Annotated in this window: 58 protein-coding genes (2 of these 58 running past the window's edge); 15 read left to right on the top strand and 43 right to left on the bottom strand. The window is 38.3% G+C overall.

Translation table 11 applies throughout. The features are described 5' to 3' along the window. The 13 genes from ACT170_RS01975 to ACT170_RS01915 form a co-directional block, all read right to left on the bottom strand. Window positions 1-15: the 5' portion of a cell division protein SepF gene (locus ACT170_RS01975; protein ID WP_038675734.1), read on the bottom strand. It extends 570 nt beyond the left edge of the window; 15 of the gene's 585 nt are visible here — the first part of the coding sequence; the start codon lies at window positions 13-15; its stop codon lies off the left edge, out of view. A 4-nt stretch (window positions 16-19) separates the two neighbouring features. Continuing rightward, entirely contained in the window at window positions 20-703 is a 684-nt protein-coding gene (locus ACT170_RS01970) for a YggS family pyridoxal phosphate-dependent enzyme (protein ID WP_048674456.1), read from the bottom strand. 2 nt (window positions 704-705) lie between these two features. After that, window positions 706-2,028: a cell division protein FtsZ gene (gene ftsZ, locus ACT170_RS01965; RefSeq protein WP_002884133.1), complete on the bottom strand. Its 1,323-nt coding sequence runs from the start codon at window positions 2,026-2,028 to the stop codon at window positions 706-708. Between the two features lie 28 nt (window positions 2,029-2,056). Then, the gene (gene ftsA / locus ACT170_RS01960; protein ID WP_022496829.1) at window positions 2,057-3,433 is read right to left on the bottom strand and encodes a cell division protein FtsA; all 1,377 of its coding nucleotides are present in this window, start codon (window positions 3,431-3,433) and stop codon (window positions 2,057-2,059) included. Between the two features lie 126 nt (window positions 3,434-3,559). Further along, window positions 3,560-4,702 (bottom strand): cell division protein FtsQ/DivIB, encoded by a 1,143-nt coding sequence (locus ACT170_RS01955; RefSeq protein ID WP_038675731.1) that lies wholly within the window; start codon window positions 4,700-4,702, stop codon window positions 3,560-3,562. A 9-nt stretch (window positions 4,703-4,711) separates the two neighbouring features. Beyond that, the gene (locus tag ACT170_RS01950; protein ID WP_002884072.1) at window positions 4,712-5,782 is read right to left on the bottom strand and encodes a UDP-N-acetylglucosamine--N-acetylmuramyl-(pentapeptide) pyrophosphoryl-undecaprenol N-acetylglucosamine transferase; all 1,071 of its coding nucleotides are present in this window, start codon (window positions 5,780-5,782) and stop codon (window positions 4,712-4,714) included. Between the two features lie 3 nt (window positions 5,783-5,785). Then, window positions 5,786-7,138, bottom strand: a complete 1,353-nt coding sequence (murD, locus tag ACT170_RS01945) for a UDP-N-acetylmuramoyl-L-alanine--D-glutamate ligase (protein ID WP_002884010.1) — start codon at window positions 7,136-7,138, stop codon at window positions 5,786-5,788. A 127-nt stretch (window positions 7,139-7,265) separates the two neighbouring features. Next, a complete protein-coding gene (locus ACT170_RS01940; RefSeq protein ID WP_002884134.1) occupies window positions 7,266-7,535 on the bottom strand; it encodes a DUF3165 family protein in 270 nt (89 codons plus the stop codon). Between the two features lie 19 nt (window positions 7,536-7,554). Then, complete coding sequence (gene typA / locus ACT170_RS01935) at window positions 7,555-9,405, bottom strand: translational GTPase TypA (protein WP_002884130.1); 1,851 nt, start codon at window positions 9,403-9,405, stop codon at window positions 7,555-7,557. A 144-nt stretch (window positions 9,406-9,549) separates the two neighbouring features. Continuing rightward, complete coding sequence (locus ACT170_RS01930; protein WP_002884020.1) at window positions 9,550-10,518, bottom strand: ROK family glucokinase; 969 nt, start codon at window positions 10,516-10,518, stop codon at window positions 9,550-9,552. Continuing rightward, entirely contained in the window at window positions 10,511-10,717 is a 207-nt protein-coding gene (locus ACT170_RS01925) for a YqgQ family protein (RefSeq protein ID WP_014634249.1), read from the bottom strand. Before ACT170_RS01925 ends, ACT170_RS01930 begins: the two co-directional genes overlap by 8 nt. Before the next feature lie 102 nt (window positions 10,718-10,819). After that, the gene (locus tag ACT170_RS01920; protein ID WP_002884117.1) at window positions 10,820-11,257 is read right to left on the bottom strand and encodes a Fur family transcriptional regulator; all 438 of its coding nucleotides are present in this window, start codon (window positions 11,255-11,257) and stop codon (window positions 10,820-10,822) included. A gap of 87 nt (window positions 11,258-11,344) precedes the next feature. Beyond that, entirely contained in the window at window positions 11,345-11,866 is a 522-nt protein-coding gene (locus tag ACT170_RS01915; RefSeq protein ID WP_014634248.1) for a Dps family protein, read from the bottom strand. A gap of 109 nt (window positions 11,867-11,975) precedes the next feature. On the opposite strand from ACT170_RS01915, the gene ACT170_RS01910 reads away from it, so the two are divergent. Continuing rightward, entirely contained in the window at window positions 11,976-12,632 is a 657-nt protein-coding gene (locus ACT170_RS01910; protein WP_270281871.1) for a prepilin peptidase, read from the top strand. 31 nt (window positions 12,633-12,663) lie between these two features. Here ACT170_RS01910 and ACT170_RS01905 read toward each other — a convergent pair whose 3' ends face one another. The 6 genes from ACT170_RS01905 to ACT170_RS01880 form a co-directional block, all read right to left on the bottom strand. Further along, entirely contained in the window at window positions 12,664-14,061 is a 1,398-nt protein-coding gene (locus tag ACT170_RS01905; protein ID WP_073687599.1) for a serine hydrolase, read from the bottom strand. A gap of 97 nt (window positions 14,062-14,158) precedes the next feature. After that, a complete protein-coding gene (sodA, locus tag ACT170_RS01900; protein WP_002884006.1) occupies window positions 14,159-14,764 on the bottom strand; it encodes a superoxide dismutase SodA in 606 nt (201 codons plus the stop codon). Between the two features lie 95 nt (window positions 14,765-14,859). Next, complete coding sequence (gene holA / locus ACT170_RS01895) at window positions 14,860-15,894, bottom strand: DNA polymerase III subunit delta (protein WP_002884017.1); 1,035 nt, start codon at window positions 15,892-15,894, stop codon at window positions 14,860-14,862. A 67-nt stretch (window positions 15,895-15,961) separates the two neighbouring features. Then, entirely contained in the window at window positions 15,962-18,784 is a 2,823-nt protein-coding gene (ppc, locus tag ACT170_RS01890; protein ID WP_444817967.1) for a phosphoenolpyruvate carboxylase, read from the bottom strand. Between the two features lie 175 nt (window positions 18,785-18,959). Continuing rightward, window positions 18,960-19,355, bottom strand: a complete 396-nt coding sequence (locus ACT170_RS01885) for a DUF4430 domain-containing protein (protein ID WP_002884044.1) — start codon at window positions 19,353-19,355, stop codon at window positions 18,960-18,962. After that, entirely contained in the window at window positions 19,352-19,825 is a 474-nt protein-coding gene (locus tag ACT170_RS01880) for a hypothetical protein (RefSeq protein WP_002884097.1), read from the bottom strand. The genes ACT170_RS01885 and ACT170_RS01880 overlap by 4 nt, the downstream gene beginning before the upstream one ends. A gap of 288 nt (window positions 19,826-20,113) precedes the next feature. Between ACT170_RS01880 and ACT170_RS01875 the strand changes: the two genes are divergently transcribed. The 4 genes from ACT170_RS01875 to ACT170_RS01860 all read left to right on the top strand — a co-directional run bounded on the left by ACT170_RS01875 (window position 20,114) and on the right by ACT170_RS01860 (window position 23,345). Next, on the top strand, window positions 20,114-20,842 hold the full coding sequence (locus ACT170_RS01875) for a metal ABC transporter ATP-binding protein (RefSeq protein WP_444817966.1): 729 nt from the start codon (window positions 20,114-20,116) through the stop codon (window positions 20,840-20,842). Beyond that, window positions 20,832-21,671: a metal ABC transporter permease gene (locus tag ACT170_RS01870; protein WP_080610407.1), complete on the top strand. Its 840-nt coding sequence runs from the start codon at window positions 20,832-20,834 to the stop codon at window positions 21,669-21,671. Before ACT170_RS01875 ends, ACT170_RS01870 begins: the two co-directional genes overlap by 11 nt. 20 nt (window positions 21,672-21,691) lie before the next feature. Further along, entirely contained in the window at window positions 21,692-22,618 is a 927-nt protein-coding gene (locus ACT170_RS01865) for a metal ABC transporter substrate-binding protein (protein ID WP_070476393.1), read from the top strand. A gap of 79 nt (window positions 22,619-22,697) precedes the next feature. Then, window positions 22,698-23,345 (top strand): metal-dependent transcriptional regulator, encoded by a 648-nt coding sequence (locus ACT170_RS01860; protein ID WP_037600899.1) that lies wholly within the window; start codon window positions 22,698-22,700, stop codon window positions 23,343-23,345. 50 nt (window positions 23,346-23,395) lie between these two features. On the opposite strand, the gene htpX is transcribed toward ACT170_RS01860, so the two are convergent. From htpX to ACT170_RS01810, 10 genes are all read right to left on the bottom strand, one after another. Then, window positions 23,396-24,295, bottom strand: a complete 900-nt coding sequence (gene htpX / locus ACT170_RS01855; protein ID WP_002884129.1) for a zinc metalloprotease HtpX — start codon at window positions 24,293-24,295, stop codon at window positions 23,396-23,398. A gap of 1 nt (window position 24,296) precedes the next feature. Next, window positions 24,297-24,857 (bottom strand): LemA family protein, encoded by a 561-nt coding sequence (locus ACT170_RS01850; protein WP_002884070.1) that lies wholly within the window; start codon window positions 24,855-24,857, stop codon window positions 24,297-24,299. Between the two features lie 148 nt (window positions 24,858-25,005). Then, window positions 25,006-26,010: a DNA/RNA non-specific endonuclease gene (locus ACT170_RS01845; protein ID WP_080610406.1), complete on the bottom strand. Its 1,005-nt coding sequence runs from the start codon at window positions 26,008-26,010 to the stop codon at window positions 25,006-25,008. A 143-nt stretch (window positions 26,011-26,153) separates the two neighbouring features. Beyond that, on the bottom strand, window positions 26,154-29,573 hold the full coding sequence (locus ACT170_RS01840; protein ID WP_444818050.1) for a YSIRK-type signal peptide-containing protein: 3,420 nt from the start codon (window positions 29,571-29,573) through the stop codon (window positions 26,154-26,156). A 532-nt stretch (window positions 29,574-30,105) separates the two neighbouring features. Next, a complete protein-coding gene (locus tag ACT170_RS01835) occupies window positions 30,106-31,041 on the bottom strand; it encodes an Rpn family recombination-promoting nuclease/putative transposase (protein ID WP_444817965.1) in 936 nt (311 codons plus the stop codon). A gap of 82 nt (window positions 31,042-31,123) precedes the next feature. Further along, a complete protein-coding gene (locus ACT170_RS01830; protein ID WP_080610404.1) occupies window positions 31,124-32,869 on the bottom strand; it encodes a DUF2075 domain-containing protein in 1,746 nt (581 codons plus the stop codon). Continuing rightward, window positions 32,869-33,204, bottom strand: a complete 336-nt coding sequence (locus tag ACT170_RS01825; protein ID WP_444817964.1) for a nucleotide pyrophosphohydrolase — start codon at window positions 33,202-33,204, stop codon at window positions 32,869-32,871. Before ACT170_RS01825 ends, ACT170_RS01830 begins: the two co-directional genes overlap by 1 nt. Before the next feature lie 111 nt (window positions 33,205-33,315). Then, window positions 33,316-33,450: a hypothetical protein gene (locus ACT170_RS01820; protein WP_444817963.1), complete on the bottom strand. Its 135-nt coding sequence runs from the start codon at window positions 33,448-33,450 to the stop codon at window positions 33,316-33,318. A 9-nt stretch (window positions 33,451-33,459) separates the two neighbouring features. After that, entirely contained in the window at window positions 33,460-34,227 is a 768-nt protein-coding gene (locus ACT170_RS01815; RefSeq protein ID WP_444817962.1) for an SDR family NAD(P)-dependent oxidoreductase, read from the bottom strand. Between the two features lie 31 nt (window positions 34,228-34,258). Next, window positions 34,259-35,416 carry an Mbeg1-like protein gene (locus tag ACT170_RS01810; RefSeq protein WP_444817961.1) on the bottom strand — a complete coding sequence of 386 codons (1,158 nt, stop codon included), beginning with the start codon at window positions 35,414-35,416 and terminating at the stop codon, window positions 34,259-34,261. Window positions 35,417-35,526: 110 nt separating this feature from the next. On the opposite strand from ACT170_RS01810, the gene ACT170_RS01805 reads away from it, so the two are divergent. Then, the gene (locus tag ACT170_RS01805; protein ID WP_410531282.1) at window positions 35,527-36,153 is read left to right on the top strand and encodes a Pr6Pr family membrane protein; all 627 of its coding nucleotides are present in this window, start codon (window positions 35,527-35,529) and stop codon (window positions 36,151-36,153) included. Window positions 36,154-36,190: 37 nt separating this feature from the next. Here ACT170_RS01805 and ACT170_RS01800 read toward each other — a convergent pair whose 3' ends face one another. Continuing rightward, window positions 36,191-37,033, bottom strand: a complete 843-nt coding sequence (locus ACT170_RS01800) for a Cof-type HAD-IIB family hydrolase (protein ID WP_022495768.1) — start codon at window positions 37,031-37,033, stop codon at window positions 36,191-36,193. A gap of 151 nt (window positions 37,034-37,184) precedes the next feature. Here ACT170_RS01800 and ACT170_RS01795 point away from each other — a divergent pair, with 151 nt between their 5' ends. The 4 genes from ACT170_RS01795 to ACT170_RS01780 all read left to right on the top strand — a co-directional run bounded on the left by ACT170_RS01795 (window position 37,185) and on the right by ACT170_RS01780 (window position 39,894). Continuing rightward, a complete protein-coding gene (locus tag ACT170_RS01795) occupies window positions 37,185-37,574 on the top strand; it encodes a sodium transporter (protein ID WP_444817960.1) in 390 nt (129 codons plus the stop codon). Between the two features lie 190 nt (window positions 37,575-37,764). Beyond that, entirely contained in the window at window positions 37,765-38,667 is a 903-nt protein-coding gene (locus ACT170_RS01790; RefSeq protein WP_175064761.1) for a glycoside hydrolase family 25 protein, read from the top strand. A 112-nt stretch (window positions 38,668-38,779) separates the two neighbouring features. After that, window positions 38,780-39,253 (top strand): aminoacyl-tRNA deacylase, encoded by a 474-nt coding sequence (locus tag ACT170_RS01785; RefSeq protein ID WP_444817959.1) that lies wholly within the window; start codon window positions 38,780-38,782, stop codon window positions 39,251-39,253. Window positions 39,254-39,255: 2 nt separating this feature from the next. Further along, complete coding sequence (locus ACT170_RS01780; RefSeq protein WP_444817958.1) at window positions 39,256-39,894, top strand: histidine phosphatase family protein; 639 nt, start codon at window positions 39,256-39,258, stop codon at window positions 39,892-39,894. A gap of 149 nt (window positions 39,895-40,043) precedes the next feature. Here the strand turns inward: ACT170_RS01780 and ACT170_RS01775 are convergent, their stop codons facing one another. From ACT170_RS01775 to ACT170_RS01765, 3 genes are all read right to left on the bottom strand, one after another. Further along, a complete protein-coding gene (locus tag ACT170_RS01775) occupies window positions 40,044-40,946 on the bottom strand; it encodes an HAD family hydrolase (RefSeq protein WP_002890593.1) in 903 nt (300 codons plus the stop codon). A gap of 320 nt (window positions 40,947-41,266) precedes the next feature. Next, the gene (locus ACT170_RS01770; protein WP_002885961.1) at window positions 41,267-41,746 is read right to left on the bottom strand and encodes a hypothetical protein; all 480 of its coding nucleotides are present in this window, start codon (window positions 41,744-41,746) and stop codon (window positions 41,267-41,269) included. 13 nt (window positions 41,747-41,759) lie between these two features. Further along, the gene (locus ACT170_RS01765; protein ID WP_444817957.1) at window positions 41,760-43,067 is read right to left on the bottom strand and encodes a LysM peptidoglycan-binding domain-containing protein; all 1,308 of its coding nucleotides are present in this window, start codon (window positions 43,065-43,067) and stop codon (window positions 41,760-41,762) included. A 227-nt stretch (window positions 43,068-43,294) separates the two neighbouring features. Between ACT170_RS01765 and lysS the strand changes: the two genes are divergently transcribed. Next, window positions 43,295-44,785 (top strand): lysine--tRNA ligase, encoded by a 1,491-nt coding sequence (gene lysS, locus ACT170_RS01760; protein WP_037597643.1) that lies wholly within the window; start codon window positions 43,295-43,297, stop codon window positions 44,783-44,785. Window positions 44,786-45,013: 228 nt separating this feature from the next. Here lysS and ACT170_RS01755 read toward each other — a convergent pair whose 3' ends face one another. From ACT170_RS01755 to ACT170_RS01735, 5 genes are all read right to left on the bottom strand, one after another. Further along, window positions 45,014-45,922 carry a hypothetical protein gene (locus tag ACT170_RS01755; RefSeq protein WP_002886230.1) on the bottom strand — a complete coding sequence of 303 codons (909 nt, stop codon included), beginning with the start codon at window positions 45,920-45,922 and terminating at the stop codon, window positions 45,014-45,016. A 58-nt stretch (window positions 45,923-45,980) separates the two neighbouring features. Continuing rightward, on the bottom strand, window positions 45,981-46,103 hold the full coding sequence (locus tag ACT170_RS01750) for a hypothetical protein (RefSeq protein WP_002886098.1): 123 nt from the start codon (window positions 46,101-46,103) through the stop codon (window positions 45,981-45,983). A gap of 95 nt (window positions 46,104-46,198) precedes the next feature. Further along, a complete protein-coding gene (locus ACT170_RS01745; protein WP_002885957.1) occupies window positions 46,199-47,833 on the bottom strand; it encodes an ATP-binding protein in 1,635 nt (544 codons plus the stop codon). Then, window positions 47,820-49,190 (bottom strand): SIR2 family protein, encoded by a 1,371-nt coding sequence (locus tag ACT170_RS01740; RefSeq protein WP_195187723.1) that lies wholly within the window; start codon window positions 49,188-49,190, stop codon window positions 47,820-47,822. The genes ACT170_RS01745 and ACT170_RS01740 overlap by 14 nt, the downstream gene beginning before the upstream one ends. 36 nt (window positions 49,191-49,226) lie before the next feature. Next, window positions 49,227-50,717 carry a Sau3AI family type II restriction endonuclease gene (locus ACT170_RS01735; RefSeq protein ID WP_195187722.1) on the bottom strand — a complete coding sequence of 497 codons (1,491 nt, stop codon included), beginning with the start codon at window positions 50,715-50,717 and terminating at the stop codon, window positions 49,227-49,229. A gap of 117 nt (window positions 50,718-50,834) precedes the next feature. On the opposite strand from ACT170_RS01735, the gene ACT170_RS01730 reads away from it, so the two are divergent. Further along, the gene (locus ACT170_RS01730; protein WP_002886006.1) at window positions 50,835-52,109 is read left to right on the top strand and encodes a DNA cytosine methyltransferase; all 1,275 of its coding nucleotides are present in this window, start codon (window positions 50,835-50,837) and stop codon (window positions 52,107-52,109) included. A gap of 40 nt (window positions 52,110-52,149) precedes the next feature. Here ACT170_RS01730 and ACT170_RS01725 read toward each other — a convergent pair whose 3' ends face one another. Next, entirely contained in the window at window positions 52,150-52,458 is a 309-nt protein-coding gene (locus tag ACT170_RS01725; RefSeq protein ID WP_049545283.1) for a hypothetical protein, read from the bottom strand. A 206-nt stretch (window positions 52,459-52,664) separates the two neighbouring features. Between ACT170_RS01725 and ACT170_RS01720 the strand changes: the two genes are divergently transcribed. After that, window positions 52,665-53,999, top strand: a complete 1,335-nt coding sequence (locus ACT170_RS01720; protein WP_037597641.1) for an Nramp family divalent metal transporter — start codon at window positions 52,665-52,667, stop codon at window positions 53,997-53,999. Window positions 54,000-54,035: 36 nt separating this feature from the next. Here the strand turns inward: ACT170_RS01720 and ACT170_RS01715 are convergent, their stop codons facing one another. After that, complete coding sequence (locus ACT170_RS01715; protein WP_002886106.1) at window positions 54,036-54,248, bottom strand: YdbC family protein; 213 nt, start codon at window positions 54,246-54,248, stop codon at window positions 54,036-54,038. 124 nt (window positions 54,249-54,372) lie between these two features. Here ACT170_RS01715 and ACT170_RS01710 point away from each other — a divergent pair, with 124 nt between their 5' ends. Then, window positions 54,373-54,657 carry a hypothetical protein gene (locus ACT170_RS01710; protein WP_037597639.1) on the top strand — a complete coding sequence of 95 codons (285 nt, stop codon included), beginning with the start codon at window positions 54,373-54,375 and terminating at the stop codon, window positions 54,655-54,657. A gap of 95 nt (window positions 54,658-54,752) precedes the next feature. Next, complete coding sequence (locus ACT170_RS01705) at window positions 54,753-55,292, top strand: biotin transporter BioY (protein WP_444817956.1); 540 nt, start codon at window positions 54,753-54,755, stop codon at window positions 55,290-55,292. Window positions 55,293-55,337: 45 nt separating this feature from the next. Here ACT170_RS01705 and ACT170_RS01700 read toward each other — a convergent pair whose 3' ends face one another. The 3 genes from ACT170_RS01700 to ACT170_RS01690 form a co-directional block, all read right to left on the bottom strand. Further along, entirely contained in the window at window positions 55,338-55,655 is a 318-nt protein-coding gene (locus tag ACT170_RS01700; protein WP_247915879.1) for a CHY zinc finger protein, read from the bottom strand. Continuing rightward, complete coding sequence (locus tag ACT170_RS01695) at window positions 55,655-56,941, bottom strand: peptidase U32 family protein (protein ID WP_104020905.1); 1,287 nt, start codon at window positions 56,939-56,941, stop codon at window positions 55,655-55,657. Before ACT170_RS01695 ends, ACT170_RS01700 begins: the two co-directional genes overlap by 1 nt. Before the next feature lie 95 nt (window positions 56,942-57,036). Then, window positions 57,037-57,671 carry the 3' portion of a peptidase U32 family protein gene (locus ACT170_RS01690; protein WP_037603903.1) on the bottom strand. It continues 295 nt past the right edge of the window, so 635 of the gene's 930 nt are visible here — the last part of the coding sequence; the start codon falls outside the window, past its right edge; the stop codon is at window positions 57,037-57,039.

Genomic DNA, 57,671 nt, shown 5'->3' with positions numbered 1-57,671 from the left:
GTCTTTTAATGCCATAAGGTTATTCTCCGTTCTCTTTAAAGAATGCACTGCCTATTCTGACAAAGGTTGATCCATTCTGAATAGCCATGTCATAGTCTCGACTCATCCCCATGCTTAACTGATCACAAGGAACATTCTTTAGTTTTTTCTCTTGAATTGATTGTCTAAGTTCATTTGTCTCAGCAAAAATCTTATCAAGTTCTTGAGCATCTGCATCAATTGGAGCCATAGTCATGAGTCCAACTATACAAATCTTATCAAGATTTTCAATTTGTTTTAGAACAGTATCAAGTTCTTCAGGTGAAAAACCATGTTTTGACTCTTCACCTGAAACGTTAACTTGTAGGAAGCAATTAATGGTGTGGTCGGCACGCTTTTGAATTTCCTCTGCCAATTTAACAGAATCCAAAGCATGAAAATAATCAACTAAATTAATAACATCCTTTACTTTACGACGTTGCAGGGTACCAATAAGGTGCCAAGTCAAATCATAATTTTTTAAAGCTTGATACTTATCTAAGAATTTATCAACGCGATTTTCAGCAATGTGCTTGATTCCCGTTTTAACTAATTCTTCAGCGACATCACTTGAAACATATTTGGTTACAGCAATAATATTGACATCATCACTAGAGCGATTAGCCTTATCACAAGCTTTTTTTACCGCTTGATAAACATTATTTTTATTCTCTTCTATAGTCATTATTAACGATTTTTAAAGAATGGTGGTGTCTCCAATTCATCATCATCTTCAACATCACTTGAGAATGTAGACATAGTCAATTGACTATCTAGTTGACCAGTTTCAGGACGAGAAATATTATCACGTCTCAAATCCCAATTACCAAAAGCTGACTGCTCTTGTTGAGGAGCTGCCGCTGCAGGACGAACTCCTGCTTGAGGCATTGAAGGTGTTTCATTATAGTCAAAATTTGGTTGACGTTCAAATGAAGGTTGAGAAACTGGACGTTGCTCTTCTTGAACAACTTGTTGAGCAGGAGCTGATGGTTGTGAAGGAGCTGTAGTCACTTTACGTGGCTGAGCTTTCATACCAGATACTTTTTCAGCACGATCTTGACGAACTCCAGTTGCAACAACAGTTACACGGATTTCATCTTTCAATGTATCATCGATTGATGTACCAAGCCAAATGTTAACACCGCTACCAGCTGCTTGACCAACAATTTCAGATGCTTCTTCTGCTTCTGTAAGCGTCATATCAAGACCACCAGTTACGTTAACGATAACATCTTCTGCACCATCAATAGTAGTTTCAAGAAGTGGTGAATAGATTGCTTTGCGCGCAGCTTCAACAATACGTTCTTCACCTGAACCAATACCAATACCCATAAGTGCATTACCTTTATTTGCCATAACTGTTTTCACATCGGCAAAGTCGAGGTTGATCAAACCTGGGTTAGTGATAAGGTCCGTAATACCTTGGACCCCTTGACGAAGAACATTATCTGCTTCACTAAGAGCTTCAAGAAGTGGTGTTTTCTTATCAACGATTTCAAGAAGGTTATTGTTAGAGATAATAAGAAGGGTATCAACTTGCTCACGCAACTCTTGAATACCTTCGACAGCGAAGGCACCACGTTTGTTACCTTCGAATCCAAATGGACGTGTCACAACTGCAACTGTCAATGCACCCAAGCTTTTCGCAATACGTGCAATAACTGGTGCTGCCCCTGTACCAGAGCCACCACCCATACCAGCAGTGATAAAGACCATATCAGCTCCTGTAAGTGCTTCTGTAAGTGTTTCTTCACTTTCTTCAGCTGCCTTACGACCAACTTCAGGTTGACCTCCGGCACCAAGGCCACGAGTCAATTTAGGACCCAATTGGATTACTGTTTCTGCTTTAGAAGAGCTGAGTGCTTGAATATCAGTATTAGCTGCAATAAATTCAACACCAGCAAGACCTTCTTCAATCATTCGGTTGATGGCGTTTCCGCCACCTCCACCGACACCGATAACTTTAATTACCGCACCTTGAACTGATGCGCTATCAAATGAAAAACTCATTTTATTTCCTCGCTTTTACTAGATTCAATTAATCAAACATACTGCCGAAAATACCACGAACACGATCACCAAGTTTTTGTTTTTGTTCATGATTTTCTTCTTCAACTGGCAGAGGTACCTCAATGGTATTCTCAACTGGAATAGGATTTGGTTGAGGAGCCACTCGAGGTGCTGGAGCTGGAGTTCTATCAAAACTCAAGGCAGGAGCCTCATTGTCGATTGGTTTACGACGAAGATACTCTTCACCAGACACAGCTTGTTGCGCGATGATATCAACTTCTGTAAGAAGACCAACATACTCAACAAGACTAATCACATTTGCAAACATTGGATTACGGATACCAACTTGATTTGGCACGTAAAGTTTAACATTTGTCTCAAAAATTTCTTGAGCAACTTCAACCACACCTGGCATGATAGCTGTTCCACCTACAAGGACAATGCCACCAGGCAAATCAAGTAGACGTCCTCGAGTCAAGTCTTGTTTAACTCTATCAAGGATATGCTTCACACGAGCTGAGATAATCTCAGCAAGGTATTTTTCTGTAATCTCAACTGGTGAATTCTCACCTACAACTTCTACTTGGACAGTTTCTGTTTCGCTTGCTTCTTCAATATCTGCATTACCAAAATTGAACTTAAGTGCTTCAGCAATCTGCATTGAAGTCTTCAAAACTTTTGAAATATCCTTAGTGATGTACTCGCCACCTTCAGAATAAATATTGGTAAATTGAAGTTCTTGAGCACGCATGCTCGCAACAGTTGTTTGACCGCCACCCATATCAATAACAGTAGCACCAAACTCACGTTCACCTTCATTTAGAACAGCACGTGTCATTGCAAGAGGAGAGATGATAATATTCTCTACTTGAATACCAGCACGTTCAACTGTCTTACGAAGGTTGTGAAGAATTGTTGTTGGACCTGTGTATATGAGACCTCTCATTTCAAGACGAATCCCCATCATTCCACGAGGATCACGAATTCCTTGGAAGCCATCAACAATAAACTCTTCAGGAACTAGTGAGATAACCTCACGCTCAGGTGTAATGCTCTTTGTCAAGGCTGAGCGAACAACACTTTCAACATCTTCATCTTTGATTTCTTTTGATTCACTTGTTACAGGAATCATACCTTGTGTAGGCTCAATTTGAAGAAGATTAGCTGGAAGCCCAACGTTCACTTGCTCAATAACAATCCCAGCTTTTTCTTCTGCTTGTTCAATAGCTGTTTTGATTGATTTCGCTGCAGCGTCAATGTCAACAATGATGCCATCTTTCACACCAGAACTCTTAACATTACTTACTCCGATGACATTCATTGATCCATCAATAAACTCAGCAACAAGAACCTTAATCGAGCTAGTTCCTATATCTAATCCTGTAAAAAAGCCATCTCTAGCCATTCACTCGACCTCTCAATCTTTCCATTCAATATCTTTGTAAACTGTATAAAAACAGAATTATTCGGATACTATTGTACCATAAAAAAACGTAAAATGTCAGCATTTTACGTTTTTTATTATTCAATATTAGCCTTGAGCAGGGGAAGTCCGATGAGTTGTTTCCTGACCAACTGGTGGATTTTCTTCTGTTTGAATACCTGAATTTTCAGAAATAGTTTCTTCTTCAGAATGCTGTTCCGTTGATGTTGTAGTATCTTGACCTTCTTCAGAAGTTGCATTTTCTTCTTTTTTATCAGTCTTATCTTTATCTTTCTTTTTATCCCCATCAGTTTTTGATGATTCAACTTCAGGAGTCGTTGTATAAAGTCCAACTTCCATATCTACAATACTTCCATCTGAAAGTTGACTCTTAATTTTCTCGTAGTAAGGAAGCTTAACTGTTAATTGAGAAAGTGGAACACGAATGGAATTGCCATCATACAGCTCAATCGTTAGTAAATCTGAAGTTGCTTTAGTAGGCGTAAGATTAATAATTTGAATATTATTCTTGATTTTTGTATCAAGTTTATTTAATTCTTTTACTAACTCTTCGATTTTCTTCTCGTCATCCATCTTTAAGGTGATGAATTTATCAGGTAGATTACTAGTTGAAACTGTTCCTCCTGTCTTACCACTTTGAAGAATAGAAACATAACCATTTGTAGTTTGACGATAAGCCACGATTGGGTATTCTTTTACTGCAATATTAAATTGATTTGGAAAACTATATGTAACTGTAGCCTTTTTAACCCAAACATTAGTTTTTTCAACAGTTGATGCAACCTTTCCTTGGTTGAAAAAGACATGAGTGATATAGTCTGTATCAAGAATACCACTTGCAACTTTCACATCTTCTGGTAAAGCATTTTTTGTTCCTGATACAGTGAGAACCTTTTGTTTTGACCAAGGTGAAATAAAGAAAAGTGAAAATACGATTAGGAGTGCAGCGATAAAAACAACTAGTCCTGCAAGATTTTGTTGTGCAATTGGAATATTACTAGTTGTATTACCTTTTTTTCGTTTCTTCCTTTTGGTCTTTTTTTTCTTTTTAACCTTCTTTTTCACTGGTGGCTGGCTCTCATTTGAAGTCGCTTCTTGTGAATGAACGACCTTTCCATTCGCAAATTCTTCAGAATCTTCGGTTTCTTTTTTTCTCAAAAATTCGAGATTTCTCTTCTGCCACTCTGTGAGAACTTGTTTTTCTTGTGATTCTTGATCCTTTTTTGCCATGAAATTCCTTTATTTTTTTGAAATACTAGTCACTAATAGGTTATAAAAATCATCAGGAGAAGTGATTTCCTCAGATTTAGCCATCGCTTCTTTGTAAGTCTCTGCATGTTCAACAAGTTGTTCAAGCTCATGATTCAAGGTTTCCCAACTTAATTCTGTTTCCTGTAATTGACGTGCGTAGCCTTTTCGTTCAAAATAGGCAGCATTTTCAAGTTGGTCTCCTCGGCTAGCTTCTTTCCCTAAAGGAATAATTAAATGAAGTTTTTTCATAGCCAACAATTCGAAAATCGTATTTGAGCCACCACGAGTTACAACTAAATCTGCCGTATCCATAAGAGGTTGGTACAAATCTGTCACATAATCAACTCTATAAAGATGACGTTCTAAGGTATTCAATGAAGAGTCCCCAGAAATATTAATGACATTATATTTTTCCGTCAGTTGTGGAGTATTACTAATAAAATCATTAAATACCTTTGCACCAGCTGAACCACCAATGAAAAGGACAGTTTTTAAGTTGTCATCAAACTGTTCTTTAATCTTATCAAGGGCACCAGACTGATTAGATGTCGCCATTCCTACCTTTGTAATAGCACCTACATGTTTTGTCTTTGCCAATCCTTTTGATTGTTCAAAAGTCGTAAACATAGTAGTCGCAAATTTATAGGCAATTTTATTGGCCAAGCCCATAGAAAGGTCAGACTCATGCACATATACAGGAACTCCTAATAATTTAGAAGCAATTACCGGTGGCACTGAGACAAATCCACCCTTTGAAAAGAGTGCTTGGGGGCGAATCTTGGCAATAATTGCAATAGACTGAAGAATCCCCCAACCAACTTTAAAGACATCCAACATATTTTGCCATGAGAAATAACGACGTAGTTTACCTGTAGCAATACTATGGAAAGTCACATCTAAGCCAGATTTATCAATCTGCTCATGTTCAATCCCGTGCTTGTCACCGATATAGTGCACTTCCCATCCATCTTTGAGAAATTTTGGAATTAAGATAAGATTTAAAGTCACATGTCCAACGGTTCCACCACCGGTAAAAACAATCTTTTTCGCTTTTGCCATAGACTATCCCTTCAATTGCTCAACAGTTGTGATAAATTCGTCACCACGCACTTCGAAATTCTTGTACATATCCCAACTTGCGTTTGCAGGGCTCAACAAGACAACATCTCCTGCACTTGCTTGATCAAAAGCAATACGTGTCGCATCTGCCACATCTTTGGCATCAAGATAAGTCACGCCCGCTTTATCAGCAGCACGTTTGACACGGGGAGCTGATTCTCCTAAAATCACCATTTTCTTAAGACCAGTAATGTCAGGAATGAGTTCATCAAATTCATTACCACGGTCCAAACCACCGGCAATCAAAATGACTTTGCTATTATCAAAACCAGAAAGTGCTTTTTGTGTCGCTAAAATGTTTGTTGACTTACTATCATTATAGAATTTCACTTCATCGATAGTGTCAACGAATTGGAGACGGTGCTTAACCCCACCAAAGCTTGCGAGAGTTTCCTTGATAGCTTGGTTTGAAATACCTGACAATTTTGCTACAGCTATAGTTGCCAAGGCATTTTCAACATTGTGACTACCAGGAACGCCAATCTCATCGGCTTGCATCACCAATTCACCTTTGAAGTAGAGACCACCATTTTCAAGATAGGCACCATCTACTTTTTCCACTGTTGAGAATGGAACTACTTGTGCTTTAGTTTGTGTAGCCAATTCCTTAGCTAAATCTTGATTGAAGTTCAAAACAACAAAATCATCCGCAGTCATCTGATTTTGAATATTCCATTTAGCAGCCACATATTCTTCAAAACTACCATGATAGTCAATATGTGTCGGCATCAAGTTAGTAATCACAGCAATATGTGGATGGAAGCTGTCAATCCCCATCAATTGGAAAGAAGACAATTCCATAACTAAGGTATCTTGAGCAGTAACTGACTGTGCAACTTCTGACGCAGGGAAACCGATATTTCCAGACAAGACACCCGATTTGCCACCATGGTTTAGGACATCAGCAATCATAGTTGTCGTTGTTGTCTTACCATTTGAGCCTGTAATACCGATAATAGGTGCTTCAGATACTAGGTAAGCCAATTCCACTTCAGTCCAAACAGGAATGCCTTTTTCAAGTGCACGAGCTACCATTGGATTGTCATAACGAATTCCAGGATTTTTCACCATTAATTCAAAATTTTCATCCAATAGTTCAAGAGGATGTCCGCCACAGACAACCTTAATCCCTTCTTCAAGAAGCGTCTGTGCTGATGGATTTTCCTCAAATGGTTTCCCATCATTTACTGTGACAATAGCACCCAACTTAGCCAATAGGCGGGCAGCTGCTTCACCAGATTTAGCCAAACCAAGGACCAAAACTTTTTTATTTTCAAATTGTGTTACTGATTTCATAATTCGTCCATTCTCTCAAATTGTATCATAATCATTTTACCCTTTATCCCAAGCTATTTCAAGGAGTTACCTCTTCTTGGCAAAAGAAAAAGCCAATCTATTCGATTGACTTTTAATCTCATGCTACTTATTTATCTTCATGTTCAGCTTTTTCATGATTAAGCTCTGACATAGCGAAAAAATCTTTCAAGGTGAAATAGCTCAATACAAGCATTCCCACCGTAACAAAGAACTCACCAGGTAAACTGAAGAATTTAATGATTGATAGCACTGCTAAAAGTAGGAGCAATGCTAAGGTAGCCATGACAAAGAGAAGATTCATGGTGTTTTTTACCGACTTTGGTGCAATAAAGAAATAGAATGATGCAATCAATATAGCAACAATCAGATAAAACATCTCTTCTCCTCTCTATATATTATTCAGCTTCTGCTGCTTTTTTCTTACGTTTATTGGCTTTATCACGCTCTGCTTTATTCAAAATTTGTTTACGCAAGCGGATAGATTCAGGCGTTACTTCCATGTACTCATCGTCATCCAAGAATTCAAGTGATTCTTCAAGAGTCAAGATACGTGGAGTCTTGATAACAGCCGTTTGGTCCTTAGTTGCTGAACGCACGTTTGTCATTTGTTTTGCTGTAGTGATATTGACACCAAGGTCATTTTCACGAGCATTTTCACCAACAATCATACCTTCATAAACTTCAGTACCTGGGTTAACAAAGATTGTACCACGTTCTTCGATACGCATGATTGAGTAAGTTGTCGCTTTACCTGTATCGATAGAAACAAGGGCACCACGGTGACGGCCACCAATTTCACCAGCAACAACTGGCAAGTATTGGTCGAAGGTGTGGTTCATGATACCGTAACCACGTGTCATAGACAAGAATTCAGTAGAGAATCCAATAAGTCCACGAGCTGGTACGAGGAAGATAAGACGTGTTTGACCGTTACCAACCATCTGCATATCAAGCATATCACCTTTACGTTCTGAAAGGGCTTGGATGATAGAACCTTGGTACTCTTCTGGAGTATCAATTTGAACACGTTCAAATGGCTCACATTTCACACCATCAATTTCTTTGATGATAACTTCTGGACGAGATACTTGAAGTTCGTATCCTTCACGACGCATTGTTTCGATAAGGATTGACAAGTGCAATTCACCACGACCTGAGACAGTCCATTTATCTGGTGAATCAGTTGGATCAACACGAAGAGAAACGTCTGTTTGCAACTCTGCCAAGAGACGCTCTTCAACCTTACGTGATGTCACGTGTTTACCTTCACGACCTGCAAATGGTGAGTTATTAGCCAAGAAAGTCATTTGAAGTGTTGGTTCGTCAATACGAAGAACTGGCAATGGTTCAACAGCATCAGTTGGTGTAATTGTTTCACCAACGAAGATGTCTTCCATACCTGAGATGGCAATCAAATCACCAGCTTTTGCTTCTTCAATTTCACGACGTTCCAAACCAAAGAAACCGAAAAGTTTAGTAACACGGAAGTTCTTTGTTGTTCCGTCAAGTTTTGAAAGGGTAACTTGGTCACCAACTTTTACAGTTCCACGGAAGATACGTCCAATACCGATACGTCCAACGAAATCATTGTAGTCAAGAAGTGACACTTGGAATTGAAGAGGCTCATCTGAGTTATCTACAGGAGCTGGGATGTGGTCAATAATAGTGTCAAAGATTGGAGCCATAGTGTGCTCTTGATCAGCAGGGTTATCCGACAATGATGATGTTCCGTTAATCGCTGAAGCATACACAACTGGGAATTCCAACTGATCATCATCAGCACCAAGCTCGATGAAAAGTTCAAGAACTTCATCAACAACTTCTTCAGGACGAGCTGATGGTTTATCAATCTTGTTAACAACAACGATAGGTGTCAAGTTTTGCTCGAGTGCTTTTTTCAACACAAAACGTGTTTGAGGCATTGTACCTTCGTAGGCATCGACAACAAGGACAACCCCATCAACCATTTTCATGATACGTTCAACTTCTCCACCGAAGTCCGCGTGACCTGGTGTATCCATAATGTTGATACGCGTACCGTTATAAGCAACGGCTGTATTTTTGGCAAGGATTGTAATTCCACGTTCTTTTTCAAGATCGTTTGAGTCCATTGCACGCTCATCAAGCTCTTTACGCTCGTCAAGAGTGTGTGATTGTTTCAACAATTCATCAACAAGTGTTGTTTTACCGTGGTCAACGTGGGCAATGATGGCTACGTTACGGATATCTTCTCTAAGTTTAGTCATTTTTTCCTCTTTAATTTTTATTTCAACTTTTAAAGTATACCACATTTTCAACAAAATGGCAGAGCTCAGCTGATTGTAAACGTTTTTCAACAAGAAAAAGGTGCTGTCCACCTATAATTGGTCAGACACACCTTCTGTCATTCATTAGTTATCAATTGTAAGTGCAAGGCTAGCAGCTCCAATGATACCAGCATCATTTCCAAGCTCTGCTAATTTCACTTTTGTTGTACGGCGAACTTGTGGGAATGCATAACGTGTAAAGTATCCTTCAACACGGCTACGCAAGAATTCACCAGCTGCTGAAACACCACCACCGATTACAACTGAATCTGGGTTAAGAATATTTGAGATATTTGCTGTTGCAAGTCCTAGGTATTCAGAGACTTTGTCAACGATGCTATTAGCAAACTTGTCGCCTTCGGCAGCGGCAACGAAAATATCTTTACTTGTTACTTGCTCACCATTATCTACAGCAGCTTTAATAGAAGAGTTACCTTCATATCCTTCTGCTAAATGACGTGCCAAACGTACGACACCTGTTGCAGAAGCTACAGTTTCCAAGCATCCTTTGTTTCCGCAAGTACATTCAAATCCTGTTTCAGGCTCAACGATAATGTGGCCAATTTCACCACCAGCACCGCCAACACCATGAATCAAGTTACCATCAGCGATAACGCCGCCACCAACTCCTGTTCCTAATGTCACAAAGACAACATCAGGATTGTTAGCACCAGCACCAACCCAACGTTCACCGAGGGCAGCAACGTTAGCATCATTATCAATGGCAAATGGAATACCGAGTTCTTTTTCGATGACAGATCCAACTTCTTGAGTTTCTGCCCAGTTCAAGTTGAAGGCACCAGTAACCGTTTTATTTTCACGATCAACAGCTCCTGGAGAACCCATACCAATTCCAATGAAATCTTCTGCAGTAAGTCCGTACATTTCCAAACGGTGTTTCAAAGACTCCACGATGTTAGGGACGATGTGACGACCATTTTCAAGCGTATTTGTTTCAATCGCCCATTTTTCTTGCACTTCACCTTCTGAAGTCAAAATACCAAATTTAACAGTTGTTCCACCAAGGTCAATTCCCAAGAGTTTTTTACTCATTTTCTTTCTCCATTTCAATGCGATGTTCACGTCGTAAAATCATTTCAGCAGTAAGGTAGCTGTCCTTGTCCACCAAACCATTCTGGTAGAGGGCTTCTAATTCAATCTTCATCATTTCGATATCATAGAGCCTTTTTCCCAGGTAAACTACTATGCCAAACTGTTTCAACAACTGTTGAACGTCATATAAAGTTTTCATAGCAATATTTTAGCAAAAAGCTTCTGCCATGACAAGATAGTTTTGAAAACCTTTACAGATTATTGTATACTTCAAAAAAGACCTAAGTCATTTAGACTCAGGTTATTGACAATTCGGGCAAATCCCATGTAAAATCATCTGTTCACGAGTAATGCGAAATCCAGTTTGTGATTCTACCTCTTCCTTGAAAGACGGAATCGGTAAGTCTAAGTCAGTAATGTGACCACATTTTTCACAAACAATGTTTAAGTGGTCATGTCCCATAAAATCATAATAGGTTGTATTATCATTATTAACCTTGATTTCAGAGACAATCCCTTCTTCAACCAACACCTTCAGGTTGTTATAGACCGTCGCCAAACTCATCCCAGGATTGTCAGGGAGTAGGTCATAATATATCACATCTGCACTAGGGTGTTGATCAGACATCATCAAATAGCGAATAACAGCTTTACGAGATTCCGTCAACCGAATTCCTTTAGCTTTTAACTGATTCAGGACATCTTCATAAACGCCTAGACTACGTCGATGCTCAGACATATCGCCGCCTCCCTTCGTCTAAAAGTATTTTATGTCTATTATACACTTTTAGAGGAACTCTTGACAATCATCTTAACTCAAAAATGCTTATCTCAAGCCTGGAGCTTGTCCAAGTTCTGCAGTCAACATCCAGATTGTCTTATCAATTTCAGATTTAGCTGCAGTGAAGATATCATTTGAAGGAGCATCTCCTTCTTCATCTGTGATATCCAAACCAACTTGGAACAAGACTGACAAATATTTGTATGTATCAACCAATAATTGGATTTGATCAGACATTGGTTTATCAAATGTACCAGTAGTTTCAGTCAAGCCTGAATTAGATGAAAATTCTACCAAAGTTGAGTATGGTTCCCCACCAATAGTAATCAAACGTTCACTAACAACATCAAGGTGAGCATTCAAACTATCCATCAATTCATCCATTTTTGGATGAAGATAGAGGAAACCAGGACCACGCATATACCAATGAACTTGGTGAACAATTGAAGCTGCTACAGACAAATCAGCGACTGCTTGATTCAAAACTGCTTTAGTTTTTGTATATGAAGGTGTTTCAGCTTGTTGGTTAACTGTTTCATTGATTGTTTCTTTAATTGAATCTACCATATTAATACTCCTTATTTAGAATTACTATTATTTATACTTTTATTTTAGAATATTTCTAAATAAGATGCAAGTAAAATGCTTTTTCTCACTCTTTTTCGAATAATTAGGTATGTTAAGTATTATTTATTTTTTTCTAGGAGCCTCTTTTGGTTCATTCATCGGACTAATTTGTGATCGTTTTCCTGAGAGGTCGATTATTTTCCCTAGAAGTCACTGTAGCCATTGCAAGCATCAGCTGCGTTTTTTCGAGATGATTCCTATCCTCTCACAACTTTTCTTAAGATTTCGATGCCGTTCATGTCAGACTCCTATCCCTTTTCGTTACCTCTTTATGGAATTATTTTGTGGGGGAATATGCCTGCTATATTTCTATGACTTTTTGAGTCTTGAAGTAACCTACTTTCTTTACTTCAGCCTTTGTCTATCAATTTTTGATTTGAAACATAAATCCTATCCACTTCTGATTTGGATAGTTGGAACAGTCCCACTCTTATTCATGGGCAACTACTACCTCTCATTTGCCTTGGGGATAATCCTCGCCATCCTTTCTTATATGAAACATCTAAATATTGGGGAAGGAGATTTTCTCTACTTAGCAAGTGCCTCACTAATTTTCCCATTTTCAAAAATACTACTTATTATCGAAATTGCCTGCCTATTAGGACTAGCTTACTTCCTTCTACAAAGAAATCTCAAGGAATGCATCGCATTTGTCCCATTTCTTTTTCTAGGGATATTACTTCTTACTTTTTGTTCAATTATATAGAAAAAAAGCCGATAAATTCGGCTTTTCTTTATTAGTTCATATTGACACGGTGCCACTCATTAATGACATAAGAGAGCATTCCTAATTGTTGGAGACCCCAACCGCTGATTTCATCTGAATTTTCAGTTGATCCACCAAGGTAACGTGTATAGATTGCAACCATATAAGGTGTATCTTCCATAACGATAGCATCAACGTTAAGTGCTTCACGAACGTAACCTGGTTTTTGATAAATCGTTAAACCTGGAAGGTAAGTCTTGTAATACTCATTCGGGAATGACTCACCAATGTAGTGGAGAATATCCTTGTAATTATCTTGATGTTTCCAGAGATAATCCAAAACTTGAATGTAATAATCTGTTGTTGTCTTATTACCATGCATTTGGATAGTCTTCACTTCACCTTTTGATTTACCGTATTTATCGAGCATGCCATAGAATTTTTCCATACCACCAAGGCGTTCCGCCAAAGCGTAGGCAGGAGTATTCTCAGAGTATACAAGAGAATATTCTTGCATCTCTGGAATAGTCATTGAACCACCGAAAGCAGCAACATAATTATCATGTTCACCTTGGTATTCATACTCAGTATTAGTAATATCAAAACGTTCAGTTAAAGAAAGTTTACCCTTATTAACCTCATCCATGACAAGCATGTTTAATGGCAATTTATAAGTTGATCCTGCAGTCATTGGCTGAGTATCATTCATAGAGAATTGCTCATTTGTCTTGGTATTTTTATATGAAAAGGCAATTTGGCTAGACTCAATACCTTGGTCAGCCATAAATGCTTCAACTACTTGGTTCAATGTCATGTTAGCATAATCATAATACAAACCATTACCATACATAGTATCTGCATCTGCTTCCATGACTGCTTGTTTAGCTTCGGCTGATTTATTTGTTGGAGTTACCTTTTCCTCTTTTTCTTTGTCTTCTTTTTTAGTGACTTTAGAACTAGATCCGAAGATATTTCCAAGGCCACCAGTGTGACCAGCTTGTTTACCACGTCCTGCTAAAGCAAGCATGGCAACAAACAAAAGAATTACCAAAACACCTAGGAAGGCTAAGATAAGATATGCTTTTTTATCATCACGAGATGATTTTGATTTAGCTTTAGATTTCTTAGAGCGCTTACTTCTAAGTGCCAAGGTTTCAGTTTTTGCTTCGTTTTCCTTGTGTTCAACTGGTACTACTGTTTCCTCAGCTGACTTCTTGTCTACTGATTTTTTAGAAGTCTTTTTAGCATCTTTTTTCGATGATTTTTTCTTGTCTTTCTTGGCGCCTTTTTTGACATCTTTTTTAGTATCTTTAGTGTCTTTTTGGACGTCTTTTTGAAGGTCTTGTTTTACCGAATCTTTCTTTTTATCTTTAGTTTTTCGGCGGCTTCCACTATACTTTTTGCTTGAATGTTTTTTCTTTTTTTTCATAACAATAATAGTTTAAGCTATAATTCACTAAAAAGCAAGGAGATTTTACAATCATATTACAAAAAAATTATCCCCAATAGTGAGGATAATTTTAAACTTATTTAGCTGCTGAATAAAGCTCAGCAACTTTATTCCAGTTGATGATTTCAAAGAAAGCTTTGATGTAGTTTGGACGTACGTTACGGTAGTTTAGGTAATATGCATGTTCCCAAACATCAAGTGCCAAGATTGGTTTCTTACCATCTGAGATAGGGGTGTCTTGGTTAGCTGTTGAAACGACTTCAAGCTTACCTTCAGCGTTAACAACAAGCCATGCCCAACCTGAACCAAAACGAGTTGTTGCTGCTGCTGTGAAAGCTTCTTGGAAGGCTTCAAATGAGCCGAAAGCTTCGTTAATAGCAGCTGCTACTTCTGCAGTTGGTTCTTGTTTTTCAGGAGACAAGAGTTCCCAGAAAAGTGCGTGGTTAAGGTGTCCACCACCATTGTTAATAAGTGCTTGACGAATATCTGCTGGAATTTGTTCCACGTCAGCCAAAAGTGCTTCGAGATCTTCACCAATTTCTGGGTGTTTTTCAAGAGCAGCATTAGCATTTGCTACATAAGTTGCGTGGTGTTTATCGTGGTGAAGAGTCATTGTTTCAGCATCAATGTATGGTTCCAAAGCATCGTAAGCGTAAGGAAGGTCTGGAAGGATAATTGCCATAGTAAAGGTCCTCTTTTCATTTTTTCTTCATTTTACCGTAAAGTGGTAGAGCTTTCAAAAATTTTGCTTACAAAATCAAAGAAAACTCCAAATCTCTAGCGGTTTGATACGATTTTTAAAAATGCTAAATCAAACAAGTAATCTTTATCTAAAGTTCCTGTCTTTATCTGGTAATCTGTCTCTACTAAAATCTTAATCGTCTTTTTTAAGAATGCTACTGATAAGGGACGACTATCTCTCAGAGCAAAACGAACCTGAAATTGATTGACTTTACGCCCTAAATAATCTGACAGACTTGAAACAATCTGCTGCTCACTTTTGCCTTGAGCAGATAAGAGTTTAACCTGTAAATAGGTACGAAATTGTCCCAACATCACAGCAATCAACTTAATCTCATCTTCACCCTGAAGCCGTAAATCATGCACTAATTCACGAACACTCTGAATCTGTCCTCGCAAAAGAAGTTGCGTCATATCAAAAATGTTATCTTGCAAACTTTTCGGAATAGCCTCAGCAATATCTTGCGATGAGATATTTCCTTCCGTTTTATACCCCTTTAGAAAAGCTAAGTTTTTTTGAACATCTGAAAAGTCAAAATTTGACTTAATCAAAAGTTCCTCAAAGACTCCTGTATCAAATGTAAGCCCCTCTTGATGCGCCTGCTTTTGAAAATAGGTTCTAAGTTCTGCATCTTTTAAGGGACTGGCTTCAAGCACCATGGCATCACGCTTGAGTAGTTTGACTAAACGACGCTTTCCATCTAGCTTTCCTGCAGACATTAAGACAAGACGTGTTGTTTCAACAGGAGACTCAAAATAATTTTCAAGGCGCTTCAACTCTTTCTCATCCAGATACGATTTTTTAGCAGTAGTCATATCCGTGAAATGGTCAAAAATGACCACCTTCTCATCTGCAAAAAAAGGCATGCTTTCTAAATCGAGCTCAGCATCTTGATAATCAGTCTCAGACATATCAAAATAAGAATAGGTTAAGTCACTGGGATCAAAACCAATTTGTTTTAAAAATTTTTCTTTTGCTTGACTATACTGCCCTAAATCCTCGCCCGCCAAGACCGTTATCATGGGGAGCTTTTCTTTGGACAGCTTTTCAATCGTTTCCATAGCAATCATGGTTTTATTATAACAGATTTTTCACCATAACAAAAAGCCCACCACCAAAGTGATGAACTTTACTTTATTAACCAGAGTTACGAAGACCTGTTGCAATACCATTGATGGTAATGTGAATAAGGCTAATTTCGTCATCGGTCAAATCATTGTTACGAAGACGTTTAATCAATTCAATTTGGATGTAGTTCAAGACATTGAAGTATGGTAAACGGAAGTCCAAACTTGCTTTAAGCGATGGACTTTCATCAAGGAAGCCATCATGTTTTTCAATAGCAAGAATAACATCCTTAGTCAACTGCCACTCATCCAAAATAATATTGAAGACACTACGTACTTCTTCACTCTCTGCCAATTGTGCATAGTGGAAGGCGATATTCATGTCTGATTTTGAAAGAACCATGTCCACGTTTGACAAAAGTGAACGGAAGAATGGCCATGTTTCAAACATATGTTGAAGTTTCTCAAGGTTGCCTTCTTCAGCTTGGATAAAGCGATTAAAGGCAGAACCCACACCATACCAACCTGGGAACATGATACGGTTTTGTGACCATGAGAATACCCAAGGAATCGCACGAAGACCAGAAATCTCAGTAATAGTCTTACGAGCTGCTGGACGAGAACCGATATTCAAGCTTGACACTTCTTTAATAGGGCTTGCTTCAAAGAAGTAGTCATAGAAATGTTCGTTTCCAAAGACAAGATCACGATAGATAACATTAGAATCATTAACAATACCGTCCATAATTTCACGGAAATCAACCAATTCATCTGGGTCCGCAATTTGACGTGTTACCATACGGTCAAGGGCAGCTGAAACAAGCATTTCAAGATTGTAGTAGGCAGCATCCTTATTACCATATTTATTACCGATAACTTCCCCTTGTTCAGTCAAACGGATACGGTCCTTAATAGTACCAAATGGTTGAGACGTAATAGCATCGTATGATGGGCCACCACCACGACCAACAGTACCACCACGGCCATGGAAGAAGGTAATCTTAATACCACGCTCTTCACCAATCTTAGTCAATTCGTTTTGAGCTTTGTAAAGCGTCCAACCTGAAGATAAGTAACCACCATCTTTGTTAGAGTCTGAGTAACCCAACATGATTTCTTGGTAATTATTGCTATTCTTGATCCAACGTTTAACGATATCATAACCAAGATATTGTTTCATGATATCATTAGAGTTTTCCAAGTCTTCGATAGTTTCAAAAAGTGGAACAATTTGGACACGCGCACGTTCTGTATCAACCAAGCCAACTTCTTTAAGAAGGATAGCCAACTCAAACATATCAGAAACGCTCTCAGTGTGAGAAATGATATGTTGTTTGATGACATCTTCACCGATATAGTCTTTCAAGAGACGAGCAGTGCGGAAGATTGCCAATTCTTTTTCAAGTGTTTCAGACTTAGGCACATTAGTTGATGACAAGGTACGAGGATCTTCTTGCAATTCTTTAAGAAGAACAGCAACCTTTTCAACCTCTGTTAATTCACTATAGTTATCAACAATATTTGCAGATTTAAGCAACTCTGCTACACATGCTTCATGAACACTTGAATCTTGACGCATATCGATTGTAGCAAGATAGAAACCAAAGACTTCTACAGCTTGAAGAAGCTCTTCGAAATCACCTGAAATCAAGACAGCATCGTCGTTTTCAAGAAGTGAATTTTTGATTGCCAAAAGATCATCATGGAAGTCATCTGCTGTTTCGTAGAATTCTGTTGTTTGTTGTGAGACAGCTTGAAGACTTTGGCTGAGACGTTGTTGCACGTAATCAGCTACTACTTCACCTGTTGAAGCTGAACCCAGACGAACATTTTCAGAAAGACGTTTGGCAACGCTTTCCTTGGTAAAGTTTCCTTCTTTAAAGAAAAGAAGTGTCTGAATCAACTTAGACTGGATGTAACTGAAAGCACGACGGTAAGGTTCATTTTCACGATAAACAGATGTATCTGGAGAATGTTTCGCCATCTCTGCTACTGTATCTGAAACCTCAGTTAAGCGTGATGAGAGGGAAAATGAACGGTAAAGATTATCAACTTTTTCGATATAGTAGTTGAGGATAACTTCACTTTGCAATGTTGCAGAAAGTTTAAGAGTTTCTGCTGTTACAAATGGGTTCCCGTCACGGTCACCACCAATCCACATACCCATAGTAATAGGGGTTGGATTGTCGAGTTCAATACCTTTTTCAACTGCTAAACGTTTGAATTCATGTGATAGGTTCGTAATCGCCTTAATCAATGAGGAGTTGTAATACTCCATAACGTTAGTGATTTCGTTTTTAACCTTAAGTTTTTTCTCACGAATGATATCTGTTTGCATCATAATTTCTACATAACGACGCAAATCTGCATACCATTTATCCTTGTTAATAAGACCAGCCTTAACATCACGATGCTTACGGAGAAGTTCGTGAATGTGGTTAGTCAATTCAAGCATAGTTTTACGTTGAACCTGAGTTGGGTGAGCTGTCAAAACTGGCACGACATTGACATGTTCAAGAATGTCACGTGCATTATCACTTTCAGCGACAACATCAAAGGTTTCAGACAACTTACCTAGATAAGATTCATCAATATTGTTCTTGTGGTTGACTTCATAAGCCAAATCCACGTCCTCAGAGATATTAATCAAGAGAGGTAACAAAGAGAAATAACGTGATGCAACGACCATATCGTCATTCGTCATTTCTGAAATGGCTTGTGTAAGGGCCACATAGTCACCTTCATCATAAAGTTCAACCAAATGTTGGATAGTTGTGAGACCTTGCTCTCCAGCCATGCCTCGTGTTGCATCATCCAACAATTCTTTCAAGATACCAACTTCTTCAGAGATGATTTCCTGGTTGTTACTGCTTTCCAATTTGTTAAAAGCCAAACCGTATTCTCCTTACTTTATGTAGTACCCTTTTATCATATCACTTTTAAAACAAAAGTAAACTATTTTCCTTTAAATCGTCAGTTATTTTGCAATTTTCCGACTTTTTCAAACAATTTTTTAAGTCTATTTCCGAACTTTATAAAAAAAAGACTCTGAAACAGAGTTCAGAATCTTAATTATACTTTTTTTGATAGAATTTGATTTCATCGCCATCTTCAACCTTAAGTTGGTTGGCTGCTTTTTCACCAAGTTTCCCATTAACATCAAACATCCAATAGATGCCTTTATCTTTATCTTGAGAAATACCATCAATCTCAGTGATGAAGCCATCGTTTTCTTGAACAGGATATACCTCTTCCAAGACATCAAGCACTGTATCCCCTTTTTGGATTTCTACTGATTTTTTCTTACTTTCCTTATCTGTTTTCAAAATCAAAGTCACTTGACCTTGAACCTTAGACTGATGATTGTTTGTGCTACTAGTAAGTTTAGCTGCCTCATTTTTTCCACAGGCTGCTAGGGTAACAAGTGATAAGGCAAGAAAGATATAGGTTAATAATTTTTTCATTTCAAAAACCTCCTAAAAATAGACTGGATGAATGGATAAAATAGAAGCGTCGATACTGCATGATAGGTGTCGTAAAGTAGACCAGAAATAACAAAGGTAATCCCACTTTTAAATAGAAGGCCATACCCGTAATCAAGGAGAACCCCATAGAAAAAGGACAAAAGAGTTACCAAAGCAATCTGCCAGACAAGTGATAACCTAGGTGCCATCAAACTCCAAAGAGCCATCAAGACGCCGAAGGTCAGAATCTGATTAAAGACCCAAGGACCAAAACCAAAGATGAATCCTGAGATGGACATGGTTAAAGCCATAATCAATAGACCATCAACCAAACCCAAATAAAGAACAGCCACAAAAAACATAGCTGTAATAGGCTGAATATTTGGCAATCCTATAAATGCTGACCGCAATCCTACCGCCAGAGCTGACAGAATGGCAATTCGAGCCATTCGTTGAATCGTTAGTTTCATATATCTATTATGCCAGAAATAAGGAAATATGACTAGTTTTAAAAAATAAAAACTAAAGATTTCTTGAAATACAGAGTGAAATCGTACAAATTGTAAAAATAATGTTCCTTGTAGCCTCTCCCAAATATCAAACAGTTTGATCAGGCTGAATATTTGATATAAAAAATGTACTCTCATTCACTATCCTCTGTCATCTTGATAACACTACATAATTCAGTTAAGTTAATTACAAAAGTTAACTTGACTTAATTATTATTTTAAAGTATATTAAACCCAAGGAGGTAGCTAATGATTCAAATTGAAAATATTAATGTGTCTTACCAACAGACATTAGCTCTGGATAATATCACCTTAAACTTGGAGGGACCTAGTATTACTGGAATTATTGGACCAAATGGTGCTGGTAAATCAACTCTAATTAAAACATTAATTGGTATTATTCCTCACTCTGGAAAAATCCTTTTCAATAAACAACCTATTCATCAGCAATTGAATCGTATTTCCTATGTTGCACAGAAGGCTGATATTGATTTTAACTTTCCGATTACTGTCAGAGAGTGCATCTCTCTAGGACTCTATCCCAAAACCAAGTTCTTTAAACGTCTATCTAAGAGTGATTGGTCTAAGGTCACAGATGCTTTAACACTACTCGGTCTAAATGATTTGGCTCATCGACAAATAAGCCAATTATCAGGAGGTCAATTTCAACGTGTTCTAATCGCTCGTTGTCTTGTACAAGAGGCTGATATTATTTTATTAGATGAACCCTTTGTAGGGATTGACTCTGTTAGCGAAGATATTATCATGAACACCTTGAGAGAACTTAGGGACAAAGGTAAGCTTATTCTTATTGTCCACCATGATTTGAGCAAAGTTCCTCATTATTTTGACCAAGTTATCCTCCTCAATCGTAAACTGATTGCTAGTGGGCCTACTAAAATTATTTTTAATGAGGATAATCTCCGTAAAACCTACGGTAACAGTTTATTTTATAAAGGAGATGTAAATGATTTCTGAATTTATTGATGGTTTGCTAAATTTCCACTTCTTACAAAATGCTCTTATAACGGCTTTAGTTATTGGAATTGTCGGGGGTGCTGTTGGTTGTTTTATTATTCTAAGAGGGATGTCACTTATGGGTGATGCAATTTCACATGCGGTTCTACCTGGGGTAGCCATTTCCTTTATCTTGGGTATTAACTTTTTCATAGGAGCCATCATCTTTGGACTTTTAGCTTCTACAATGATTACCTATATCAAAAGTAATTCCATTATTAAGAGTGACACGGCAATTGGGATTACCTTTTCGAGCTTTCTAGCTCTCGGTATTATTCTCATCGGTGTTGCTAATAGTTCCACAGATCTCTTTCATATTCTCTTCGGGAATATTCTAGCTGTACAAGACATGGACATGTGGATAACGATTATCGTTTCACTTCTCGTACTAGCAACTATTACAATCTTCTTTCGCCCTCTACTCCTAACATCCTTTGATCCAATTTTGGCCAAGTCAATGGGAGTTAAAGTCTCCTTCTACCATTACTTACTGATGGTTATTCTAACCTTGGTTGCTGTAACTGCCATGCAAAGTGTCGGTACTATTCTTATTGTGGCACTTTTAATTACACCGGCTGCGACTGCCTACCTTTATGCTCATAGCCTAAAAACAATGATTCTTCTCTCATCAGGATTGGGGGCTTTGGCATCTGTTCTAGGTCTTTTTATAGGCTATAGTTTTAATATTGCAGCTGGTTCGTGCATTGTATTAACGTCTGCTCTACTCTTTCTCATCAGCTTTTTCATCGCCCCTAAACAAAGTGGCATGAAAAAAACTTATAAACAATAAAATAATAGGATGAAAATAATATGAAAAAAATACTATCAACAATAGTACTACTACTTTTAGCGGTAGTTACTCTAACAGCTTGTACCAATAAACAAGGCAGTAGCAAGGATAAATTACGAGTCGTTACGACCAATTCCATTATTGCCGATATCACCAAAAATATTGCTGGAGATAAAATCACTCTCCACAGTATTGTACCCGTTGGTAAGGATCCTCACGAATACGAACCTCTTCCTGATGATGTAAAGAAGACATCGCAAGCTGACTTGATTTTTTACAACGGCATCAATTTAGAAACTGGTGGAAATGCTTGGTTTACTAAGTTAGTCAAGAATGCTCATAAGACAGAAAATAAAGATTATTTTGCAGTTAGTGATGGTGTTGAGGTAATTTACCTTGAAGGTCAATCAGAAAAAGGTAAGGAAGATCCCCACGCTTGGCTTAATCTGGAAAATGGGATTATTTATGCTCAAAATATTGCCAAGCAACTGATTGCTAAGGACCCTAAAAACAAGACCTTCTACGAAAAGAATCTAAAATCCTATACTGACAAACTTAGTAAACTGGACCAAGAAGCTAAAGAGACATTTAACAAGATTCCCGATGAGAAAAAACTGATTGTCACTAGTGAAGGATGCTTCAAATACTTCTCTAAAGCCTATGGCGTACCATCTGCCTACATCTGGGAAATCAATACAGAAGAAGAAGGCACACCAGACCAAATCAAAACACTCGTGGAAAAACTACGTCAAACAAAGGTACCAGCTCTCTTTGTCGAATCCAGTGTCGATGAACGCCCTATGAAAACAGTATCTAAGGATACCAATATTCCTATTTATGCAAAGATCTTTACAGATTCTATTGCTGAAAAAGGGCAAGACGGTGATAGCTACTACAACATGATGAAATATAATCTGGATAAAATCACCCAAGGCTTGAATCAGTAAAAATCTCATCTAAGAAATATTCTGTATTCTTATGATAAATCTGTTATACTAAGGTGAGACTATTTTCAAAGGAAGAGAAATGACACCTAACAAAGAAGACTACCTCAAATGTATCTATGAGATTGGTACTGAAGAAGGTAAAATAAGCAATAAGGAAATCGCAAACCGTATGCAGGTGTCTCCACCTGCTGTGACGGAAATGATTAAGAAATTGATTTCAGAAGACCTCATCATCAAAGACAAAGTCAAAGGCTATCTTCTAACGAAAACTGGTAAAATCAATGTTGCTGAACTCTATCGGAAACATCGCCTCATCGAAGTCTTTTTGGTGGACCACTTGCAATATACTTGTGACCTAATTCATCAAGAGGCTGAAATTTTAGAGCATACTGTCTCTGATCACTTTATCAATGCCCTTGACCGCCTACTCAATTACCCCCAAACCTGTCCACACGGTGGGCAAATCCCCAAGTCAGGTCAGCTCATAGAGGAAATCTACAACCAGACTTTTACACAAGACCTAACTCCTGGAGACTATGTACTTCGTCGAGTTCAGGATCAAATTGATTTACTCCATTATTTGGAAACTGTCGGTCTTAAAATTGGAGTAACTTTTACCTTGAAAGGCTTTGACCCTTTTACACAACTCTACCGCCTGAATATTGATGGAAAAGAAATTCAAATTCCAGAAACTGTTGCTAGCAACCTTTATATTGAATCAAACTAAAAAAGCGAGGCTGATAAACACCCTTAGAAGTGTCATCAGTCTCACTTTTTTTACATTTGTTTCAAGCGTTCCACCCGTTCTGAAATTGGTGGGTGCGTATAAAAGAGCTTCTGCAAACCAGATTCCTTTTTAGGATCATTGATATAGAGAGCTGCGCTAGCATCATCCACGTGATGTTGCATCGGTTCACTATGATCAAGTTTAAGCAGAGCATTAATCATACCTTGTGGGTTACGTGTCAATTCGACGCTAGAAGCATCAGCTAGAAATTCACGCTGACGTGAAATAGCCAACTGAACCAGGGTAGCTGCCAAAGGCGCAAGAATAATGGCAATCAAGGAAATAATGAGAAGAATAATCTCCAAGCCACTACTTCCATTACGGTCATCATCATTACGACGACGGCCTCCACCCCAGAACATCATATTGCGAGCCATACCAGCTAGCATGGTGATGGCAGATGCCAAGGCAACTGCAATAGTCGAGATACGGATGTCATAGTTACGAATATGGCTGACTTCGTGCCCTATGACCCCTTCAAGTTCCTCACGATTCATAACTGCAAGAAGACCTGTCGTAGCAGCCACAGCAGCATTTTTAGGGCTAGACCCCGTCGCAAAAGCATTCATTGAAGGATCATCGACAATAAAGACACGTGGCATCGGTATTTGTGCCACCATAGCCATATCTTCAACCACATGATAAAGGTTTGGAGCGGTTTGTTCATCAACCTCTCGTGCACCATTCATAGCCATAACGACATTGGTTGATTGGAAAATCATGGTAACGGCATAGATAAAACCGATAACTAGAGCAAGAATCAAACCACCGAAGCCTGAACCTAACCAAAGATAGCCGACACCATAACCAACAAGGCCCAACAAGAGGAAAAAGACCAGGAGCAAAAGCCAAGTCTTTCTCTTATTTCGAGCAATCTGATCAAATAACATATTAGTTACCTAGTCCACTGAAATCAACCTTAGGAACAGCTTTTTCTTCTTCAGGTGTTTCAAGGAATTCAGCAGCCTTAAAGCTAAACATCTTAGCAATAACATTGCTTGGGAATGTTTCCAATTTCACATTGTAGTTACTTGTTACACTGTTATAAAGTTGGCGTGAATAGGCAATTTTGTTTTCAGTGTTCGTCAACTCTTCTTGAAGCTGGCTGAAGTTGGCACTAGCCTTAAGGTCAGGGTAACTTTCAGCAACCGCAAAGATTCCAGAAACCTGGCGTGTCAATTCATCACTAGCACGCATCGCTTCTGCTGGTGAAGTCGCAGCTGCTACTTGATTACGAAGTTCTGCTACTTTTTCAAGCGTTGAACCTTCGTATTTTGCATATCCCTTTACAGTCTCAATCAAGTTAGGAAGAAGGTCATTACGACGTTTCAATTGAACATCAATTTGACTCCATGCCTCCTTAGTCTGCATACGGCTTTTAACCAAGCCGTTATAACTTGCAATAACAAAAATTACAAGAACAACGATAATGGCAATAATAATCCAAATCATATTTTTATTCCTTTCTTGTACTGAAAAAGAGTCAATTAACCTCTCTTTCAAGTATCTTTGATAGTCTCAGTATATCAAATTTTCAGATAAAAGTGGTAAAATCTGAGTCGTTTTACAAAAAAACTGGACAAGATGTCCAGCTTTTGTATTACTCTTTAGACGTGTGTCGTTTACCTTGGGCTAGGGCATCTGCTTCTGTCATTGTAACGACATTTGCTTTGTTGGTATTGCTAGGCATACTGTTGATGTCATACCAATAAACATCTGCTGTACCATGACGCGCCACATAAACTGTTCGACTTTCTTCTTGTGCAGGTTGCACAGGCTCTGGTTCAGAACTTGGTTGTTCAGTCACCTGTGAACTCTCAGAACTAGGCTCAGATGGTGCTTCAGTAAATTCAGTAACCGTATTTGTCGCTGTCCCATCTGCATAATTGATTTCTGCATTTGGTGATTGGTTATCCAAGATAACATGCGTAACTCCCTGACTGTCAAGAGTCTCCTTATCTCCACCAAGTTTAATTTCCAAGAGATTTCCAGAACCATCAATACCAACATACTGAAGTTCTACTTGACGAGGCAACAACTCGTCTCCACTGTAGATAGCTGTTACCTTATAGTCTAACCAATAGTTAGGGTGGAGTGCTAGCCAGTTATCCAAGCGATTCTCATAATAAAGCATACCTGACTGATTACCTTCGTCGGTTCCTTTATAATTTCCAGAATTCAACCAGGCAGTCATAGGTACTAAATTCTTGCCCTCGTCATTGACACCAGAAAACTGATAGCCAATCAAATGCCCTCGATTCATTAGCCAAGATTTTGATTTACCGTCACCATAATAAAACTTATAGTTATGCCATCCTACAGGATCATATTTTATTTTACCGGGACGCTTATTCTTCGGCTCGTCCTTATCTTGTAACTGTATATGAGCACTGCGGGCACGTCCTAGCTGGTCCTTCTCCTCCATGACAAACTGCTTTTGACCATTAAAAGCCAAGATACCATTGTTCTCATCCGCTTGAACCACTTGAGAGCTCACAGCCAAAGATTGTTTGCTAGTATCTAATGAAAATCCGAATCCTAAAGTAAATACTAAAACAAGGAGAGCAAATAAACAAATCCTACTATTTCTTTTTTCTTTCATCATCTTAACTCCTTAATTTTTCTTATCACTTTAATTATACAGAACCAAATCAAAGTGGATGATTAAAAATAAAGAATAATGACATTAGGTATCTTAGATCTTGCTTAAAAACAAAAACACCCAATTTAATGGATGCTTCTTATCTATTACTTACCTGCTTTTTTACCTTGTTTTGTAAGATAAACTGTAGATATACTTAGTGCTGCAGCAACTCCGACAAGTAGGAAGACCGTTGTCGTATTAGACTTACCTTTTTCTTTTGAAGTGCTAGCTTGGCTTTCAGAACTCTTGGCCACCTGTTTTGCCTCAGTTGCTTTATCAATACGAGCGACATTCTTAGGTGTGTCATCCTTCTTGCTTTCCGCCAATTCTGACAAATCACTGCTAATCTCTTTGGCAACACCTTCAGAGCTTGTAAGTGATGCCACTTCTGAAGCTAATGTTTCATAGGCCATAACCGCCATGACTTTACTTGCAATCACATCCACAGACTTCTCATTCAAAAGAGAATTAAAGCGAATAGCTTCTGAGGCGAGCTGACTGCTTGTTACAGAGATTTTTAGGTCATTGTTATAAGCGACTTGACTATTTGGCGAGATGCTGACAACTTCAGATGTACGTGCTGTTGTTGGAGCTTCAGAAAGTTTGACATCGACCTGACTTGTTGAACCTTTTTCAATAACTTCTGAAGAAACCTCGCTAATCGGATCCTTTTGTGTACTTTCTGAAGTTGGAGATTTCTCTGGGCTGTCAGAAGTAATTGCTACGTCAACCTGACTAGTAGATGAAGCTACCGAAGTTTCCTCATTCTTTGGTGACTCAGAGGCTGGAGCAGTTGAGCTTGCCTCACTCTTTGGTGTTTCTGATGTTGAAGTCTCAGAAACTACTTCACTAGTTGATGCTTCGGAAACTGGAGTGCTTGAACCTACCTCACTCTTTGGTGTTTCTGAAACTGAAGTCTCGGAAATCACCTCACTGTTGGATGCTTCGGAAACTGGAGTGCTTGAACCTACTTCACTCTTTGGTGTTTCTGATGCTGAAGTTTCAGAAGCCACTTCACTTGTTGATGATTCAGAAATTGGAGTACTTGAGTTTTCTTCACTCTTTGGTGTTTCTGATGCTGAAGTTTCAGAAGCCACTTCACTGTTAGATGCTTCAGAAACTGGAGTGCTTGAACTTGCCTCACTCTTTGGTGTTTCTGAAACTGAAGTCTCAGAAACTACTTCACTAGTTGATGTTTCTGAAACTGGAGTGCTTGAACTTTCCTTACTCTTTGGTGACTCGGAAACTGAAGTCTCTGAGATCACTTCACTGTTAGATGCTTCAGAAACTGGGGCAGTTGAGCTTGCCTCACTCTTTGGTGTTTCTGATGTTGAAGTTTCAGAAACCACTTCACTTGTTGATAATTCAGAAACTGGAGTGCTTGAACTTGCCTCACTATTTGGTGTTTCTGAAACTGAAGTCTCTGAGATCACTTCACTGTTAGATACTTCAGAAACTGGAGTGCTTGAACTTGCTTCACTCTTCGGTGCTTCAGAAATTGAAGTCTCAGAGACTGGATTATTGACAGGCTTTGGTTCAGGTTTTGTTGGAGAAACTGTTGAGACAGCCCCAACAATCGTCGCCTTATTGTCAATCGTATTATTAGATAAACGGATTTCTCCATTACCATTGTCACCCATCTCAAAGTTTTTGGTAATCACTGGATCAGCCAAGGTATTCAATAGTTTATTATCGTAGACATTGACATTCTTGATTGTTCCACGAACTTGTTGGAAATCAATGGCACCACGATGGAGGTTATAGAGGTCATTAGTTGTCCCTGAACGTAGAATGGTATTGTCATGAATCTTAATTCCAGAATCATTGAGGTCAAAATTGTGACCTGCAAAGACTGTGTTCACACGAATACCTGCTCCAGCAAAGACGTCCTTGATGAGGTTTCCTGAGATTTCATGACCCTTACCACCAAAAATACCGATACCAGCCGCACGCCAGCCTGATTCAATGGTGTTGTTGAGGAATTTATTATTTTCCTCGGCTGCGGCATTTGTCCCATCTGAAATACTTGACCAGATAGCCAAACCATCATCACCATTCCCACGGATGTTAGAGTTTTTTACCGTTGAATTCTTGGTTCCTTGAGCAAAGTTAATACCATCAGCCAAGTTATTACGGATACGAGCGTTTTCAATAACAAGACCGTCCGTATACTTCATATTTCCCGTCTGGTCGTAGTCTCCAATCCACATACCAACTTCAAAATGCTGAACCCAGATGTCATGAATTTTCGAATCCTTGCCAAGTGTTCCCGAAATAGCCTTGTACTGTGCATCCTCGTTATAACGAGAGGTCAAGTTGGAATCCATATAAAGATTGCTCAACTCAATACCATTACTATTATGACCGAAGACAATTCCACCACCATAGCGTTTATCACTTGTAAAGTGCAGTTGTGTATGCCAAACACCAGCACCTGAAATTTTTAGATTATCAGCTTCGATATTAACTTGTTTGTCGAAATTGAAACGTCCCTCTGGAATATAGACAGATTTTCCGCTAGCTTTAGCTTCCTCAACAGCCGCAAGTAGGGCAGCTGTGTCATCACTATCATCATTGGCAGATGCACCCTTATCCACAATACTGATGCTATTTTCACCTTGGGCAACTGGCGCTGGAGCCTGTTCTAGCTCAATAAAATCAATACCATAAGGGACATTGTCATCTTTCTTCTTAACCAAAGAAATCTTATCACCAGATTTCAATTGGATGTCCTTGAGGAGAAGACGTGTCTCATCAAAACGGAAGCGTGCACTTGATCCATCAACGACTTGATCATATTCGTGGTCACCTTTAAGGTACTGCCATGCTGAGTGAGATGACAAATCAAGATTACCAACGCTTGAACCATTAACCTGCACATCCAACTGACCTGATGCACCATCAGGTATTGTATAACGCACATTCAAAGCATTGGCTGGCTCGGTGACATTGAAAGTAACTGCTGCATCTTTTTTAGGAAGCTCGACATAAGTTTGGTTCGTCGCTTCCACGGCCGTAGATTCCATGTCAGTTGACTGTTGGATTGTAGCTCCATTTTCGATAGTCGCATTTTCTGCTTCATGAGTCGTGTAAGGCATTTTGGCACCGTAGGCATCTGTGTTATACTCCTTGCCTTGTCCTTGACCCTCAGTCGCATTGGTTAAGACATTTGCTGACGTTCCTTGATATTGAGAGGTGCCTGTCTCAATCACTTGATCGATGGTCGGAGTCTGCTCAGCTGCTTGAACAGTCCTTACCTGAGGTTGAGACGGCATAATATTGGCAGGCTGAGAAGCTTGCACACTCTCTGATGCTAGCTCTGAAGTCGCCAACTGAGCTGTTGAAACCGCTTGAGGGGCCTGCGCTTGATTTGAAGCATCAGTCAAGTCACTAATCGATTGTGCCTCGTCAGCCTGAACTGCTTGCCCATTGGCAAGGGCCATGAAGCCAATCAAAGCCGATGCTGCCCCAATGGAATATTTTCGGATGCTGTACTTTGGTTTTGTTTTACTTTCTCTAAACAAGTTAATTCTCCCGATACTTTTTTTCACAATCTCTCCATTTTAGTTTTAAGCTATTCTCGAACTAAAAACAGAGACTCTTAAATATTTGATGTACTTAATGATGCTGTTGTTTCTTTAATCCAAAACAAACCAAAACAAATTATAAGTCATGAGAACACAAAATAAAAGGCTAAGTAATCCATTTTAACAAGGCCTTAACAAAAATGTCATATTAGAAAGTTCAGTTATTCATTTCTAAATTATAGTCTAAAAATGTCGCACAAAAAGGTAATTTCTTTCACGTGTAAGAAAGAGAAAACTCTAAACTTCCATAAAGGCTTATTTAGCAAGATTTATCGGCTAAAACAATCAAATTGTATTAAATCTGTTTTCTCAGATTTATGTCAAACGTTTGACAGTCTTTTTTAATTTTACGATTCAAAGTATTATTTTCCGAATGTTTAAGTATTACAAATGTTAAATACCCAAAAATAAAAAAAGAGACAAAAACTGCCTCTGACTTTTCAAATAAATGTTTATTCCTAACTGATTCTTACGATAACAATGTCTCTAATTCTTCAACCGATAAACCAGTCACATCCGATACTACTTCTAACGACAGACCTTTTGACAGCATCTTACGAATCAGTTCTAGTTGTCCCTCATAACGACCTCGTTCTAACCCTTGTTTAAGTCCACGCTCTAGTCCTTGCTCTAACCCTTGTTCCAAGCCTTCTTCACGTGCTTCATCAATAGCTGTTTCCATAGTCATGTCATAATTTTCTTGAATACGTATGCGTTCATCAATCATCGCCTTTTCCTCCTGTGTCCAGCTGGATGAATCCAGTAATGAATCGGCATGCGTGACCGCTTGACTAGGTTCCTTAGAAAATGGGAGATTTCCAAAAAACTCTAGCCACTGCCGCCCTTCATCCTTGATATGCTTATCTTTATTATACTTATCCAACTCTAAAAAGGCAATCTGAAGAAGGTTCTGACGTTTCCCGTCCTTATAGTAAGAATACAAAGGCTTGCCCGTCCGACTATTGGCCATCCAATAAGTATTAATCGGGGACTCCTCATCTGGCAACAAGGTCTTTTCCAAGATAGCTATGCCATAGACTGGTTCCATCTGCTCGTACATCTTATGCGTCTGTCCTTGTTGGCGTAATTGTTGCACATTTTCCACCAGCTGGTTAGCCAAATAATAATGAAAACGATTGAGAAAATAATGCTGCTTACGCACCTGAATCTCAATAATAACCTCAGTTTCATCATTCAACTTAGCTCGAACATCCACTGACGTTGAGAAAAGCTCATCCTCATCAAAGTCCTTTTTATGAAGCTGTGTCCCCTCCAAAATCTGGGCATCTACAACATCCAAATCCAAAATATCTCGAATAAATGTCACCGTCACTTCAGGCAGGCTGAAAATCTTCTTAGCCATGATATCCAAGGTCGGTGAGACATGCTTGTGTCTTTTTTCCATTTACCTCTCCTTAAGAAAAAATAGAGGGTTGGTCCCTCTACTTCTATCTATTCGGGAAAAGTTTTGGAATATGTAAGTTATCTTATTTTATCGCATTTTTTAATGCTTTTTGAAGTTCTTCATCAACTGCATAGACGTATAGGCCATTTACGCCACGTGTCAACAAAACATTTAACTCATTTTTTAATAATGTTTCTCCATAGTTTATCATTTCACCTGTTTCAAGTTTTCTGTTTTGAACAGCGCCTTTATTTTTACTCTTAGTAATATCAAATACGATTTTGCCGTTTCTATATTTCACGGATGGTCCGATAATAACACCAACATAGTTCAAGTCAAATCCTTGAACTGTAAACGTAGAACCTATTTCATTAATTGTTTGAGGTTGTTCTATCCAAGACAATTTTGCATATTTCTTATCTGCCTTTAATTGTTGATTCCAAGGAGCTTTCCAATCATCAATCTCTACAAACCATTTCGGAGTCGCCTGTTTCTTTTTCTCTTCAACAAATGGCCAATCATATGTAGCCACTAATCTAGAAATACCTAATTTTTGATCACTATCCTTTAATTTAATAGCATTTTGCAATTCCAACGGAGAATCAAAACACTTAATATCATATTGATTGTCTTTTTTTAATTCCTTAATTTCACCTTCATCAATAATATTACGAATCCAATTAACAGTTTCAGGATTAGCCTTTATTCTCATTTGATTACGTAATTGAATTAAATTTCCTTCTAGGTTTGCCTCATGTTCTAATTCTAAAAATGTATTATCAGTCCACATTTGAGATTTATTCATAATTTGTTTATCATCATAAACCAAAACAACTACTTTTGACTGCGCTAATAAATCTTTTAAATGATTTCCGCCGAGATATGCTTGATTTTTCGCAGTAAGAAGCAGATGCCCTTCGTCAACTATGACTACTCCAGCCTTGATTTTCTCTTTTCTCAAAGCGTTTAAAAATTGAGTAGGCTTCATCGCTACTTCCAAGCTTGAACCACTATTCCAATTTAATTTTCTTTCAATTTCTTTATATACACTTAATTGGTTGTTATGGTTTACAATAAGATTAATGTAATTATTATCTTTAATAAATGAAATATCATCAGAATTCAATAAATCATCTACCAAAGAACTCATTAAAACCGTCTTCCCTGCACCTGCTTCTCCTTTAACTAGAATAAGTGTCCCCTCTTCATTTTTACTAATTGAGGCACTTATTTTATTAATAATACTATTTTTAGCTTCAATTTGTTCTTCTGTCAATTTATGAAACGGAGATGCTTTGAAAATTGCTGAATTTCGAACAATACTCTCAGCAGGAAATAAATACTTATTTCTCTTTCTTAACGAATACCAAATTTTAAGAAAAATTGAATCTAACTCATCAGATGTATAATACTCATTTTGAGGATTTTCTTTTCTATTATGTACTCTTTTGACATTTTCAACACTTGATAAATAAAGCATCAAACGATTTTCTATATCTAGAGTTAACGACTTATTAAAATGATTGTGACCAATTACAAACATCTTCGTTGTAGAAGATGTCGCAAAATCTCTCCAATCATCTCTATCGTCTTTTTTTATATCATCAATTAAGTGTTGGCTAGTTCTCCGAATTATATCAGTTGTTTCTCCAACATATACACTAAATTGATTCTTGTTTTCATCATTAACAATGTAAACTACCGGATAATCAAATAGTAATTTTCTTTCATTTTTGTGCTCACTATATTTAAGTTGATTTTTAAGATTTACGAGAGAGTCGCTTGCATACTCTATTTCTCTTACAATTGGACTTTTTACTTTAACCATTATTTCTCCAATTCAGTATATTTTTTATTGTTACCCTTACTTAATTCTATAGGATATTTTTTTGTATTTATTTCAATTTTTTCTTTTATAATATCCTCAACATCCAAATTTAAATTATCTGCCATCATCAAAGAGTAAATCAATACATCAGCAAGTTCTTCCTTAATTTCATTAAGTGAGCTCTCTACAACTTCCTCTGAGTTTTTCCATTGGAACAACTCAAGAAGTTCACTTGCTTCTAGTGATATGGAGATAGCTAAATCCTTTTCATTATGAAATTTACGCCAATCTCTATCATCTCTAAATTGATTGATTTTATTCATTAATTCCTTCATCTTGTTACCTCGAAACTGTCGTAATCCCTTACATTATAGCATTTTCACGGGTTCTTTCATAGTTTTGGTAAAATTCGAACAAAAAAACACAGCTTAGTGCCGTGTTTTTATCTAGTATTTACAACCCTTTTCCTGAATGAGTTTTTCCACTCTTTGGTAACTAGCTTCAATTTCTTCCTTGCTAAACAGTTTTGATTGCAAGTCTTCCCAGCTACTGCCGATGGCTGGATTAGTGTGATTCTTCATAAGCTTCTCCTAGTCTTCTCCCCTATAAATCGTAAACCCTGTGGCTTGCTGGTTAGCCATGATGGTCATGTCTGAAATTTGGACGCGTCGTGGTTGCTTGGTGACGTAGAGAACTGCGTCCGCAATATCTTGAGCTTGCAAGGCTTCCAAACCTTGATAGACTTTGGCTGCCTTGTCCTTGTCACCGTGAAAGCGAACTTGAGAAAAGTCGGTCTCAACGATACCAGGCTGAATGGTTGTCACCTTGATATCTGTGGCAATGGTATCGATACGAAGGCCATCACTGAAAGTTTTCACTGCAGCCTTGGTTGCTGAGTAAACGGCAGCACCTGCGTAGGCATAGATGCCCGCCGTAGAGCCCATATTGATGATATGACCCTCATTGGCAGCAACCATATTTGGCAAAATCTGACGTGTCACCATCATCAAGCCCTTGACATTGGTATCGAGCATGGTCAGCATGTCCCACTCCTCATAGTCTTGGTAGGCTGTTAGACCGAGTGCTAAACCTGCATTATTGACCAAGACATGGACTTGCCCCACGCTTTTGAGAATGGCTTGGCAAACATCCTTGACCATGGCCATATCAGTGACATCCAGGGCAAAGGTCCAAACTTTTTGATTTGGATAGGTTGCTTGGAGCTCTTCTTTTAGAGCTTCTAAACGCTCTACACGGCGACCGGTTAGGATGAGATTTTCTCCCTCTTTAGCAAATGCACGCGCCGTTGCTTCCCCAATTCCTGATGTTGCTCCTGTAATAAGTACGTTTTTAGACATAAAATTCTCCACTTCTATGATTCCGATGCCCCTAATCGTTGTTGGTTAATTCACTCAACTTCTTGATGAAATCAGGAAGTTCTAGCTTGGGCAGGCTTGTTTTTCTGTTCCCTGACTTCCAAAATATCCAGAGCAACTGGTTGAAACCGTCCTGCAGAACTTTCTTTTGTTGGTCCGAAAGATTGCCAAATTCTTGCAACAGTTGGCCTAGCTTAGGGAAAGTTTTTATCCCAATATCATCCAGACTTTCAATTCCAGAATCAAGAATGGTATCAAAGAACAAATCACAAACCTGCTTGAGTTCTTGATTTGGCAAGGTCTCAATCCATTCTTGGAAGGTCTCTTTTAAGCGTTGACTCAGGTCTGTCGGCTGGTCCACATAAACAAAATCATTTGTTTCCAAGTCAATCTGCCAAAGTAAGACATTGTGTTGAGCAATGCCTATGCCATCTGCTGCTACGAGCTTTGCGACCTTATCCCAGTAAAGCATGACTCCTACAACAGATTCTTGAGGTCTGATAACCGTCATCTTAGCTTTCAACTCTTGGTAAGAAGGCTTCTCTAAGAGGGGCTTCATCAAGCCCGGAGAATCAAGAAGCAAGAGCTCTGCTATTTGCTCACGCAAGACAGTCGAACTCTGAACAGCCGAATAGAGGGCAAGATTGCCACCCTTGGAGTGTCCGGAAACAGCGATATGGCCACTGAGGTTTGGCAAGTGCTTCTCCAGAAAGGCCATGGCTGAGCGATGCGCAGGAATTTCCCGACTGTAGGTCAACTGAAAATCCTCCTTCCAACCAATGACGCTATCATCGGTACCACGAAAGACAATCTGCTGGTAGTCCAATTCAGGCAGACTGAAAATCATAGCCGCAAACTGTTTTTCGACTTCCTTGTCCAAGACACTACAGTAGTCACTTAGATTAAGTCCAGCGAAACGCCTAGACCTGACCATGGCTTCAGCCAAATCTACCCGTTCCTTAGTCACCATGAAGCTGTAGTCTAGATTTAAGTCCTTCCCTTCAGCATAGTCATGTAAATTGATGGTTTCCTTCAAATCACTTGCTGAGAGCCATTTTTCATAAGTCAGGTAGCCAATCTCATTGATGCAAACCTTATCCAAGATATTTAGAGGCTCTTGATCAAAGGTAAGTTCCTTTACCTTTTCAAGATAATCGATTAGATTGGACATAGTAATCTCCTTGAAGTCTTTCTTACTTTGATTTTACTAGAATTTTCAAAAAATTGTTAGTGAAAAATGTGATATGATAAGAGAGATTATTTATTAGGAAAAGGAAGCTTATGACTATTTCACGATTTTACCGTATTTTACTAGCTCTTTGTGGACTAGTGGGTGTCTCTATCCAAATCCATGACGATGGTTGGGGTATGTTGCTCTATTACACTGTTTTGTCCAATATCCTTGTCTTCTCTAGTTTGATTTTCTTTATCATCTATGACTTTAAAAAAGGGGATGCGACGACTAACACCCAACTCTTGCGTTACAAGGGTGGTGTAACTATGGCCATCCTCATCACTGGAGTCATCTATCACATCCTCTTGGCACCTATTACAGAACCTGAGAAATTCTGGACCCTCCGTAACTTCTTGGTCCACTATATTGTCCCTTGGGGATTGGTGCTTGATACCCTCATTTTCGATGCTAAGAAAGCCTACCGTCTACGTGAGCCAATTTACTGGTCCGTGGTCCCTCTGTCTTACTTTGCCTTTGCCCTTCTAAATGGCTTGGTGCTAAAACTCCCAATTCCAGGTGCCAAAGATAGCCCCTTCGCCTACTTCTTTATCAATGTCAATAAATTTGGTTGGAACAAGGTCTTGGTAAATGTCCTAGTCATCAGTGCTGGGTATATCGCTGTTGGCTATCTCTTATATCTCTTGAAAAAATTTATCGGTCGTAAACCAGCATAAAACACAAACTGAGCTACCAAATGGAACTCAGTTTTTTCTATTTCAACAAGCCCAATTTATCAAAAGCTTTGTACAAGCCATCAGCTTCAACATCGTCTGTGACTAGGTCTGCCATAGCCAAGATTTCTGGACCACCATTTCCCATGGCAACACCAATCTCACAGTATTCCAACATAGGGATATCAATCTTGGCATCTCCGAAAGCAATGGTGTCCGAACGCTTAGCCCCTAAATGTTCCAAAAGGACATCAATGGCATGGGCCTTGTTAATATCCTTAACACCCAAGTCACCAAATAAGGCTGTTTCACCTCGTCCTCCCCAAGTATGGGCTTCAAGCTGTGGAAAAGCTTCTTTGGAATCCAAGTGATCCTGATAGGACTCCAAAACGAAACTGACCTTGTTTAGGTCGTCACGGTAGAGTTCCCCACCATACTGGAGGCCATGAATGAAATCTTCTGGTTCCTTACCCTCAACAGACTCTGCAGATTGCCCCTTTTGAATAGCGTAAGTCTTAAGTGTCTCACGCGCCCTTTCCCGAAAATCAGGACTAGCAAAGAGACCATTATTGCTCTCCAGATAAAAGGCCAGATGGCGCTCTGTCAGCCAATCCACAATCTTTGCTGCATCTTCCTTGGAAATCAGCTGATGCATGAGGACCTGGCCATGATGCTCCACATAAGAACCATTGCCACCAATCATCCCATCTAAGCCAATTTCCCATAATTCCGGTTGCATTTCTGCCTTGCTACGTCCGGTACAAACATAGACCAGGTGCCCCTTTTCACGCGCCTGACGAATTGCCTTTACTGCTGACTCTGGAATGCGGTTATGATAATCCACCAATGTCCCATCAACATCTAGAAAAATAAGTTTTGACATGTTCTCACCTCGAGTCTTCTTTTACTTTATTATACCCTGATACTGCTCCAAGAGATAATACTTTCCTCAGACAAACTGATACTATCCTACGATAATATTGTCTCCAATCCAAAGCATTGCCATTTCTCCTGAAAGAAGCTATGATGAAGATATGAATGATTTAAAAACACTACTGAATCACCTGTCCTATAAATTAGCAGCCTATGATGCCCAAGGAAACTTTCTCTACGACAACGGTGGCGCTGACGGTAGTTTCTTCCCCCGTGAGCCTGAAAATCTGCCCGATTGGATCATGTCTGAAGTTCTAGCATCTCCTACCAAAGAAAGAAGTTATCAGATTCCAACAGACAGTTTTGATCAAGTCCTCATCCAGACCTACCAAGCTGCTATCGACAACGAAGGAAAGGTCCTAGGATTTTGGGAGACTATTTATGATTTGAAGCAACCTCTCAAGACCTATCTGGATAACTCTGCTCAAGCTCTTGTCGCCTGGTCTGATACCACTAGTGGCGCTAGTTTCAAGGAAGAAACTGACTTTTAAGCTAAATTTCTTGCTTTAATAAATGAAAAATTCACTTAATTCAAGGATAGCTCAAAACACCTTTATTCATAAAATGTGCCTAAGTCAGCACTACAAAGGCTTTTTGGAAATCAGTCACTTTAATATCTCTCACAGAATTTATAAACATTCTATTTTGCATTTTTGCGCTATTTAAGGTAGAATGGGAGTAATGAGAAAAAGAATAAAACCGATCGTTGTTTACGTGGTTCTAGCTCTTTTAGGATTAGCATTAGTTATTGCAAATATTCACAATACGTCCAAACAACAGGCGCATCTTCAAAACGTGAAATCTGCTATTCCTTATGCTACTACACCAAAAACAACAACCAGTAGTACATCTAGCAGTTCCGACGAGGAGCTGATACTCAATCCCATTATCGACCTTTCAGGGTGGCAACTACCTCAGGATATCGATTACGATGTCTTGTCAAATCATATTTCTGGTGCTATCGTCCGCGTCTTTGGTGGATCACTGATTAGTAAGGATAGCAATGCCGCTAGTTCGAATGGGGTCGACAAATCTTTTAAAACACATATTAAAGAACTCAAAAAACGTGACGTTCCAGTTGCCGTCTATTCCTACGCTCAAGGTACTTCTGTCAAGGAGATGAAGGAAGAAGCTCGTATTTTCTACAAAAATGCTTCTCCATACAAACCGACTTATTACTGGATTGACGTCGAAGAGGAAACCATGTCTAACATGGAGCAAGGTGTCCAAGCCTTTCTCGCTGAGCTCAAACGACTTGGAGCTGAAAAAGTTGGTCTCTATATTGGTGCTTATTTCATGCTTGAGCAAGAAGTTTCAACTAAAAACTTCGATGCTGTTTGGATTCCAGCCTATGGTACCGATTCTGGTTATTATGAGGCTTTGCCAAATACTGAAATCGACTATGACCTTCACCAATATACATCTCAAGGAAGCCTTCCAGGTTTCGACAACATCCTAGATCTTAACCAAATCAATCCTGAGAAAAACAAACGTAAAACCTTTGAAAAACTCTTTGGTAAGATTAAGCAAAAACCAACTAAAAATAAGAAGACTACTTCGACAAGTTCATCTAGTAGTCAGTAAAAACCAGTGTCTAAGGCACTGGTTTTCTTCTTATCAAATTGGTTTAGGCGTGTTTGGACGAATGTGTTATAATGGATGGTAGAAATGTATAACTTTAAAAGGAGATATGACAATGGCTAAGAAAAGCAAAGTCAAGAAGACCCTGGTTGACCAAATTCTTGATAAAGCTAAGATTGACCATGATAGCTTATCCTTCAATGGTTTAGAAGGGGAGCTTCCAGAAGATGTGGCGCGTGAGAGCATTTATAAAACCCTTGCCCTTAAGGGGGATAAGACAGGACCAGTCATCGGCATCGTCCCTATCACCGAGCACCTGTCTGAAAAGAAATTAGCTAAAATTTCAGGGAACAAGAAGGTTCAAATGATTCCACAAAAGGATCTCCAAAAAACAACTGGCTATGTTCACGGGGCCAACAACCCAGTGGGAATTCGCCAAAAACACAATTTCCCTATCTACATTGATAAGTCTGCTCAAGAAGCTGGCTTCCTTATTGTCTCAGCAGGGGAAATTGGGCGCTCTATCCGTATCAATAGTCAAGAACTTGCTGATTTTGTTAATGCTGAATTTGCTGATATTAAGGAGTAATCATGAAACTGTATTTTGTACGTCACGGTAAAACTGAGTGGAACTTGGAAGGCCGACTTCAAGGCGCCAAGGGAGACTCTCCTTTGCTTAAAGAATCTATTGAACAAGTACGTGAGCTAGGTCACTACCTCAGTGACACTCATTTTGACTTGGTCTTCTCAAGTGACCTACCACGTGCTAAAAAAACTACAGAGCTCATCATGGAGTCTCAAAAACCTAAAGCTAAAGTTACCTATACTAAAGCTTTGCGTGAATGGCAGCTTGGTAAACTGGAAGGGCAAAAAATTGCACTCGTTCAGGCTATCTATCCAAAAGAAATGGATGCCTTCCGTCATAACCTAGCCAACTTCCGTGCAAATGACTTCCAAGCTGAATCTGTTTACCAGACAACCAAACGTGTGGCCGAATTTGTCAAAACACTTAAAGATAGTAATGCTAAAAATGTCCTCATCGTCGGTCACGGAGCTAACCTAACAGCTTCTATCCGTACCCTCCTTGGTTTTGAACCGGGTCTTCTTCGTAAGGCAGGAGGTCTTGACAATGCTTCTGTCACTATCCTTGAAACCAATGATTTCGAGCACTTCACTCTCAAATGTTGGAATGATACATCTTATATGGATGAACAAAACAAGATTAGCTAAATCATCGACTGACTTCATAAGACAAGCGATCCTGAACAAGGGTCGCTTTTTTGCACTCAAAAAGCCCCTTAAAGCTATTACTTTAAGAACTTCACCGCCATTATTTCTTCCCTCTCTATAAATAAAACGGCCACACGAGGCCGCTCTACTTATCTTCCATATTTCATACGAAGGATTTTTTCCTGGTTCGCATTCAAACGAAGAAGGATAACCACTTTATCAATACTCATATTGCTCTCAAGAAGACGTTCAGCCGCCATCATAAGACCATTATTGATACCTAGTTGAAGGACTGGATTTTCATTATCATTGATATCAAAGATATATTTGTTATTTGGAAGGTCGAAAAGAACTTTCACCGCTCCAAAGAGTTGCTCAAAACTATCAATTTCCAAGTCAAAGACTGGCTTAGTACCTGGTTTAAGGCTACGTCCACGGTGGTTAAACCACATAGAATGCCAACCACCATTGAAGGCCCCCATGACATCATTGTCATAAGAATCTCCAACATAGAGCGTCGTCGATGGATTCATGTCAAATTGCTCAGCTGCGAGGTTGAAGATTTCCTTCTCAGGCTTTTGGAAACCTGTCGCCTGACTGACGATGACACGCTTAGGATCAACGTAATCATAAAGTCCCAACTTCTTAACCTTTTTAAGTTGATGCTCTGTTGGTCCATTGGTAATAATCCCCATAGGAACATTTTTTTCTTTAAGGAAATCAAGGGTCATGCGCATTTCATCAAGCATGGTGATATTCTCCAATTCATGCTCGTAAACCTCTTGGAAATGGTTACCCGTTTCTTCATCAATTTCACGATAGCCAAACTCCAAAAGGGTCTCTTTACAGCGCCAAAAACGGAAATACTCGGTTGTCCACTCACCTGCCATTACACGTGGAAAACCAACATCAGAATAGTGGCGGAAACGAATGTAGGCTTGATTCATGTGACTCATATCAAAGTCAGGGAAACATTTTTCCATGGCAATACGATAAGGTGCCTGTTGGTCGTAAATAGTATCGTCAACGTCAAAAACAATAGAGGTAATCATCTGTCCGTTCTTTCTTATATCATTCTCTTGTCAGAGACTTAGGTAAATTAAGAGGTCTAATAACTAAACTGCAATATTAGTCAGCTCCTAATTTAATCTTCAGTCTTGTAAAAGTAAGCTTTAAGTCAACTGTCTTGGGGCAATCTTACTCGTCTATTTTTTATCAGAATGCAATTGCCCAAACAGTCTTATTATACCGTTTTTACCCTCTTATTTCAATTTTCGACCCCACTTAAGAAAAGATTATTCGTGTTTTGAAGATAGAAAAGGGTTTGGAACATTTTGTCCCAAACCTAATGAATCTTGTCATATTCAGACACTTATTTAATTTCTTTGAAGGTCATTTTTTGTTTGACTTCACCCTGACCACCCTTGGCAATCTGGTAATAGAAATCTTTTGATGTGAAGTGGTCACCATAAGCAAAGACCTTGTTGTACTGCCATTGTGACAGTTGATCATCCTCTTTTTTACCAAGAGTCAATGTTGTCTTTGTCACACTGTATTCCCACTTAGCTGTTTGGTCATTATAGGCCTTGTCAAAGTCAGTCTGACTCTTAGCAGCATTAACCACTGTCGTACGATCTTGACTCACAAGTGCCTTGTTACCACCTTCTTGGAAGGCTACATACATGACACGATTATTGACCTCACCGTTTAGAGTACTTGAATATTGGTAAACCTTACCAGGTACAACACTATCCAAATGGTGTGTTCCCCAGTAATAGAAAGCACCAAATCCAGCTCCTGTAACCAAGAGACAAGCAAGAACAACACTAATAATGATATTTCTCTTTGACATGTCTTGCCCCTCTCTATTCGTCACCAGTTAGGTCAGAGAAAGTTGCCTCTGAGTCTGTTTCAGTGTGGCTTGAAGAACTTGATGAAGAGCGTTCAACGCTTGATGAGCTTGAACTCATGCGTGTTTCTGTTTGAGAATCATCACTTGATGACGCCTTAGATTCTGATGATTTTTCAGTGCTTGATGATGAACTTTCTTTTTCTTTGTAAACATCAACGTTGAAAGCCCACTTATCACCCTTATAACTTACCTGAATTTGGGCATATTTTGACTTGATAAGATCTGACATCTTACTATCTCTGTTAAGGGTGTCATAAATCTTTTGAGCGAGAGCCTTGGCATTAGCTTCAGTTTTGGCACCATCTTTAGGTCCATCTACAATGTCTTGAGCCTTAGGTGTTTCACCTTGAAGGTAAAGAGCTTTGCTTTCAGTGTCCTTCTTCGCAGTAGCATTTACACCAGTCTTATCATCTGCATGTAAGAAGAAACTCCATGCAGGATTACCTGAACGATTTTGTCGATAAATATTTGAGAATTCTTCTTGAACCTTGTCTTGGAAAGCATCATCAGTCAATTCTTTTTCCTTAGAACTTTCTGTACTTGCTTTGCTTTCACTACTGCTTGCTGTTGAGCTTGATGCAGAAGATGATGATGATCCACTTGTTGAACTTGATGAAGCACCTTTAGATTCAGATGATGAAGAAGAGTCCTTGCCATCTTTAGAATCTTTAGTATCTTTGTCTTTATCGTTATTATTGTTTGTCGTGTTATTTGAGAATGAAACGCTATTGTCAGAATTATCTGGAGCGTAAATCACTGTATTCTTAGAATGGTCATCAGAGACAAAAGTGCTGTTATTGATAATCACTCGGTTGTTATCACCGTAGTAGTTGTTGATAACAATCTTAGAATGTGCACAACGGTAACCATTACCAGTCACATGGTAACCTGCTGGGACATCACCATCACGTTTCAAGATGAGGATATCACCTGCAAAGATAAGATCAATATTCTGAATATTGTTATCGTAGGCTAATTTTTCAATAGAAATCCCAGTCGCTTGAGAGATTCCCCACAAGGTATCTCCCCATTGAATCACGTATTGTTGACCATCCAACTGCTGTGGATTGATATTCTGAGTTGTCAAATTATTTGTAATTTGTTCAGGTGTGCTGGCAATCCAGTTTGTAATATCAGCAGCGTGAGCACTCGTTTGATTTTGATAAAAGCTATCTGCTAACACAGATACCGTAGGCATCCCAATAGGTGCTAGTAAAGCGCCAAGCATCACGGCTTTACTAACATAATTTTTCTTTTTCATCGTATTTCCTCCTTATATCATACGAAACTTACTTTGCTATTGTACACCCTCTTTATTATATTTGTCAATAAATTCTATAACTTTCTAATCAAAGATTAATGCTAGTTAACGATTTGTCCTAAAAATAGACAAATCCTAGCTTTATTTATCTGACATTTAATCATTTGTCCTATCTTTAGAAGATGATTTATGATACAATAATTACGACTATTTTATGGAGGACTAACATGTCAAATCAACACATGGAAGAATTGAACGATCAACAGATTGTCCGTCGTGAAAAAATGGCGGCCTTGGCTGAACAAGGAATCGATCCTTTTGGTAAGCGATTCGAACGCACAGCTACATCTGGTCAATTAAAAGAAAAATACGCTGACAAAACAAAAGAAGAATTGCACGAAATCAACGAAACTGCTACTATCGCAGGTCGTTTGATGACTAAACGTGGTAAAGGTAAAGTTGGCTTCGCCCACATCCAAGACCGCGATGGTCAAATCCAAATCTACGTGCGTAAAGATGCTGTCGGTGAAGAAAACTACGAAATCTTCAAGAAAGCTGACCTTGGTGACTTCCTCGGTATCGAAGGTGAAGTTATGCGTACAGATATGGGAGAACTTTCTATTAAAGCTACTCATATCACACACTTGTCTAAAGCCCTTCGTCCATTGCCTGAGAAATTCCACGGACTTTCAGACGTTGAAACAATCTACCGTAAACGTTACCTCGATTTGATTTCTAACCGTGAAAGCTTTGACCGCTTTGTCACACGTTCAAAAATCATTTCTGAAATCCGTCGCTACCTCGATGCTCAAGGTTTCCTTGAAGTAGAAACACCTGTCCTTCACAATGAAGCTGGTGGTGCTGCTGCTAAACCTTTCATCACTCACCACAATGCACAAAACATCGACATGGTGCTTCGTATTGCGACTGAGCTCCACCTCAAACGCCTCATCGTTGGTGGTATGGAACGCGTTTACGAAATCGGACGTATCTTCCGTAACGAAGGTATGGATGCCACTCACAACCCTGAGTTCACATCTATCGAAGTTTACCAAGCTTACGCTGACTTCCACGATATCATGAACTTGACTGAAGGCATCATCCAACACGCTGCTAAAGCTGTTAAAGGTGACGGACCTATCAACTATCAAGGAACTGAAATCAAGATCAACGAACCATTCAAACGCATCCACATGGTTGACGCTATCAAGGAAATCACTGGCGTTGACTTCTGGCAAGACATGACTTTGGATGAAGCCAAAGCAATCGCTGCTGAAAAGAATGTTCCAGTTGAAAAACACTACACTGAAGTTGGTCACATCATCAACGCCTTCTTCGAAGAATTCGTTGAAGAAACATTGATTCAACCAACATTCGTTTACGGTCACCCAGTTGCTGTGTCTCCATTGGCTAAGAAAAACCCAGAAGACCCACGCTTCACTGACCGTTTCGAACTCTTCATCATGACTAAAGAGTACGGAAATGCCTTCACCGAATTGAACGACCCAATCGATCAATTGTCACGTTTCGAAGCACAAGCTGCTGCTAAAGAACTCGGTGATGACGAAGCAACAGGTATCGACTACGACTACGTTGAAGCCCTTGAATACGGTATGCCGCCAACAGGTGGACTCGGAATCGGTATCGACCGTCTCTGCATGCTCCTCACTGACACAACAACCATCCGTGATGTCTTGTTGTTCCCAACGATGAAATAATTGACGTGTTTTCTGAATAAGAAACGAACTAACTTACCAAAAAATTTACAAGTCTTATTTATGGGGTTCTAGAATCGTATAGTAACTCACTGCTTCTCTTGGTCTTTTCCAAGGGAAGTTTTTTTAGTTTCCAGAAAGCAAAAATGACAGTAGAAAATCTGCTGTCATTTTATATTTCCGAAAAAGTCGTCTGTTTCGGAAAAACAATATAAATGCTTCTTTCTTATATTAGTTTGTTGGTGTTCTTCCTATAAAACAAAAATATAACAATTCTCTAAATTCAATTTGCTCTCGAGTAGCCGATAAATATGTCTCGAGATTTTCTTCATAAAAATACTTTACTGCTTCTTCAAATGTGTCATAAATTCCTCCTGATACAGATTTCACCTTGGGATTTCGTAATACTGAACTAAGCAATCCAAATACATTTTGAAATTTTCTTAAAGGTAATGACAACTCGTCCTCATCAAAATCATCAATATATTCAATAATCTCGTTTTCTGAAGGATAACTCATTGATTGAATTTCTTTCCTGTGACTGATTAACCAAAAGTAAGCCTCTTCCCATCCTTTACTTTTAACCATCGCTAATAAATATTTGTCTATTAGTTGAATATTGTCATATCCTTTTATCTCGAACAATTTTTGTAAAGTTCTAAATCTTATATCTGTAGGAAGTTGAGAAAACATTGATAATACATTTTTATCAGATTTCAAACTCAAATTATACTTCAAAAAATATTGTACAAATAAGTAAGAAAATAAATCCCAAATCAAATTTTCAGCCTCAATCCACTCTTCTAGATTAGAAATTTTATGATTTTGGGTGTGAGAATACTTATTACCTATCTCTCTCAATTTATTTACTGTACTCTCAAAGTCTTTTCGCAATAATTTATCAACATTATTAAGTCTTTCAGTCGTTTTATATTTAGGATTTTTCTCAGGTGAAGTGATATCACCCAATTCCATTTTTTCTCCCATTCCCAAATTTAAAAATCTTCGTGTAATCAACTCAGTCATTTTACGTAATAACACAAGCCTACTGCTAATACTTAATTCTGAATAATAAATATCAAAAATTAAATCTGAAATCAGTATCTCATAATCACTGTTTTCAAAGGGGGTAATTGCCATATACTTTACTCCTTAAAAAAGCATATAGAGTTCACCCCTATATGCTTTAACTTTGCCATTACTTTTTAGAAATTTCTTCACTTGCAAGTTTTGCTAAAGATATTTCTTTATGTGAAGTAACAACATCTGACGCTAGTCCAATGAGGGCTAGAAAAATATCTGTCCAATTGATAGTTGACATTATCATTTCCTCCTTCTAGACACTCCAAGTGTCAAAACCGAGACCAGCATCAAAGTAATTTTATTACTGTAGCTATGTTTTGTCAACAATCAAAACTACGTGTGTAACAAACTAGGCGTTTCATTATGATGCAACCTATTACATTTTTCAACTTGAATATATAAGTCTTTTAATAAATTGATACTTGTTAAAACTGCTTCCCCAGTATTAAGTTTTCTAAGTTGATTTACTTGATTCTCTGACAAATGATTTTGAATTGATTTTAATTCATTAGGTGCTGTTAACCTGTGTACCAATAGTGTCCCTATTTGTCCCAGTAAAACTTTATCAACATCATTTGGATTCTGAGTGGTTAAAAAAAGAAATATTCCTTTTTTTCTCCCTTCTCTGGCGATACTATTTAACCCCGTGTAAAAGGAAATTCCATCATTAGTATTACTTTTCGTGTAACGATGAACTTCATCTACAAATATTATAAACGGATTAATTTTATCCTTATTATAATTAATTAAATGATTTGTTATTAAATCAATAATCATTCCACCTATTTCATCAGTTGTTCCAATTTTTGAAACATCAATGTATAGTGATTTTCTCGTGTCACTTGTTACCCAATTATCAATAACATCTAGTAATCCTTGTCCATTTGAGTTAAAAAAGTTCAAAAAACTTGTATTTGATAATTTATAATCTATTTTTTGTACTAGATACTGATTAGAGTTAAAGTTGAAATCATCATAAATAAAATATGAAGACTTCCCCCTTCTTTCTCTTTTTATAGCTTCATTCGAAACTTGTTCTGATAAAAGTTTAATATCAAATTCTTTATCACTCGAAGATAGAGAACTTATATTTTTAGTCACTTCATCTACTTTTTGTTCTATTTTTACATAAACACTGGATAGTTTGTTCTTCTTTTGATACCTTAATGAATTAATAGCAGAAGCTAAAACTGCTGGTTGCGTACCATCATTAGTTTCAAATAATATAGACCATTGTTGCATTGATAATGCTGAAACCGAAACAAAGGTATCCTGACCCAAAATATATTTATTTGCTTCTTCATCCGTAAATGAATCAGAATATTCGCCCGTAGGGTCTATTATTAGAGCTCTTATACCATCATTAACTAGCTTATCTAAAATACTTAATGCTGATGTTGACTTGCCACTATTTGTAGTCCCAACAGTCATCAAATGCCTATTAAATAGAGTTTTAGGTTGTAATTTTATTGGGTACTCTTGAGTGCTGAATGCAAGTTTTGCAAAAGAAGACAAATGTCTCTCACTATCAGGATTAACCTCTATTGATTTAATAAATTGCTCTACAGCATTTTCATTTGCAATATACACCTTATCAGTTATACCAACGGTATTTGTACCATTTAATTTAAAATATTTTTCACCCAATGGTATGTACCCAAGTATATCAATACTTATTTCTGGAAAAATTTTTTCTTGTTGTCCATACGTCAACATCTCATGAAGACTATCAGAGTTTGGAACCTTAGATTGAAATATTTCACCAAAAAATAAACCATTACTCGAATCAATCAAAACATAGAAATTTATTGTATTGGGAGCAAGAATATCTGTTCTTAATTTTCTGTATGAAAATAACGATAGATTTTCTATTTGAATAGTAGAATATGCACGATTCACCTGAGAAATCATACCAAGGTAATAATTACTCTTATCAGCTACTTTGTAAAAACTATCAATCTTTGTCATTTAAATACCTTCCACTTAAGTAATCAACCAAATCACTATTCATAGTAGCCTTTAAAAAAGAAATAGGATAGCCTTCATCCATAAGGTGAACGAGTTCACTCCAATTTTTATTATATTGGCTTTGTCCCTCTTTAATCTCAGTATATTTCTTCTCTTCTTCATCCCACTGCCTATTGGGATCAATATTAAAGTCCGTCACTAATAATTTCAGACTAGAATTATTTTTTAATGCCTGTGTAATCATCTTAGAAATATGATCATCCGCAAAACTGAATCCTGAAGAAATCAGCAATGTATTAGGACGTTTTATAAGCTCTTGAAATTTTGTGAATAGTTCAAAGTACGGTTCCTGATAGCTTTGGGCAAACTTGTCAGAACTAGGAAAAACCATTACCATTTTATCTGTATCCGTAATATCGTGTCTATTTTTTCTTACAATGTCACCGTTATCTCGCTTTTCCCAAGTAAGTGAACCATGAATTTTAACAAGATTAAATGTCTTTTCTTTATATTCAACTTCTCTGGTATTAATATTCTGAACTTCTTTCACTAGGTTCCATTCAAACATATTGCTATCAAACTTTGGTAAAGGTGTAAAGTTGAATCCATCAAAAATAACGAAATTATTTTCCTCAGCAGCTTCCTCAATCAAAACATCATAATTAGTTGTAATAATAGAAAATTTATTTCCATCTTTTCCTGATAGGTCAGATAAAAACTTTAATAATGCACCATGTTTCAATACTTTACTGTCATAAGAATAATTGGTATTTTCCTTAATCAACTCCAAAATTTTTTGAATAGTATTATTAAATGTTGTTTTATCATTTTCTGATACATATGGACGAAAATGAAATAATACAGAAAGAAAGTCCTCTAGGTTAAAAGAAGTATCTAATGCAAGACTTCCAGATGATTCAGATACTGTAGAGCCTAATATATTTCCATCTTTGTACCTGCACATTTCAGCCAATTCTTCTAATGTATAGAGCTTATCTGTGTCGTGTAGTTTTTTAAATATATCATCTGCAATCATTTTAACTGTTTTTCCATAATTTGGATTACCTCCTACTACAGACGCCCCAGCCCCAGCAAGAAAAACAATATTTGAATATTTCTCTCCATAAATAGTTTTACGAATCTTTTCACTAATCAATCGCTTAAAATCACTCTCCTTAAATTCATTATCAGATTCATCCTTAGAATTTTGTTTTTCAAGTACACCGTAGGAGTCAAAAAACTCATTTCCATCATTTTTCTCTATACCATATGAAATTGTTTTTGACAAATAGTGTAATTCAATTTGTTTGTCTTGTAATTTTTTCTCATTATCAAAAAAGAAGAAGAAGAAAAACATTCTACTCTACCTACTTTCTATTTTTTAAATAACTGCTTATTCCCATTCACCACTCAAAACATCCTTTAAAAATCTCTTTGGAAACCAAAAGGAATGTTTAGTTATTCTTCTACCATCAGGTAAGATATCAGTATCTGATTCTTTCCCTTTTCCAACAAAGATTCCGGGTTCAAGTTCATATAAAGAATTTGAAGCGTGAATCTTGGTGAAAACAATTTTGTTAATCCTACTTTGCGGGAAATTTGTTGAAATTCTATTCCCTTTCTTAGTTAATTCTATGCCTTCAGCTAGTATTTTACGTGTTTCTTGCCAAACACGTTTTACTTCGTCAACTAATCTATCAGGAAATCCCCAAAATTTTATTCCATCTAAGACAAACTCTCCTTGTGAGTTTTCTTTAAATATTACAAATAAAAATCGTTTACTACATATCTCCTGATAAGGTTGAGATTCTTCCCAATTATCATTAGATACCAACTCTTGAAAATTATAAGTCTTAAATGGGGAGTCTTCTTTTGGTAAACCATTTTTATCAATACGAATAACACGTAGATTCATATTAGCTTTTTGAAATTCCTGTGTCTTATCAATATCACCTGTCAAACCTATAATTTTACGAATTAAGGTACTATTCTTGCCTTTTGCTTTAGGGTTAACTAAAAACTTTTCATATAATTGCTTCTCGGTGAATCCCTGATAGGCTAAAATTTTATCAGAAATAATTTCTGTAAATATTTTTTTCTGACCTCTTGCTGTACCAACCACACTTTCTTGTTCCTTCTGATTAAAAATCTTATTGTTAATCAGATATGTCATATAGCTAGACTTTAATTCCCATGCACGTTGCTTAGCTAGCTCATGACTAAAAGGCTGAATTCGAAAATCTCTTCCTTTCCCAGCTCCTTTGGTACATGTAGATAAATAGTTACCATCAGATTCAGAAAGTTCATGAGCTTTACCTTGTTTGATTTTTTCGGTAATACGTCTATAATCCTCCAAAATCACTTCCATATCTTCATCGAACCATTCATAAAGAAAAACCTTTTCAATAATATAGTCAGACATTGTTTGATTAGGAATCAAGCCATTATAAAAGAGCAATAGCATCTTTTGACATTTTTTCCACATATGAGTGGAGTAGAAATCATCCAAATTCTCTTCCATGAAATTAATAATTGTAAGTACCAAACGTTCTTTAGCACTGATTGAACCATTCTTATTAACTTTAAAAGGTGTAACCTTCAACTCTACACCGATTTTTTCAAAATCAGCAGATGAGTTACTATTAGGTAAATAACCAAAAAAGAATTTTTCGATATAGTTTCCATATTGTCCTTTGGACTTCATACTTATTTCTTTATCTTCTATATCAGATACTATTTTATTTTGAAAATCATCATAGGTTTTATACGGACTTCTTTGATACTCCTCAACTATCTGCCCAAATCGATAATTTAAAAGTACTTTAGAATAATCTACAACACTATTAATATCTGAATCATCGTAATCAAATAACTGCTCTTTCATCTTTAAAGCCCTTTCATAAAACGTTATTTTCATTATATCAAATTGATTTGTTGATCTAAACAAGAAATTATTGTATAATAGTAGAATCTATTTATTTTTTAGCTTCTGGAGAGTATTATGAACGTTTTAGAATTATTTGCTGGTGTTGGGGGATTCCGTATAGGACTCGAAAATGCCAATCCTGATTATTTCAGAACATTATGGAGTAACCAATGGGAACCTTCTAGAAAGTCTCAGGATGCTTTCGAGGTATATAATTATCATTTTCCAGATAGTGAAAATATTAATATTAGCATAGCTGATATTACTGATGAACAGTTCGCTGAAATGAATGCGGATATGATTGTCGGTGGTTTTCCATGTCAAGACTACTCTGTAGCTCGTAGCAAAAAGAACGAACAAGGTATTGAAGGACAAAAGGGTGTCCTTTTCTGGGAAATTATTCGAGCGACTAGGATTATTAGACCAAGATTTCTTATTCTAGAAAATGTTGACAGACTTCTAAAAGCTCCTTCAAAACAACGTGGTCGAGACTTTGCTATTATGTTGACTGCGTTTAATAATCTTGGATATTCTGTTGAATGGCGTGTAATCAATGCTGCTGATTACGGTCGAAGCCAAAGACGTCGTCGTGTGTTTTTCTTTATTTATCGAAATGATATTCCATTCGCACATCAAATGGATCAACGATTTGAAGAACAAGAACAAGTTTTTGATGAAAATAGATACGACGATTATATTTTTCATGAAGGACTGTTTGCAACCCAATTTCCTATTATGAATACACCAGTCAAAAAACGCCATGTCTACTATGAACTCCCTGAGGATATCGTTGAGGTTTCTGATAACTTCTCAGGAACTGTTTGGAATACTGGTGTTATGCGTCATGGTAGGTACTATTCTATTGATACTGCACCTAACTATGATGGTGAACCAATTACATTAGGTGAGATTCTTCAAAATGAAGAGGAAGTCCCTGAAAAGTTCTTTATTAATGACCCAGCCAAACTCGAAAAGTTCCAGTATTTGCGAGGGCCTAAACGAATCGAACGTACCTCTGCGGATGGACACACCTATATTTACTCTGAGGGAGGAATGTCACCAACCGATGACTTAAACCTTCCCGGTCGTACCATGCTAACTTCAGAAGGGACAGTTAATCGCTCTACTCATTTCTTGCATGTTAATGGAAGATATAGGCTTATTACTCCTGTTGAGGCAGAACGTTTACAAGATTTCCCTGATAACTGGACAGCTCTAAAAAAATTATCTGACGGTACTGTTACCGAGGTTTCTGATAAGATGCGAATGTTCTTTATGGGAAATGCATTAGTGACAGACATTGTAAGAAAAATCGGTGAATTTATTGTAGAAATCGATATTGCTGAATAATATGAAAAAACGCTTCCCTCAAGTCGAGAGAAGCATTTTCTTATTTCCAAAATTTTGCTTTTGAGGCTGCGACCCAAGCTGATAGACAAGCTAGGGCTACTACTGCATAGATAGCGTATTGTTTCGTAGGATAAAGCCAGGCTTTGTTTTCTTCATGCCAGCGAGACTTCCAAAGGCCGATGTAATCGCCCGTCATTCCAGGATTTTTAAGGCGCTCCATGTAGTTGGCAGGTAGGTTATCTGGCTGATTCATCTGCACGTTAACGATAAAGATAACCAAAGCAAGCGCAATGACAACTAGGAGTGCCAGGGTAATCTTTTTCTTAGCTGTTAGTTGAAATGTCTTCAATTATTTTTCTCCCTCATCTATGAAATCATCTACTCTTATAGTTTAATATAAAAAGTCAATTCTGAAAAGGCGTCTATGACACCAATGTCAGATAAGTCAATACCTTTCAAAACCTTGCACATCTTCCTCATAGTGTTATAATAAAATTGTCGGTCTGTCTAGAAATAATGCAACTTTTAGGCAGAATGACTTAGAAAGAGGTGTTTATGACATCTTCAAAAAAGGTTTCCCTTTCTGAGGTAAACCAATCAATAGATACACCAAATAATAATCGTTTTTGGCAAAATCTTAAGGCTTTCTTGGGACCTGGGGCTCTCGTGGCCGTGGGTTACATGGATCCAGGAAACTGGATTACCAGTGTCGTCGGTGGGGCGACCTACAAGTATAGTCTTCTTTTTGTCATCTTAATTTCATCTTTAATCGCTATGCAGTTGCAACAAATGGCTGGAAAGTTAGGAATTGTGACTCAAATGGACCTGGCTCAAGCGACTGCCTACCACTCGCCTAAATGGTTGCGATACACGCTTTGGGTGATTCTGGAGCTTGCCTTAATGGCGACAGATTTGGCTGAGGTGCTTGGTTCTGCCATCGCACTTAACCTGCTCTTTGGTATTCCAATTATGGTTGCCATTCTGGTGACAGTCCTAGATGTCTTCCTACTCCTACTCATCATGAAGCTGGGATTCAAGAAAATCGAGGCTATTGTTTCAACCTTAATTTTGACCATCTTGGTTATCTTTGTCTACTTGGTAGCCTTGTCTGAGCCTAGTATTACGGGAATCCTCGAGGGTTACCTCCCTACGCCAGCGCTCTTTGAGCCACATGCTGCTGGGCACACCAACCAGTTGACTTTGGCACTTGGGATTGTGGGTGCAACCGTTATGCCACATAACCTCTACTTGCACTCATCCTTGTCACAGACTCGTAAGGTTGACTATTCAGATGGTAAAGACGTAACCAAGGCTGTCCGTTTCATGACCTGGGACTCCAACATTCAGTTGACCTTGGCCTTTGTGGTTAACTCCCTCCTCTTGATTTTGGGAGCAGCTCTCTTCTTTGGTCACGCTTCTGATATTTCAGCCTTCTCACAAATGTACAATGCCCTTCAGGACTCTAAGATTGCTGGTGCGGTTGCTAGTTCAACACTTTCAACTCTCTTTGCCTTGGCACTCTTGGCTAGTGGTCAAAACTCTACCATTACTGGTACCCTAACTGGTCAGATTGTCATGGAAGGTTTCCTCCACATGAGGTTACCACAGTGGGTAATTCGTTTGTTCACACGTCTCTTCGCCTTGCTACCTGTTATCATTGTAGCCATTCTCTACGGCGATCAAGAAAAGATACTGGATCAACTCTTGGTTTATTCACAAGTATTCCTCTCAATTGCCTTGCCATTCTCTATCTTCCCTTTGATTTACTACACTTCTAAGAAATCACTCATGGGAAAACACGTCAATGCCAAGTGGAATACCTTCCTTGGTTATGCCATCGCTATTGTCCTAACCATTCTCAATCTCAAACTTATCTTTGATACGTTTTAAACAAAAAAATAAGGCCAGCGCCATGCTGACCTTGTTTTAGTTTTTGAAGGCGTCAACGAGAACTTGGAATTCTTCGTTGCTGAGGGTAATCCCCTTGCCCATCTTGGTATGGTCTGGACTCCATGTACGGATGTCATATTTAGCCGGTGCGCCATTAAAGCTCACACGATTGAGTTCCTTAGTCCAACCCTTGTCATTCTCAGACAAGACCAAGAGTTTTTCTTCAATTTCAAATGAAAATTCTGCCATTTGCTTACCTCCACTAGCTTTATTCGTTTTTTTCTGTGAAAATTGTCTGTTTTAGAATGAAGTTATCCACAAAAATTCACCTTTCATGCTATAATTATTTTATCAAGAAACGAGGGAAATGACCATGATAAACTTTTTAGAAGCCGTAAAGCATCAGCTTCATCAGTTTGTGGAAATAGGTCACAGCAAACCTGTCCACCTAATGCAGAATCAACTTATTAACGATATCTATCATGCTATTGATCATAATCAAATGGTCATGCTGACATCCAATCAGAAGACCTATAAGGGCTACATCAACCATTATGACAGGGAGCGACAAGCCATCTTTATCGAGCAGGATAAGATCATCAGCATGATTGAACTTGATGAAATCAAACGTCTAAAAATCATATCACAACGAGGTTAAGTTTATCAGTTAACCTCGTTTTATTATTAGGTTGACTATTTTGAAACCACTTGCTATAATAAGTTAACTATTTATTTACGAAAGGTTAACTAAAAATGACACAAAATCGTACACTGTCACTTATTCTTCCAGCTTTTGGTGCTGCCATCATTGCTGCCCTAGCTCAAATTGTTATTCCTATCGGTGCAGTTCCCATTACTCTGCAAACTTTTGCTGTCGGACTTGTTGCTGCCATCCTTAAACCAAGAGAGGCGACACTTGCTGCTACCCTCTACCTGATTCTAGGTGCCATTGGTCTTCCAGTTTTTGCAGGTGGAGGCGGTGGACTCCAAGCCTTCTTTGGTCCTTCAGCTGGCTATTTGTTGGCTTATCCATTTTTCGCCTTTATCACTTCAAAACTGACGCATGCTGAGACTCCTATTTGGAAAATCTTTTTGGCTTTTGTTTTGGGTGATGCCCTTGTCTTTGTCGGTGGTATCCTCAGCCTTCATTTTCTTGGAAAGATGGGCTGGTCTGCTGCCGTAGCTGTTGGCTTGACACCCTTTATCATTCCTGACCTCTTAAAAGGTCTCATCGTCTCTTTGGTAACTAAGCCAGTCTTAAAAGCCCTTAAAAATCAAAGTTACTTTAACTAAAAAAGATTGAAGACTATGTTCGTGTGAACAGAATCTTCAATCTTTTTATTTTTCAAAATAAATATCATAGTGCTTTGAACAAGCTGGATTAAAGGCACTGTGACAATTGGGACAGGCTCTTACCTCCTGATATTCCTCAATAGTCATCTCATGACGACAAACGCCACAGATAAGAACCTTGTCCTGCTTTAACTGGCAGGGATAAGCTCGAAAACTATGATCCTCCAAAGCATCATGACACTGATAACAGGCATAATACTTCTGACACTCGAAACATTTTAGGGCCACAATATCTAGTGAGGAATGATAGTGCTGACACCTACTCTGGTCATCAACCAAGAGCCCATTGATTTGACTTGTCATTAGGCACGAACAGTTTTACTTGATCCGTCTTTTTGGTAGAGGTTAATCAAACCTTCTTTAGTTGAACGAATCATGTCCCCAGGTTTAACTTCTTGTGGCACGGTAATTGTAAGAAGTTCCATTGGGTTTGGTGCACGGTCAATCTTGTTACCATTAGCATCGTGAAGGTCTTTGATATCACACTCGAAATGACGGAAGCCTGGTCCGTAGAATTCAACGTGGTCACCTTCGAGGATAACGTTACGTTGACGAATGGTAGCTGTCATAGTTGCTGGATCAAAGTCTACTACTTCACCAACGAATTTGTATTGTGGAATCTTACGACGAGCACCAAAGAGTTGCTCGTTTTCTGTTGGGGTCTTGTAGTAGAAACCTGTTGCCAATTCACGTTGGGCAACTTTCCAGAGTTCGTTAATCAAATCATCTTTGATGGCATAGAAGGCTTCTGCACTTTCCATGTAGGCATCACAGGCAGCCTTGTAACAGTTAGCAACTGTTGAGACATAGTGGACAGATTTCATACGACCTTCGATTTTAAGGCTATCAACGCCATTATCGATAAGGTCAGGGATATTTTCAATCATACACATGTCAACGGCTGACATAGAGTATTCTTCAGGAACTTCACCTTTGATACTCTTACGTTCTTGGCCGAATGGCATGTCGTAAAGGTCATATTTCCAACGACAAGACTGTGAACAACCACCACGGTTGGCATCACGGTCTGACATGTGGTTAGAAAGGGTACAGCGACCTGAGTATGAGATACACATAGCACCATGGACAAAGGCCTCAATTTCAAGGTCCGTACGTTTACGGATTTCAGCCAATTCTTCCATAGTTACCTCACGTGCCAAAACAACACGGGTCAAGCCATACTGTTTCCAAAAATGGAAGGTTTCAACGTTTGTCGCAGATGCTTGCGTTGACAAGTGGATGTTAAGTCCTGGAGCGTAGGTTGAACAGATTTCAATCAAGGCTGGGTCAGATACGATAACAGCATCGAGTCCCATATCACGCAATTCACGGAACCATTCACCAGCACCCTTTTCATTTCCTTCATGGGTAACCATGTTTGAAGCAACGTGCACATCAACGCCACGAGCGTGAGCGTATTCGATACCTTCTCGAAGCTCATCCATGGTGAAGTTTCCGGCACGGCTACGCAAACCATAGGCTTGTCCACCAACGAAAACAGCATCTGCGCCGTAATTTACAGCGACTTTCAATTTTTCCAAAGTCCCAGCAGGTACCAGAACCTCTGGGCGTTTTTTAGTTGTAGTCATAATTTCTCCAATTTGCAAGATTGTCGATTTTAGTTTTTAGAAGACTCCTTCGTTCCCTGAAAATGGAAAACTCACAAACGAAGGAGGAAGTTTTTTTATTTTACACGGTCAGGTTCATAGTCGTAGAAACCTGTGTCCAAACCACGGTTGGCTGGGTGTAATTTATGAATAGCCTCATCAAAGAGAAAGGCTTGGTCTTGTGAAAATTCGCCAGCCTCGATGAGGTCACGAGCCTTCACAAAGTACTCAGTGATTTTTACAAAGTTTTCACCTGGGCAATAAACACCGTCCAACTTCCAGTGGTCAAAACCATGTTCAACGAGTTCTGAAAGTTTAGTCATCATATCCAAGTCATTATTGGCAAAGATATGTGTCCCGTGCATGTCTTCATAAACTGAGTAGTGAGAATCTGGGTCCCCTGGCTCAGAAAGGAAGAGGTCACGTTCTTTGGTTACAGCTTCATCCGTTTTGATAAAGTTGTAATAGTTTTGAAGAAGTGGACGTTTTGAGTGGTGAATGATACTTGCACCATAAACCAAAACCTCAGCTGGAATCTGAAGATTTTCAGCCATGATGAATAGTTCCGCAGATGGAATCTCACGAGCCAAAACCGCTTCAGATGCTCCTGCCTGTTTGCCCCAGAAATTAATCTGACGGCTAGAGGTTACCATAGTTGAAGCATCATAAATCATTTTGAAGGGACGTTTGTCACGGTTACAGATGTAGAAAA

This window comes from Streptococcus sp. cx1, assembly GCF_052384325.1.
Taxonomy (GTDB): Bacteria; Bacillota; Bacilli; order Lactobacillales; family Streptococcaceae; genus Streptococcus; species Streptococcus salivarius_G.
This window is presented reverse-complemented; position numbering and strand designations above follow the sequence as displayed.

Bases quoted from the DNA above. Each gene is read 5' to 3' on its own strand.
- ACT170_RS01775 (WP_002890593.1), bottom strand. From the start codon at position 40,946: ATGATTACCTCTATTGTTTTTGACGTTGACGATACTATTTACGACCAA.
- ftsA (WP_022496829.1), bottom strand. From the start codon at position 3,433: ATGGCTAGAGATGGCTTTTTTACAGGATTAGATATAGGAACTAGCTCG.
- ACT170_RS01815 (WP_444817962.1), bottom strand. From the start codon at position 34,227: ATGTCTAAAAACGTACTTATTACAGGAGCAACATCAGGAATTGGGGAA.
- ACT170_RS01850 (WP_002884070.1), bottom strand. From the start codon at position 24,857: ATGATTTGGATTATTATTGCCATTATCGTTGTTCTTGTAATTTTTGTT.
- ACT170_RS01955 (WP_038675731.1), bottom strand. From the start codon at position 4,702: ATGGCAAAAAAGGATCAAGAATCACAAGAAAAACAAGTTCTCACAGAG.
- ACT170_RS01780 (WP_444817958.1), top strand. From the start codon at position 39,256: ATGAAACTGTATTTTGTACGTCACGGTAAAACTGAGTGGAACTTGGAA.
- ACT170_RS01695 (WP_104020905.1), bottom strand. From the start codon at position 56,941: ATGACTACAACTAAAAAACGCCCAGAGGTTCTGGTACCTGCTGGGACT.
- ACT170_RS01705 (WP_444817956.1), top strand. From the start codon at position 54,753: ATGACACAAAATCGTACACTGTCACTTATTCTTCCAGCTTTTGGTGCT.
- lysS (WP_037597643.1), top strand. From the start codon at position 43,295: ATGTCAAATCAACACATGGAAGAATTGAACGATCAACAGATTGTCCGT.
- ACT170_RS01875 (WP_444817966.1), top strand. From the start codon at position 20,114: ATGATTCAAATTGAAAATATTAATGTGTCTTACCAACAGACATTAGCT.
- ACT170_RS01920 (WP_002884117.1), bottom strand. From the start codon at position 11,257: ATGTCTGAGCATCGACGTAGTCTAGGCGTTTATGAAGATGTCCTGAAT.
- ACT170_RS01825 (WP_444817964.1), bottom strand. From the start codon at position 33,204: ATGAAGGAATTAATGAATAAAATCAATCAATTTAGAGATGATAGAGAT.
- ACT170_RS01795 (WP_444817960.1), top strand. From the start codon at position 37,185: ATGAATGATTTAAAAACACTACTGAATCACCTGTCCTATAAATTAGCA.
- ACT170_RS01950 (WP_002884072.1), bottom strand. From the start codon at position 5,782: ATGGCAAAAGCGAAAAAGATTGTTTTTACCGGTGGTGGAACCGTTGGA.
- ACT170_RS01745 (WP_002885957.1), bottom strand. From the start codon at position 47,833: ATGACAAAGATTGATAGTTTTTACAAAGTAGCTGATAAGAGTAATTAT.
- ACT170_RS01740 (WP_195187723.1), bottom strand. From the start codon at position 49,190: ATGTTTTTCTTCTTCTTCTTTTTTGATAATGAGAAAAAATTACAAGAC.
- ACT170_RS01730 (WP_002886006.1), top strand. From the start codon at position 50,835: ATGAACGTTTTAGAATTATTTGCTGGTGTTGGGGGATTCCGTATAGGA.
- ACT170_RS01870 (WP_080610407.1), top strand. From the start codon at position 20,832: ATGATTTCTGAATTTATTGATGGTTTGCTAAATTTCCACTTCTTACAA.
- ACT170_RS01785 (WP_444817959.1), top strand. From the start codon at position 38,780: ATGGCTAAGAAAAGCAAAGTCAAGAAGACCCTGGTTGACCAAATTCTT.
- ACT170_RS01845 (WP_080610406.1), bottom strand. From the start codon at position 26,010: ATGATGAAAGAAAAAAGAAATAGTAGGATTTGTTTATTTGCTCTCCTT.
- ACT170_RS01910 (WP_270281871.1), top strand. From the start codon at position 11,976: ATGTTAAGTATTATTTATTTTTTTCTAGGAGCCTCTTTTGGTTCATTC.
- ACT170_RS01970 (WP_048674456.1), bottom strand. From the start codon at position 703: ATGACTATAGAAGAGAATAAAAATAATGTTTATCAAGCGGTAAAAAAA.
- ACT170_RS01790 (WP_175064761.1), top strand. From the start codon at position 37,765: ATGAGAAAAAGAATAAAACCGATCGTTGTTTACGTGGTTCTAGCTCTT.
- ACT170_RS01865 (WP_070476393.1), top strand. From the start codon at position 21,692: ATGAAAAAAATACTATCAACAATAGTACTACTACTTTTAGCGGTAGTT.
- ACT170_RS01885 (WP_002884044.1), bottom strand. From the start codon at position 19,355: ATGAAAAAATTATTAACCTATATCTTTCTTGCCTTATCACTTGTTACC.
- ACT170_RS01940 (WP_002884134.1), bottom strand. From the start codon at position 7,535: ATGTTTTATCTGATTGTTGCTATATTGATTGCATCATTCTATTTCTTT.
- ACT170_RS01915 (WP_014634248.1), bottom strand. From the start codon at position 11,866: ATGGTAGATTCAATTAAAGAAACAATCAATGAAACAGTTAACCAACAA.
- ACT170_RS01720 (WP_037597641.1), top strand. From the start codon at position 52,665: ATGACATCTTCAAAAAAGGTTTCCCTTTCTGAGGTAAACCAATCAATA.
- ACT170_RS01810 (WP_444817961.1), bottom strand. From the start codon at position 35,416: ATGTCCAATCTAATCGATTATCTTGAAAAGGTAAAGGAACTTACCTTT.
- htpX (WP_002884129.1), bottom strand. From the start codon at position 24,295: ATGTTATTTGATCAGATTGCTCGAAATAAGAGAAAGACTTGGCTTTTG.
- ACT170_RS01800 (WP_022495768.1), bottom strand. From the start codon at position 37,033: ATGTCAAAACTTATTTTTCTAGATGTTGATGGGACATTGGTGGATTAT.
- ACT170_RS01710 (WP_037597639.1), top strand. From the start codon at position 54,373: ATGATAAACTTTTTAGAAGCCGTAAAGCATCAGCTTCATCAGTTTGTG.
- ACT170_RS01765 (WP_444817957.1), bottom strand. From the start codon at position 43,067: ATGAAAAAGAAAAATTATGTTAGTAAAGCCGTGATGCTTGGCGCTTTA.
- ACT170_RS01930 (WP_002884020.1), bottom strand. From the start codon at position 10,518: ATGAGTAAAAAACTCTTGGGAATTGACCTTGGTGGAACAACTGTTAAA.
- ACT170_RS01830 (WP_080610404.1), bottom strand. From the start codon at position 32,869: ATGGTTAAAGTAAAAAGTCCAATTGTAAGAGAAATAGAGTATGCAAGC.
- ACT170_RS01700 (WP_247915879.1), bottom strand. From the start codon at position 55,655: ATGACAAGTCAAATCAATGGGCTCTTGGTTGATGACCAGAGTAGGTGT.
- typA (WP_002884130.1), bottom strand. From the start codon at position 9,405: ATGACTAAACTTAGAGAAGATATCCGTAACGTAGCCATCATTGCCCAC.
- ACT170_RS01880 (WP_002884097.1), bottom strand. From the start codon at position 19,825: ATGAAACTAACGATTCAACGAATGGCTCGAATTGCCATTCTGTCAGCT.
- murD (WP_002884010.1), bottom strand. From the start codon at position 7,138: ATGAAATCAGTAACACAATTTGAAAATAAAAAAGTTTTGGTCCTTGGT.
- ACT170_RS01755 (WP_002886230.1), bottom strand. From the start codon at position 45,922: ATGGCAATTACCCCCTTTGAAAACAGTGATTATGAGATACTGATTTCA.
- ACT170_RS01925 (WP_014634249.1), bottom strand. From the start codon at position 10,717: ATGAAAACTTTATATGACGTTCAACAGTTGTTGAAACAGTTTGGCATA.
- ACT170_RS01805 (WP_410531282.1), top strand. From the start codon at position 35,527: ATGACTATTTCACGATTTTACCGTATTTTACTAGCTCTTTGTGGACTA.
- ACT170_RS01860 (WP_037600899.1), top strand. From the start codon at position 22,698: ATGACACCTAACAAAGAAGACTACCTCAAATGTATCTATGAGATTGGT.
- ACT170_RS01835 (WP_444817965.1), bottom strand. From the start codon at position 31,041: ATGGAAAAAAGACACAAGCATGTCTCACCGACCTTGGATATCATGGCT.
- ACT170_RS01905 (WP_073687599.1), bottom strand. From the start codon at position 14,061: ATGAAAAAAAAGAAAAAACATTCAAGCAAAAAGTATAGTGGAAGCCGC.
- ftsZ (WP_002884133.1), bottom strand. From the start codon at position 2,028: ATGAGTTTTTCATTTGATAGCGCATCAGTTCAAGGTGCGGTAATTAAA.
- ACT170_RS01750 (WP_002886098.1), bottom strand. From the start codon at position 46,103: ATGTCAACTATCAATTGGACAGATATTTTTCTAGCCCTCATTGGACTA.
- ACT170_RS01735 (WP_195187722.1), bottom strand. From the start codon at position 50,717: ATGAAAGAGCAGTTATTTGATTACGATGATTCAGATATTAATAGTGTT.
- ACT170_RS01770 (WP_002885961.1), bottom strand. From the start codon at position 41,746: ATGTCAAAGAGAAATATCATTATTAGTGTTGTTCTTGCTTGTCTCTTG.
- ACT170_RS01820 (WP_444817963.1), bottom strand. From the start codon at position 33,450: ATGAAGAATCACACTAATCCAGCCATCGGCAGTAGCTGGGAAGACTTG.
- sodA (WP_002884006.1), bottom strand. From the start codon at position 14,764: ATGGCAATTATCCTTCCAGACCTTCCTTACGCTTACGATGCTTTGGAA.
- ACT170_RS01715 (WP_002886106.1), bottom strand. From the start codon at position 54,248: ATGGCAGAATTTTCATTTGAAATTGAAGAAAAACTCTTGGTCTTGTCT.
- holA (WP_002884017.1), bottom strand. From the start codon at position 15,894: ATGATTGCTATGGAAACGATTGAAAAGCTGTCCAAAGAAAAGCTCCCC.